We start from the raw sequence: 57,671 nt of genomic DNA, 5'->3' as shown, positions 1-57,671 counted from the left end.
AAGTGCCGCGCCGACTTCGTGGGTCAGCGGGTGTGGACGTGTCAACGGTCCGGAAGTGGGTTCGTCCATAAGCTTCGAGCGATACACCAGTGCCACCAATCTGTTCGGGTGCGGTATGCCGGTGACCATCGAAATTCACAGAAGCAACACGAACATACACAGGGCCCCACAGGTCAACCAGACGTGGCCGATCTCCTGTGGCGTTAAAGCTACGACCGGCCTTTGCATACAACGCTCGGGACGGGGATGAGTCATCTTCCGTTTCGCTCCATATGCGGCAACTGTCGCAGGGGTGTCGGAGGGCGGTGGACCCTTCCGGAGCGTGGAATTATGCGGGGCGGCTCGAAGCGGCTACCCGTAGTCACGTCCCGTCACGCCGCCGTGCGCACGGGCGGCCGACTCGCGATGCGGGACGGTGAAATGGCGCAATCTGCACTGTGGTTTCAGGTCGATCCGGCGGTTGACGGCCGGCGAGGAGGCGCCCGCGTTACATCGTCGTAACGGCTGTGTGGACCGCCCGTGCGGAGTTTCGTGGCAAGCACACAGCCGCCTTTTGAGCTGCGACTCGACGTTCTCTTGAACAGTTTCTTGAACACCCTTTGCAAGGCTCGCGATGTCCCCGCAAGCCGGCCGCCCGCTGAGCGTCGAAGGAGCCCAAGAGGCGCATAACGTTCTGAGTTGAAGCACTTCGCGGAATGCCGGGCAGCCCGGTTGCGGGAGCGGCCGGCTCCTTCACATCCCGTCGTACCACCCCGCCGCCGACGACCCCCGCACTCCCGGCACAGGCGCAGGCAGGAGACAGCTCACCATGCCCGACACCGGCTTCCCTCTTCGTGCAGGCCACCAGGCGTCCGCGGGTCGACGCCGACCGTGGACCGCCGTGGCACGGCAGGGCCTCGCCCTCCGGTTCATCCTGATCATCGGCGACGAGCGGCTGGCCGAGGCCCTTCGGGTCGTCTGCGACCACGACACCGTGGCGGTGGATTTCCCCGAGACCTCCGTCCGTATCGACCTGTCGTCCCGACAGCCTCCCGAGGAGGCCGGCGTCGTACTCGACTGCCGGGCCTCGTACCCCTCCGACGACCGCAATACCTCCAAGAAGACCCGCAGTTGGCAGCGGATCCTCACCGGCCGTCCCGGTGCACCGCACCAGAGGGAAGCGCTCGTGAGGGACATCCTGGCCGCCCGCCGCGAAGCCCTCCGGCCTGATCGTCGCCCGCCCGAAACCGGTCCCACATCGCTGCACCGTAGGCGTGGCCCGGCGCACCTCCCGCGGGCTCGTCTGTTCACCCCGTTGCCCCTCAAGGAGTGCAATGAACCGTAACCACGGAGACGCTTCACCCGACCCGGACGTCTTCGAGACCCTGGAGTCGGAAGTCCGTAGCTACTGCCGCGGCTGGCCGACCGTCTTCGACCGCGCCCACGGCTCGTACCTGTACGACGAACAGGGCCGCGCCTACCTCGACTTCTTCGCCGGAGCGGGGTCACTCAACTACGGTCACAACAACCCCGTCCTCAAAAGCGCGCTGCTCGACTACCTCGGGCGGGACGGCATCACCCACGGCCTGGACATGTCGACCGCGGCCAAACGCGCGTTCCTGCAGGCCTTCCAGGACGCGATCCTGGGCCCCCGGCAGCTGCCCTACAAGGTGATGTTCCCGGGCCCGACCGGCACCAACGCCGTCGAGGCAGCGCTCAAACTGGCCCGGAAGGTCAAGGGCCGCGAGACGGTCGTGTCGTTCACGAACGCCTTCCACGGAATGACCCTCGGCGCGCTGGCCGTCACCGGCAACACCTTCAAGCGAGCGGGTGCGGGCGTCCCGCTGGTACACAGCACTCCGCTGCCCTACGACGGCTACCTCGACGACGCCACTCCTGACTTCGCCTGGTTCGAGCGCCTTCTGACGGACAGGGGCTCCGGCCTGGACCACCCCGCGGCCGTGATCGTCGAGACCGTGCAGGGCGAGGGCGGCATCAACGTGGCCCGTCCCGAATGGCTGCGCGGACTCGGCGAGCTGTGCCGGCGCCACGACATGCTCCTGATCGTGGACGACGTCCAGATGGGCTGCGGCCGCACCGGTGCCTTCTTCTCCTTCGAGGAGTCGGGCGTCGTCCCCGACATCGTCACCGTCTCGAAATCCATCAGCGGTTACGGGCTGCCCATGGCGTTGTGTCTCTTCACGCCGGAACTCGACGCCTGGGAACCGGGCGAACACAACGGGACCTTCCGCGGTAACAATCCCGCCTTCGTCACCGCCACCGCCGCGCTCGACGCCTACTGGACCGACGACCAGCTGGAGAAGCAGACACTGCTGCGTGGCGAACAGGTCTCACAGGAACTCGCGACGATCCGGGCCGAACACCCGGACGAAGTGAAAGGGATTCGGGGCCGGGGGCTGGTGTGGGGCCTGCCGTTCCACGACACGCGGCGCGCGGCGCGGGTCGCCGCGCGCGCCTTCCAGCTCGGCCTGCTCGTCGAGACCTCCGGCCCGGACAGCGAGGTGATCAAACTCCTGCCACCCCTCACGGTGACCCCCGACGAGCTCGACGAGGGACTGCGCACCCTCTCCCGCGCGGTACGTGAGACGGCGTGAGCGGAGTATGCCGCCCAACTGCTTCCGCGCCTCCCGAGCGACCCGCTACTTGCCGACCTTCCAGGCAGCCGGCGGGAGTTCGCGGGCCCGGGAGTATATGTCCAGAGCGCGGCTCGGCGGGGTGAAGGGGTGGACGCGGGTGCCGTCGGCGCCGGCGAGGTGGCGGGCCAGGTGAGTGACGCAGCCGACCACCTCTCCGCCGAGCCGGTCGACCAAGGTGGCGGCATCGTGCGGTCCCGCACACGGCGTCGGATCCTTGGGCGCGGCGGCGGGGCAACGCCGGTCGCCGACCACCGGGCGAGACCGGGTGCGGGGGGTTTCCGTCCGAGACTTTCCTGGGTGGATCATGCGCGCTGTCCTCGCGTCGATCGTGCCGGTGCTGCCGTGTCCACGCCTGCCCCCAGGCGCCGGCCCCCTCCCGTCCGCTGTCTTCTGACACTGCTGCTCACGACCGGGCCCGGCCATGCGGCCTTGGGAAAAACGTGGACCAACCCTCACCCGGTCATTGGCGAATGTGCACACGGCAATGTGTCGTGACGGTGCGGGAGCGGGCTTGCTGAATTCCGGCAGTGGTACGGGGGACGATGTGCGGGATACCCGCACGTCGTTGTCCGCCGTACCCCAGCAGGAAGAGCGCGCAGATGACCGGCACCGAAATCCAGCACCGGCCGCAGCACGACGAGGCCCGCCCCCGCCGCTGGCGGGCCTGGCTACTGGAAGGGCTGAGCGAGCAGACCGCCCGGCACCCCGGTCCGCACGGCACTCCGCCCGTCGAGCACGAAGGTCACCGGTGGTGGCGGGTGATGTGCCTGACCGGTGTGGACTACTTCTCCACCCTCGGCTACCAGCCCGGTATCGCCGCACTCGCGGCCGGCCTGCTCTCGCCCCTGGCGACCCTGGTACTGATCGCCCTGACCCTGTTGGGTGCCCTGCCGGTCTACCGCAGGGTCGCCAAGGAGAGCCCGCACGGCGAGGGCTCGATCGCCATGCTGGAGCGGCTGCTGCCGTGGTGGGCGGGCAAGCTCTTCGTCCTGGTACTGCTGGGGTTCGCCGCCACCGACTTCATGATCACCATGACCCTGTCGGCGGCGGACGCCTCGGCGCACGTCGTGGAGAACCCCTTCGCCCCGCACTGGCTGCACGGCGAGAACGTCTGGATCACCCTCGCCCTGCTCGTGGCCCTCGGCGCCGTGTTCCTCAAGGGCTTCCGCGAGGCGATCGGCGTCGCCGTCGTCCTGGTCGGCGCCTACCTCTCCCTCAACCTCGTGGTGATCGTCGCTGCCGCCTGGCAGGTCATCACCGAGCCGACGCACATCGGCGACTGGACGCACGCACTCGGCGCCGGCCACTCCTCGCCACTCGCCATGATCGGGGTGGCGCTGCTCGTCTTCCCGAAGCTGGCGCTCGGCATGTCCGGCTTCGAGACCGGCGTCGCGGTCATGCCGCAGATCCGCGGCGACGCCGACGACACGTACGAGAAGCCCGCCGGCCGGATCCGCGACACCCGCAAACTGCTCACCACGGCCGCGCTCATCATGAGCTGTCTCCTGCTGCTCTCCAGCCTCGCCACGACCCTCCTGATCCCGCAGAAGGAGTTCGAGAGCGGCGGCTCCGCCAACGGGCGCGCGCTCGCCTACCTCGCCCACGCACAGCTGGGGGAGGCGTTCGGTACGGCCTACGACGTCTCCACCATCGCCATCCTCTGGTTCGCCGGCGCGTCCGCCATGGCCGGCCTGCTCAATCTCGTACCGCGCTACCTGCCCCGCTACGGCATGGCACCCGAATGGACCCGAGCGGTGCGCCCGCTGGTCCTCGTCTTCTTGGCGATCGCCGTGTTCATCACGCTGTGGTTCCACGCCGACGTCGACGAACAGAGCGGTGCGTACGCCACCGGCGTGCTGGTGCTCATGCTCTCCGCGTCCTTCGCCTCCACCGTCGCCGCGCGCCACACCCGGCACCGCTTCGCGACATACGGCTTCGCGGCCATCACCGCCGTCATGGCGTACACCCTGGTCACCAACGTCGTCGAACGCCCGGACGGCATCAAGATCGCCTCGCTGTTCATCCTCGGCATCCTGCTGACCTCCTTCGCCTCCCGCGTGCACCGCGCCTTCGAGCTGCGCGCGGCCGACGTCACCTTCGACGACACCGCCGTCCGGCTGATCGACGAGGCCGCCCGCAAGGGACCGCTGCGGATCATCGCCAACGACCCGGACGAACACACCGCCGCCGAATACCGCAGGAAGGAGTACAGCCAGCGCGAGGAGACCCACATCCCCAGCGGCCGCCCCGTGCTGTTCCTGGAGGTCTTCCTCCAGGACTCCTCGGACTTCAGCGCAGACCTGACGGTGCACGGCGAGGAGGCACACGGCGTACGGAAGCTGCGGGTGGTGGGGCCGGTGGTACCCAACACCATCGCCGCCGTCCTGATGGAGCTGCGCGACCGTACCGGTCAGGTACCGCACGCGTACTTCCACTGGACCGAAGGCCACCCCATCGGCCACCTGCTGCGCTTCCTGGTCTTCGGCGACGGCGAGGTCGCCCCGGTCACCCGCGAAGTCCTCCGCCGCGCGGAACCGGACACCGGCCGCCGCCCCCGCGTCCACGTGGGCTGACGCCTCGCAGGACCCGACCGCGTCACACGCGCAGCAGGGCCTCGGGCCCCGAGCGGCCCGGCCCGGTCGAAGGCGCTCCGACCTCCGATGGCATCCTGGACGACCGGTTTCCCCGGACTCACCGGCTTCCCCGCACCACACGAGAGGTTTCGCATGAGGGTGGATGGCGACGTCGTCGCGCTCGATGACCCGGTGGGCGCATCGCTCCGCGGCCACCACGCCCACCTGGCCCGCCGGCTCGGCCGGGCCGCCACCTACCTGCCGGGCGTCGCGACCTTCTCGGTGGTCCCCGCCGACGCCGATGCCGTGGCATGGGCCGACCTCGCCCGGCTGCTCGGTCCGGGAGAACTCGCCGACATGTTCAGCTGCCCGGCCACTCCGCCGCCGGACTGGGAGCCGGTCTTCACCCTCGACGGCCGCCAGCTGATCTGGACCGGCAGCAGCCGCCCTGACGGCACCGGCGCCGGGACCGATACCGGCGTGGTGGAACTGGGCGCCGACAGTGTGCCCGAGATGCTCGACCTCATCGAGCGGACCCGACCGGGACCGTTCTGGCCGCGCACCCACGAACTCGGCACCTACCTCGGCATCCGCGACAACGGCGCGTTGGTGGCGATGGCGGGCGAGCGACTCCGCCCGCCGGGCTGGACCGAGATCAGCGCCGTCTGCACCGCTCCGGAGGCCCGTGGGCGCGGCCACGCCGCCCGTCTGATCAGTGCCCTCGTCGCGCGCATCCTGGCGCGCGACGAGCGGCCCTTCCTGCATGCCACCGAGACGAACACCGGCGCGATCGCCTTGTACGAGCGGCTCGGTTTCGAGACCCGGACACACGTCACCTTCCGCGGCTTCCGCACGCCGTAGCCGCCCACCCCGGGCCCCGGGCCCGATCGGCAGCTCGCAGCCGCCCGCGGGCCCCTCCGAACGGCCGCACCCACACGGTTGCCGTACACAGCACTGACGCAGTGATTCAACGGGGCGCTCTACCGGACCCCGGCCGGAACGCCTATTTTCACAGGCGCACCGCCGGTCCACCCGTGTTCCCCGGCCCCAGCTGACTGCGACACCGCTCACTCGTAGCCGTGCGGCGCGACGGTGCACCTCGCACACCCACCACCCGCACGACAAGGAGACAGGCATGAAGGAGAAGAGCATGAACGACTCATGTGACGCGACTGCGGCCTCCCGCTCGCCGCTGGGTCGCCGCGCCTTCCTCGGCGGAGTCGGCGCGGCCGCCCTCGGCGTCACCGGGCTGGGCAGCCTCAGCCTGCTCACCGGGGCCACCCTGGCTCCGGCGGCGGCCGCGCCCGCGATTCCCGAGGCGGACAAGGACCCGCTCGACCTCCTTCGGCGGATGCTGTCCTTCGACACGCAGAACAGCGGCAAGGGTGCGAAGACACGTCCGTACGCGGAAATGCTCAAGTCGGTGTGGGACAGCGCCGGGGTGCCCGCGGAGATCATCGACACCCCGCAGCCGGACAACGTGCACCTGATCGCCCGGATCCCCGGCACCAGCAGCTCCGCCGCGCCGCTGCTGATGCTCGGCCACTCCGACGTGGTGCCGGTCGAGCGCAAGGAATGGTCCGTCGATCCGTTCTCCGGCACGGTACGCGGCGGGGAGATCTACGGCCGCGGCGCCCTGGACATGAAGGGGGCGAACTCGGCGACGATCAGTGCGCTGCTGCGGCACGTCTCGGAAGGCGCCCGGTTCGAGCGCGACATCATCGTCCTCACCGACTGCGACGAGGAAGCCGGATCGTACGGGTCGCAGTGGCTGGCGAAGAAGCACTGGAACAAGGTGAACGCCGGGATGGTCCTCACCGAGGGCGGCTGGTTCCTGGCACAGCAGGACCGGACGACCCCCATGCTGATCACCGTCACCCGGCAGGACAAGGTCTACTTCAACCTGGACCTGACCGCCCACGGCACCGCCACGCACTCCTCCAAGCCCACCGCCGACGCCGCCATCGTGACACTGTCCCGGGCCATCGCGGACCTCGGCAGCTGGCTCGCGCCGGTGCACCTCACCGACGTCACGCGCGAGTACTTCGCCGCGCTGGCGAAGGCCACCGACGACGTCAAGCTCGCCCGTGCCATCAAGCTCATGCTCGCCGCCCGCGGCCAGGAAGCGCGCGAACGCGCCGCACGCGTCGTCGTGTCGAAATCCTCCTACCCCTCGCTCCACCAAGCGCTGCTGCGCACCACGCACGCGTGCGTCATCGAGAACGCCGGTTACAAGGAGAACGTGATCCCGTCCTCGGCGACCGTCCGGATCAACTGCCGCGGTATCCCCGGCGGGCAGAAGCCCCGTGAATTCCTCGCCCAGGTACGTGAGATGACCGGACGGCGCGATGTCCGAGTAGCGCTCGCCACCCCGGAGGGCAAGACCGAGAAGCAGTACCTCGACGAGCTCGACGAGAAATGGGCGACGCCGCCGGCCGACATCGACACTCCGCTGTACCGCGCCCTCGCCGACGCCGCGAGCGACACCTATCCCGACGCGGTGTTCGCACCGGCCCTGTTCGAAGCGGGCACCAGCCTGGCTCCGTGGCGCGAGCGCGGCATCCCCGGCTACGGCGTCTACCCGTACGTCCTCAGCAACGACCAGCTCGTCGCGATGCACGGCAACGACGAGCGGATCTACGTCGAGGCACTGCGGCAGGGCACGGCGTTCATGCACAAGATGTTCTCCCGCTTCCTGCACTGACCTGACCGGTGGGCGATGGTGGTCGCTGAGGGGCGGGCGCCTGTCGGTGACGCTGGGGGCCACGCCACCGACAGGCGCGGGTGCACGCCGTACCGCTACTTGCTCGGGCGCTTTGCCGGCATGGTCAGTGGGCGGTCGTGCCGGAGTTCGGCGAAGAGTCTGCGGGACTGCTTCTCGTCCCACGTGATGACGCTGCCCTTGGAGGTGGGGACGCCGATGCCGGAGACGGGGACGTTGAGCTGCTTGCCCTTGCCGCCGGAGACGCTCCGGACCGCGCGGAACAGCTTCGCGAGGTCCCGCAGGCTCGTGCGCTTGTCGACGATGAGGGTGTCCAGGCCCGCGCTGACGGTCGGGTAGATCTCGACCGGGTCGAGCACGGTGCCGGGCTCGGCGGCCTGGTGGGCGAGGGCCGACAGGAACTTCTGCTGGTTCTTCGTGCGTCCCAGGTCGCCCTCGGCCTCCTGGTGCCGCTGGCGGACGAACGCCAGCGACTGCTTGCCGTTGAGGGTGTGGCAGCCTTTCTTGAGGTCGGCGCCGGACTTCTTGTCCTTGATGTCTCGGTCCAGGCACATCCGGACGCCGCCGACGGCGTCGACGATGTTCACGAAGCCCGCGAAGCCGATCTCCGCGTAGTGGTCGATCCGCAGCCCGGTGTTGTACTCGATGGTGCGGGCGAGGAGTTGGGGACCACCGTAGGAGAACGCGGCGTTCAGCTTGTCCCCGGCGGGTCTCGCGGTCTTGCCCGTGGCCGGGTTGGTGTGGCCGGGCACGGTGACCCAGGAGTCGCGGGGGAGGCTGACCATGCTGGCGCCGTGGGCACCGGTGTGCAGCACGATCATCGAGTCCGTGCGGCGGCCGCCGCCTCCGCCCGCGTGCAGGTTCTTCAGGTCGCCCCGGGAGAGGCCGTCGCGGCTGTCGGAACCGACGATCAGGTAGTTGGTGCCTTTGCCGTGCGGGGGGCGGTCGCCGTACGCGTCGAGGTCGACGTCGCGGTTGAGTTTGGTGTCCGCCCAGCCGTAGGTGCCGACGGCGCCCGCGACGACGGCGGCGGCGAGGACGAACGCGCCACGCAGCAGCCGGTGCCGCTTCCTGGGCCGGCGGGCGTGGGCGCGCCGGGGCCCGTAGGGGGAGGAGGGGCGGTCCGCGTAGTTCTGGGGGGCGACGGACGAGGGGCGGCGGTACGCAATCGCCCCTTGCCCGTACCCCTCTCCCGAAGTGGTCTCCCCGTCGTGCCGGCTCCCGTACGAGGCCTCCTCGGGCCACGGGTCGCGCGGGTCGCTCATGGTCCGACTCCCTCGATCGCTCCTACTGCCTCGTACGGCCTGTCGGTCAGTGTGTCGGTCACTGTGTCGGTGGGTTCACCGGTGCTCTCGCCGGTGTCGTCGTGGGCGGCGTTGTCGGTCACTTCGTCAGCAGGCTCCGGTTCGGGGGCGCCGCCGGCAGGTAGGGATCGGCGGTGCCGGCGCGGTGCATGCTGTGCCACTTCAGCCGGGTGCCGAGCAGCGCGGTGATCACCGACTGGATGACCACGAGGTACAACAGCTGCCGGTAGACGAACAGTTGAAGCGGCAGCGACCACATCGCGCGCAGGTTCTCCCGGTCCAGCCGCAGCGCGTATCCGGCGGTGATCATCTGCACGACGAGGCAGCCGAACCAGACGAGGATCGCCTCCGTCGGGTCGCGGAAGAGCACACCGTACAGCGCGAACACGTCCACCACGGGCGCGAACAGCGGCAGCAAGATCTGGAACAGGCAGAGGTAGGAGAGCGCCCGGCGGCCGAAGCGCCCGGCCGGTCCCATCTCGAAGACCGAGTGCCGGTGTTTCCACATGGACTGGAGCGTGCCGTAACACCACCGGTAGCGCTGTCGCCACAGCTGACCGAGCGAGCCGGGCACCTCCGTCCAGGCGACGGCCGACTGCTCGTAGACGACGCGCCACCCGGCCCGCCACAGCGACATCGTGAGGTCGGTGTCCTCGGCCAGTGTGTCGTCGCTGACGCCGCCGATACCCATCAGCGCATCCCTGCGGAAGGCGCCGATGGCACCGGGTACCGTCGGCATGCACTCCAGGACCTCGAACATCCGCCGATCGAGGTTGAAGCCGATGACGTACTCCAAATGCTGCCAACTGCCCAACAGGCTGCGTCGGTTACCGACCTTGGTGTTGCCGCTGACGGCGCCGACGGCCGGATGCGCGAGCGGCTGGACGAGCCGGGTCAGCGCTTCCGGTTCGAATACGGTGTCGGCGTCGACCATCACGACGATGTCGTGCCGGGTGTACGCCAGCCCGGTGTTGAGCGCGCTGGGCTTGCCGCCGTTGGGTTGTCGCACCACCTCCACGCGGGGGTCGTCGATGCTCTCGGCGATCGCCGCGGTGCTGTCCGTCGAGCCGTCGTCGATGACGACGATCTGCAGCTGCGGATGGCTGGAGGCCAACAGCGAGTGGACGGTGGCGGCGATGCCCGCTTCCTCGTTGTACGCGGGCACCAGCACCGTCACCGGTTCGGTCACGGGCCTCAGCCGGGGAGTGCCGGGCCGAAACCGGCTCAGCCGCCGTACGTGCGCGCGGGCGAAGACGGCGAGCATGACCAGTCGCAACACGCTGAGGGCGCCCGCGGCACCGAGGGCCCAGGCCATCACGGTGGTGAACACGTGCCCGAGGTCCTGCGCCTGGATCAGCCCCTGGCCCGCCAGCCGCTGGACGAGCGGGGCCTGCGTGTGGTGATGGGGGCGGCCGAGCCCGTCGCTGACGGTGGTGAACCGCCGCACGGTGCGGTCCCGCAGCAACGCCTCCGCCTCACGGTAGCCGAGTTCCGTGTGGCTGTACTGCCGCACCACTCCCCGCCACGGCTCGCGCGACTTGTGGTCGGCGGCCACCAGCAGGTACCCCTGCGAGGCCGCGCGCTGAGCGGCTGCCCACTCGGCACCGCACAGGGTGTCGGACGCGGTGGTGTGCGGCAGCCGCAGCAACCGGGTGGTGACGCCCGCCGTGCCCGCCAGCGCGGTCTGGGTGAGGGACAGCTCCATACGTGCGCGCAGCGGTGAGGCCGCGCCGAGATCGCCGCCGGTGTAGGTGTAGGAGCCGATCTCGTGCCCCTCGTCGCGGATCTGCCGCATCAGCTCCGGATACCGGGCCGCGCGCGAACCATGGACGAAGAACGTGGCCTTCACGTGGTACCTGCGCAGCAGGGCGAGCACGCGCGGCGTCCACTCCGGGTCGGGCCCGCCGTCGAAGGTGAGCGCCGCGGTGCCGGCCGGCATGCCCGCCGTCTCGATCCGGCCCTCGCCGAGCCGGAGCACCGGGCTTCCGGTGTCCGCCGCGCGCGGGATGGGCGTGCTGCACGGAAGCTTCGAACGCGCCGCGTCGACTTCGTGCGTGGTCCACCCCTCGAAGGCGAGCGCGGTGATGACCACGGTGAGGACGAGCAGCAGCAGTGCCCAGTGACCGCGCGGCGGCCGGCGTACGGCGTGCCGGCTCACCTTTCAGCGCTCCCGTGCGGGGCCCCTCCTTCGGATCTGGCGGACGGTGGCGTACGGCTGTGCCGGTCGCCGGGGCGTTCGGCGGAGCCCGGTACACGGGGGGCGTCGATGCGTTGCGCTCCGCCGGGGGCCGGGCTGGGCCTTCCGGCTGCCGGGCGGGCGTCGCCGGCCGGCAGTGGGCCCGTGGTGCCGGGCGGCTGTGATCCGGCGGGTTGCCACAACCCGCCGACCAACACGGCGACGAGCATCAGGTACCCGATGCACGCGCCGCCGACGGCGACCGCCAGGAGGCGCGAGAGCTTCCTGCGCCAGCCTGAATTGTCGATGAACACGGGGTGCTGCGCCTGTCCTTGGGGGCGCGGGCGGTGTGTCATGGGAAGGTCCCGCCGTGCAGGCATGCCGTGCCCGACCTCACCCGTGTGCGACGTATGGGGGAAGCCCTCGGCTTCCGGCTCATGGGGTATGTAGGGAGTGCCTCGCACTCGGTTCTCCTGATCTGCGGCCACGCGAACGGGGCCCTTTTTCGTGGGGGGTTCCGGACCCGAAGGCCCGGTTTGCACGGGAACGCATTACGTCGTATGCCGTACGTCGTACGCCGGAAGTCAGACAAGAATCCGAACCATGCGGATGAATCCCGGAAATCGCGCATGCGATAGTGGCCCTTCCGGCAGGCCGGAAAGGCCGTCTGCATGCGTCCCTGACCGCGTCGGCGTCGACGCCCGGTGGCTATGCGCCGATGACGCCGTCCACGCCGCGTCTGGCGCGGTGACACCCGGCAAAGGGCGCGCGGATCGCGCTCCGGCCCTCGGTGGTTACCGCAGATATGGAGATGTGGGGGGTGGTGCCTCGCACTGGGTGCTCCTCGTTCCCGGCCGCGGTGTGCGGCCGTACGCGTGGGGGTCCCGGGCCGTACCGCACCCGGGTCGTACTGGAACGGAACATGCGCCTGATGCAATTCGGGCGCACGCCTGCGCCAGACGGTGCCAGTAAAAGGCCTGTTGGGGGAGGGGGAGCGGCAGAGTGTTACCGCAGCTTTACCTCTCCCCGGTCAATCCATGACCCCCGTCACTCGGATGCGTACGGTTTGCCCGTGCTGGCGGACACGCTGATGGAACGCGTGGTGCCGGCACTGTCGATCTCGATGATGGGGATGGCCTTGCGCTCGGGGCTGCCGTTGTTCTGCAGCGAGATCCAGCCGCTGGCTCCGGGGACCGCATTGGCGCCGTTGATGGTCCGCAGCATCTGCAGGACGGCATCGCGCTCGATCTCCTGGTGGCTGTTCTCCAGGTGGACGGACTTCCTGATCGTCGTGACGGCGGTGAGTACGGCGTCGTAGCCCATGATGGCCTGGCCGTCGTCGAGCGTGTCGTCCTTGAACGTCCTGGTGAACGTCCCGCCCGCCTGGAAGGGGACGATGGCGTTCTTGTCGAAGGCCTGCGGGGCCCTGGCCCAGGCCCCGGGGTGGGCGAGGCCGGTGAAGAGCAGCCTGATGTTCCCGTTCCGCAGTGCCTGTTTGACGTCGCCGAAGCCCTCGGCCTGCGCGGCTTGTGACGCATCGTCACCGGACAGGACGGTGATCTCCCGGGCGGACTTGCAGCGGCGGTTGGCGAGCGGCGCGAGGAAGTCCGGCAGATCACGGCCGCGGCCGGCGAAGTACACCACGCCGGGAGGATCGAGGCACAGATTGGGCATCTGATTGTTGAAATACGTGGCGAGCTGGGACTTGGAGGAGTCGTACTGCATCGGCTCCGGAGCGGCGAGCCGGTTCTTCGGGAGCAGGGCGGCGAACCGCGAGGCGAGTGTCTTGGTGTAGAGGTCGTTCTTGTTGGCGTCCTGGACGATGAGCACCTTGTCCTTGCCGTGCTTCTTCGTGAGGAACTGCACGGCCGCCGCCGCCTCGTCGGCGTTCGGCGCGGCGACCCGCACCAGCCCGTCGTTCTTCTCCAGCTCGTCGGCGGTGATGACGGAACCGAAGGCCGCGATGTCGAGGTCGTTCAGCTTGGAGATCATGGCATTGGTGCCGGTGAGGCTGGTCCCGAGGCCCGCGGCGGCGACGATCCGGTCAGGGCCCCGGCGTGCCTTGATCCGGTCCAGGGTGAAGTCGCGCTGCGCCTTCTGGTCGCCGGTGTCGCCGAGCAGCAGTTTGATCTGCGGGGTCTGGCCGTGGCCGCGACCGTGATTCACCTCGTACTGCGCGGTGTACGCGCCTTCCACCTCATGGCGGACGGATTCGGTGGTGTTGCTGTCACCCTTGCCCGGCTTCATGCCCATGAGGTACACGATGCTGACGTACGGCCTGCCGTCCCGCTCGGCGGCCTCGGCGGTGACCCGGCGATTCTCCTTCTCGATGAGGCCGTACACAAGGCGCAGGTCATCGGTGAACGCGTACCTGCCGTCGGTGAGACCCACACAGCGTGTAGAGCCGGCCGCCTCGATCTTCTTGACGTTCTCGGCGCAGTCGGTGGACTCGGGTTGTGCGATCCAGATGATGCCACCGCCGACGAGGAGCAGGGCGGCAAGGACGGCGGCGACGTACCGCCACCGGGGAATGGGGACATCGTCGTCGGGCCGGTCCTGTGCGTGCGGCGTCGCCATCGTGCTGTCGCCTCCTGTCGGCAGGGAACACGGTCATGGCCGCGGTTCGTACCTCTCGGCTTCTCTGAGGAGGCCGGCGGCGCTGCTGTGGGGCAGCGCGGTGAGCCTGTGGAACATCGCCGCGATCGTGGAGTTGAGCTCGGGCGTGGAGTTGGCCACCCGGTTCCGGGGATCGGCGGCCAGCCACAGGGCCGTCACGAGCATGGTGAGCGACCAGTGCTCCTCCAGGGCCGCGGGCGCCAGCCGCCTGGCGAGGTCGCGGACCCGGTCGGACGGCGTCGCCTCCGGCTCCCCGCGCTCCCGCGGAGCCACCGGGAGGTGCATGGGCGCGGCGGTGACGGCGTACAGCTCGTACAGCCACTGATCGGTTCCGGGCAGGGCCGTGAACCGTCCGGCCAGGTAGGCGACGACCTTGTTGAGGTCGTGCAGGGCGAGGGAGTGGTACAGGGAATCGAGCCGGTGTTGCTGGGTCTGCTCCTCCTGCCCGTGCCAGTCCCGCAAGGCCGTGTGCGTGGTGACCCAGCCGGACGGTCCGTCGGGCTCGTACCGGCCCAGGGCTTGGAGCAGCACGAGCCGCAGCCACGGGTGGAGCACGGCCTTCGGCCGGCTCTCCGCCTCCTCCCGGCAGTGCTCCAGATAGCCGCTGCCCTGGCCACCGCGGGTGTTGGCGTCCTCGGGAACCGGCGGAATCAGCCAGAGCCGCGCGTCGATGTCCCTGCGCAAGGTGTCCTTGGTGAGCTGGTCGTACTCCTCCAGGATGCCGGCGTCCACGGCCGACTCGAATGCCCGCGCCGCGGAACAGACCACGAGCGCGGACCGCTGCCCCTCGGACAGGTCACGCAGGAGGTAATGGCGCGCGGCTTCGTCCAACGCCAGGGAGGCGTCCGCACCCGTGGCCGCCTCGCCTGCCGTGGCGTCCTCCGGCAGCCCCGGGGCCGGCGGCGAGTACTCCAATATGTGCCGCAGCTCGGCGGCCCCGCCGCCGCGCTCGACCACGATCGCGTACGTGGCGTCGAGCAGGGCCCGCGCGCTCCACGGATGCCCGTAGGACAACCGATGGATCAACGGAGTCGCGTGCACCACGGCGGACGCCGCCTGCTCGGCCAGCGTGGTGACCTCCGGCTCGGTGAGGTCGCGCAACTGCACCGGATACCAATGCCACTTGGTGGTGGAGGCGGGCTGCGGAATGCTGTCCCGCCAGTCGGCGTACGAGGCCTCCTCCGGGGCGCGGATGCGCAGCTCGGCCGGGAAGTCCGGAGCGTAGGGCCCGGGCACGCTGCGGGCGTTGGCCGCGGTCGCCACGACCAGCAGCGGATCGTGCTCCCGGCCCGACGACGCGTTCACCTCACGGATGCGTACCAGGAGGTCGAGGAACTTACGGCCCTGCGTCGCGTCGATGTTGTCCAGCAGTACGACGCACTCCCGGTCGCGCGCATGGCGTGCATAGTGGTCGCGCAGATCCTCCAGGAAGGCGCCGCACAGCAGCCGGTCGACCTCCTCCACGTCGGCCGTCGCCTCGCTCCTGGCCAGCTCGTTGAGTTTCATCAGCGCATCGACCGGCCGGTTCGGGCTGTCGGCGTACCAGGTCAGCCCGGAGCGCCACATCATGGTGACGGGCAGTCGCGGCAGGCCGAACTGGACGAGCTTCAACACCAGGTTGAGGCCGGGCAGCTGCAGCACGTTGAGGTCCTGCAGCAGGCTGACTCCCTCGACGACCCCGTTGGCCCGCTCGTACGCCTCCGTACTCTCCTTCGCCTGCCGCAGCGCCCGCTTGAGCTCGGCTCGCACGCGCCGCGCGTCCGCACTGTCGAGGGTGAGTTCGGCCCGCGCGACGAGCAGCCCGAGCGCCAGCCGGGGGAAGTGGACCGCGGGCTGCCGGGGCAGCCGGTAGGACAGGCCGAGAGCGAGCCGGGCCGCTACTTCGTGCGGCCTCTTGGGCACGGCCGAGGCGAAGTCGTAGAACGCGTTCGGCCTGTTCGACGCCAGGTAACCGAGCCACTTGAGGCTGGTGGTCTTGCCGCTGCCCCGCCTGCCGAGCAGCGTGATGACAGGGAGCTCCCGGGCGCCCTCCTGGCGCGTCCGGCACTCCTGGAACAGCCGGACGACGTCCTTGATCCCCTGAGGATGTTCCCTCGGCACGGCCAACCCGTCGACCTCCCCCGCTGTGCCTTCACCAGGCCCTGTGACCTCTTACCCGCCCTCGCATCTCGCCTACCCCGTCGGCTCTCTCCGTCGTTCTCCTGCCCCGCCCGTGCGCTCCTGTCCCGCCCGCTCCTCCGCCGACGCGCCCTGCCATGGTTCCGCGCAGTCGGGTGCCGCGAGGGGAGGGTGATGCTTTTGTAACCAACTCCGGGGCCGCTGACGGGCGGACGTACGCCTCACCGTTCTCTCGATCCGCTCCCGTCGAGACCATTGCTGGCATGGGCATGACAGGACGGCTGCCCACCGAGGCGCAGCACGAAGCGATGCACACCATGGACGTACCGGAGAAGGCAGCGCGCGCCGTGCGGGCCGTGCTCAACGAACCCGTGGCGGGGCGCAGCCGGGGGGGGGCACCGGCCGCGACCCGCCACAGGCCGTACGCGTGATCAGGCGCGGCTGGCCTTGAGCATGTCCTCGCGCTCCACGACCTTGATCCGCTCACGGCCCGCGGCCTCGCCGAGGGAGCGCTCGTGGGCGTCCAGGTGGTGCCAGCCCTCCCAGGTGGTGTAGCGCACGGAGCGCTCCTCCAGGAACCGGACGACCGCCTCGGGGGCGGGCGCCTCCGGCTCGGGCAGCCGGCCCGCGGCGTGGTCGGACAGGAACGAGGCCACGGTCTCGTTGGCGTCGCCCTTGGTGTGGCCGATCAAACCGACCGGGCCGCGCTTGATCCAGCCGGTGACGTAGATCGAGGTGAGCGGCGCGCCGGCGCCGTCGATGACCCGCCCCGCCTCGTGCGGCACGGTGCCGGAGACCGCGTCGAACGGCAGCTTGGGCAGCTCGTCGGAGAGGTAGCCCACCGCCCGGTAGACGCCCTGCACGTCCCAGTCACGGAACTGCCCGGTGCCGCGGACGTTGCCGGTGCCGTCCAGCTCCGTACGCTCGGTACGCAGCCCCACCACCTGGCCGTCCTCGCCGAGGATCTCCACGGGCGACTCGAAGAAGTGCAGGTGGAGGCGGTGCGGCCGGTCCCCGGGGTCGCGGATGGCCCACTTCTCCAGTGTGGCGGCGACCATGTCGGCCTGCTTGTTGCTGCGCCGGGTGGCTATGGAGCCGTCGTCGTAGTCGATGTCCTCGGGGTCGACGATGACCTCGATGTTCGGCGAGTGGTCCAGCTCACGCAGCTCCATCGGGCTGAACTTGGCCTGAGCGGGGCCGCGCCGACCGAAGACGTGCACCTCGCGCGCCTGGTTGGCGGCCAGGCCGTCGTAGACGTTCTGCGGGATCTCGGTGGGCAGCAGTTCGTCGGCGGTCTTGGCCAGCACCCGGGCGACGTCGAGCGCGACGTTGCCGACGCCGAGGACGGCGACCTTCTCCGCGTGCAGCGGCCAGGTGCGCGGCACGTCGGGGTGACCGTCGTACCAGGAGACGAAGTCGGCCGCGCCGTACGAGCCGTCCAGCTCGATGCCGGGGATCTTCAGGTCGCGGTCGGCGCTGGCACCGGTGGAGAAGATCACCGCGTCGTAGAAGCGGCGCAGGTCCTCAAGGGCCAGCTCGTCCGGGTAGGAGACGTTGCCGAAGAGCCGGATCTGCGGCTTGTCGAGGACCTTGTGCAGGGCCGTGACGATGCCCTTGATCCGGGGATGGTCGGGCGCGACGCCGTAGCGGATCAGGCCGAAGGGGGCGGGCATCCGCTCGAACAGGTCGATGGACACGCCCGGGTCGAGGGCGGCGTCGGACTTCAGCAGAGCGTCGGCGGCGTAGATGCCGGCGGGGCCGGCGCCTACGACGGCCACCCGGATGGGGCGTGGCATGGAACGGGACTCCTTCACACAGGCGGACGCGGCGTGGCACACGAGTGCCACTTAGGCAACCCTAACTTACGATGATCCCACTCCGCCCCCCGCCCCCGGCCCGGCCCCCGCTCGGCCTCCTCGGCTCCTTGACCTAATCGGTCACCTCGTACTGCCCCACCTCGCGGAAGTAGCGCAGGGTTTCCGGGGAGCCGTCGTCGAGGGCAGCATTGATCGCGGCGCGCATCGAAGCACTGATGTCCGGATCCGCCAGCATGCGAACTATGTAGACGGCGTCGTCCTCGGCTTGGGCCAGCCGGTAGCCGTTCTCCAGCCAGGCGCGCATTCCCTCCGGGGAAGCGCCGTCGAGGAGCTTGTTGGCCTCCTCGATGACTCGCTTGTCCTTGTTCTGCGTCGCCACGTAGAGGATGCGGGCGATGGCGACCCGGTCGTCCTCGGCCTGGGCCAGCCGGTAGCCGGTCTTCAAGAAGGTACGCATGTCCTCGATGGTGCCGTTCAGGGCCTCATTGGCCTCTCGGGTGACCCCGCGGCCGCTGTCCTCGTCCGCCAGGATGGCGGCGATCGCGGCACGCAGTTGGTCCTCCGACATCTCGTCCACCGGTGTGTCGGACGTGGTCGCCACGTTGGCGGCGGTGGCGGGCGCCGCCGAACCGTTGGCGAACGCCGGGGCGGTGAAGAGCAGGGCCGGGGTCAGGGCGGTGGCCACAACAAGCAGAGCGGCGCGCGTCGGTCTCATGGGTATCTGCCTCCGAGTTCGGACTTGAGTAGGTGAATGATCACCCATGCACGCTGAAAACGCATGAGGAACCGAATAGTCCGGATATCGCGGGTCCGGGCCGGCGCGGGCATGTGGCCGAGCCCTGGAGCCTTCCGTATCCCGCGCGCGCCAGCCGGGCTCAGGCGTTCACTCGTGGGCGCTGATCACACCGCCGGCGCTGAGCACGATGTACACACCGTTGGCGTCGAGCCCCGCGTCCTTCTCGTTCGCCTCCAACGTGCCGTACACCGCGCCATCCCTGCCGAGGATCTGCGCGCGGTACCGGAGCTCGCCGAGCTTCGTGACCTTGGCCGTCCAACCGCCCGCGAGCTTGAACGTGCCCGGCCCCTGGTGTCCGCCGCCCATCCAGGAATGCACCTGGCCGTCCAGCGTGAGCACGACGAACATGTCGTTGGCGTCGAGCCCGGCGTCGTGTCCCTTCGTCTCCAGCGTGGCCAGCACCGAACCGCGGGCGACGATCTTGGCGCGGTAGTGCTGGTCGCCGAGCTTGTAGATCTCGGCCTTGCTGACGCCGTCGGCCAGAGGCTGGGTGCGGACCGGAGACGCCGTCTTGGCCGCGGCGGAGCGTGCGCCGCCCGACTGCTTGCCCGCAGCGTCCGCCTCGGTGCTGTCCTTGGTACCGGTGCCTGCCTGGGCATCGGAACCCTGTGCCCCGTTGGAGGAGCCCGCGTGGCTGGACTCGGCGGCCACACCCTTGTCCGTGTGAGCCGCGGACTTCGTCCCGGTGGCGTCCGAGCCGGAGCAGGCGGTCAGGGTCAGGCCGGCCGCTGCGACCAGGGCCGCGGCGTCAACGCGCAGGGTGCGGCGACGCGCGGTGCGGACAGTGGTGTTGGAGCTCATGGTGCATCTCCCCGTGGGCGATCGGTGTCGTTGTTTCCTCGGTACGTCACCCACTCTGATCGGACCCACTGTCGTGCCACTGCCGCTCCGCTAACGCCCGGCTAACGTGGTCCAACGGACACTGTGGGCGTTGATCGGGAACGCTCACCCCTGATCGTCGGTCAGCACCACGCAGGCGCTGACGTGCCAGGTTTCGTTCTCCTTCGCGGAGAACTCCAGGTCCACCTCGCGTCCGGAAGCGCCGCCGTCCAGAGGGATGCGGAGCCAGGTGAACTCCCGGCCGTCGAGCTGCTCGCTCCGAGCCTTCTCGGCGCCGTCCACGTGGACGATCAGTGTCCTGTTGAAGGTGTGGGGATCGCCGGTGAGCAGGTACGCCGTGCAGGGCCCGGCGGGCAGCTTCAGCCGCAGCACCGCCGGGGCGCTGTCGCGTACGTAGTCCCGGCGCACGACGTCGAAGAGCCCGGTGTCGGTGGCCTCGGGCGTGTTGCCGACCCAGCCGAAGTCCGCGCCCTCGTGCCAGGCGCTGTCGGGGGAGAGGCGGGTGTAGTCCTCCAGCACCGGCGCCTTGCCCGGCCCGGCGTCGAGGGCGTGCACGCACCGGGCGGCGGGCGGGACGACGACGGTCCTGGCCAGGCTGCGCAGCGAGGCGTCGAGGACCTGTACCGAGCCCGATCTCGGATGCGCGTGCAGGGTGGCGAGCGTCGGGGCCGGCGGCGGCACGACGGTCATCTGTACCGTGGTGTCGCCGCCCGAGGCCACGTAGCCGGTCGCGTCCTCGGTTCGCCAGCCCTTGGGTACGTCCAGTGAGACGGTCGTGCGCAGGCCGGAGCCGGTCGCATTGACCACCTGCACCGGCAGTTCGTTGCGTTCCCCGCCCAGCAGCGCCGTGTCGGCCGGGGCGATGACCGCTTGGAGCCAACTGCGCTTCTCGTCGCGGATCCGGCTGAGTTCGAACCAGTAGGCGACCAGGGTGTCCCGCCACTTCGCTGCCTCGGTCAGCTGCCGGCCGAACTGGCGGTGGACGTCGGTGAAGCGCCGGTGGTCGATGCGGCGGCGTAGCCCGCCCCAGTCGTTGCGCATCTCCGCGACCCGTGCCGCACCGGCGAAGTGCGTGTCGTAGATGTGTTGGAGCACGGTTGTGCCGTTGTTCAGCCGGTGGGTGTAGGGGACGTGGTGGAGGAAGAGCAGCAACTCCTCGGGGCAGTCCGCCAGCGACTCGTAGGCGTCCCGTATCGCCGGCGCGTAGAGCTCGGTGTAGCCGTCGCCGGTGGCGATCGTACGGTCGTAGCCGATGCCCTCGCGGTTCGACCGGTGGAACTGGGTGGTCGTGGTCGGGCTGGGGTCGAAGTGTCCCGTCACCGAGCCGTCCGGCGGGTGGGTGAGGTAGCCGATGCCCAGCGGCGAGGTGTAGTCCTCGTACGTGTGCCAGGAGCCCAGCAGCAGGGCGGAGACGGTGTCGACGACGTGGGGATCGTTGCCGAACGTCATTCGGGTCCACTCGGCGGCCAGGTCCTCCGCGGCGAGTTCCGGGTTCCAGGCGAGCCGTCCGTAGCCGTGGGTATTGGCGGCGGCGAGGTGGGAGCCGGTCCAGTTCCTGTCGTCGCCGAAGTTCAGTACGCCGGCGAAGCCGCAGTGCGAGTAGGAGTACACCCGGCCGGTCACGACATCGGCCACGGTGCTGTTCTCGGTCCCGGCGCCCTTGCCACCGTCGCCGTCCTTGCCGCCGCCGCTGTCCTTGCTGCGGTCGCTGTCTTTGCCGCCCTTCCGGCCCTTGCCGCCCTTCCCGTCCTTCCCGCCCTTGCGTGTGTCGAAGTCCAGGACTTCCTTCCACTGCGGCACCAGGTAGCACAGGTGGGTGGAGTGCCCGGTGTACTCCTGCGTCACCTGGAGCTCGATCATCGAGTTGGTGCGCGGCAGCGAGCCGAAGAGGGGGTGGGCGGGCTCGCGGACCTGGAAGTCGATCGGCCCGTTCTTGATCTGCACGATGGCGTTGTCCGCGAACGTCCCGTCCAGCGGCGTGAAGTCCTGGTAGGCCTGCCGGTCCCATGTGTCGTCGCTGTCGTGGACGAACGACCGCCACATCACGATTCCGCCATACGGTTCGAGGGCGCCCGCCAGCAGGTTGGCCCCGTCGGCGTGGGTGCGTCCGTAGTCCAGCGGTCCGGGACGGCCCTCGGAGTTGGCCTTCACCAGGAAGCCGCCGAAGTCCTCGGTCTTGCCGTAGATCTCCTTGGCCTTCTTCCGCCACCAACTGCGTACCCCCGCCACGGTCGGCACGTGCGGCCACCACGGTGTGGCTTCTGCCGTGCTGGGTGACGTGCCGGATGAGGTACCTCTCGTCGCCCAGTTCGGTCAGGTCGGCCGCCGGGACGAGGTCGCGTATCAGGGTGGAGCTCGTCCGGGTGCCCACCACGAGTGCCGCGTCGGACCGGGCGTTGGTGTGGGGCCTCAGCCGCGTACCGAGCAGTCCGGTGAGTCCGCGGACCAACTCGTCCACGGCCGATTTCTGGAGTGGGCCGCCCCCTTGCCAGACCAGGTCCGTCAAGGCGGCCCGATACCGTTGAAGTTGACCGGGATCCTCGACCTGCCGGTAGCGCAGCCACAGGTCGTAACCGTCCTCGCCGGACAACGTTGTCGCCGGTGTCGTCGCTACCGCCCCTGTCGTCGATGTCGCCATCGATGCCGCCGTCGATGCCGATGTCGATGACAGTGCGTCAGTGCGGGCCGACCGTGCGGATGCCTGCGCCGAGAGGCCGAGGGAGCCGGCCACGCCTCCCAGGGCGGCCGCGGACAGGACGCTTCGGCGACGTATTCCTGAGCTCATGCGTTCTCACTTTCGTCGGCGAACGAACAGTGCACATCCAGGCCAGGAGGATCTCCGCAACCGTCACACGCACCACGACAGGTGTCAACACAGCCAACCAGGAGAGAACATGCGGTCGTTGGGTTCGGATCATCGATACTCACGGGGGCCGATCACGGCTACGCCCCGTCGGGAAGGTCACTGCTGTCGAAATAGACCACCAGCGTCTGCTCCGGCTGTTCGGCCAGGTGAAAAGCGGTGTACACATAATCGATCGCTCCCCGTTGCGGATGCCGTAGCCGTTTCCGACCGCTGTGCCGGGCCTGCACCTCGTACTGGGGCCACCAGTCCCGCACCTCCGGGCTGCCCTCGTTCAGCTCCTCGATCAGTCGGGTGTATCGCGGGTCGCCGGAATGGCGTGCGGCTCGCGGCCGAAGTCGAGCGAGCAGGCCGCGTGCCTCGGGTTCCCAGTCGAGCAGAACCTCCCGGGCCACCGGCTCGAGGAACACCCAGCGGACGAAGTTGGCCGGCCGGTCCGCCTCGGTGATGAGCTTCGGAAACAGTTCGTCGGCCGCCTGGTTGTGACTGAGGACGTCATAGTTGCCGCCGATGATGTACGCCGGGTGCGGCTGGAGCAACAGGGGGACGGCCCCCGCCTCGGCCGTTAGTGGCTCGTGTTCCCCGGCTTCGGCCGCAGGCGCGTGACCGGCAAGTTGAAGGAGATGATCGCGCTCGTGACGGTCGAGCCGCAGCGCCGCGGCGAGGGCGTTCAGCACTTGTTCGGAGGCGCGGATCTCCCGCCCCTGCTCCAGGTACGTGTACCAGGTGGCGCTGATCCCGGCCAGCAGTGCCAGTTCCTCTCGGCGAAGTCCCGGAGTCCGGCGGCGGCCGGTCTGGGGCAGGCCCACCTCGTCAGGGGTGAGGCGCTCTCTCCGGCTGCGCAGAAAGGCACTCAGCTGACGGCGTTGGTCGCGTTGGTCGCGTTGGTCCGGCTGCGTGGGCATGACGGGCACCTTCAATTCCAGGATAAGTACGGTCTGGATACCAGGCTAAAGCTCCTGAAGACTGGTGTGCGAGCACAAGGCCACGGCGCGCTGCCGACGGCCTCACACGGTCACACCGGCACCCGGCCGTCGAGTGCGCAACAGCTTCCGGACGCTCCACCAGGACCTGCTGCCGCTCAGTACCCCAGCCCCGGTGCCAAGGACGGAGAGGACGACTTCATGTCCGGAATCAAAGGCAAAGTGGTGGCGATCACGGGAGCCAGCAGCGGCATTGGCGAGGCGACCGCGCTGCTGCTCGCCGAACGCGGCGCGCGACTCGTCCTCGGCGCGCGCCGGTCCGAGCGCCTGGCGGAACTGGTGGCCCGGATCGAGAAGGCGGGTGGCGCAGCCGTACAGATCCGCACCGACGTGACCCGGCGGGACGACCTGCGCGCTCTGGTCGCGCTGGCCGGTGAGCGATTCGGCCGACTCGACGTACTCGTCAGCAACGCCGGAGTCGGCACGATCTCGCCTCTTGACGATCTGCGCGTCGAGGAGTGGGACCACATGGTCGACGTCAACGTGAAGGGCGTGCTGCACGGAATCGGCGCCGCGCTGCCGGTCTTCCGGGCGCAGGGCGCCGGGCACTTCATCACCACCGCCTCCACGGCCGCGTTTCGCATCGTGCCGACCATGGCGGTCTACGCCGGCACCAAGTTCGCGGTCCGGGCCATCTGCGAAGGACTGCGCCAGGAAGCTGGCGACTCCCTGCGGGTGACCACCGTCTCACCCGGTGCAACGGCGACCGATTTCGCCGAGGCGTCAACCAACAGCCAGGTCAGAGCAGAGATCACGAGGATGCAGGACCACATCGCAATCCCGCCCGACGCAATCGCTCGGGCCATCGCTTTCGCGATCGAACAGCCTGCCGCGGTCGACGTGAACGAGATCGTCGTGCGGCCCACCGCCCAGAGCTGACCTCCCCGATCCTTCCGGTGCGGACGCCGGACTCGCGGGACTGCCCCGCGGGTCACATGGCAACACAGGCCCCTCGGCCAGTGGGTGGCGTATCCGAGTGGAAATGACGGCCCCGACGCCAGATGATCAAGGTTGCTGAGACCGAAGATCGACCTGGAGCCGCGTCCGCGTGCAGCCTTCCCTGATCAGCGTCCTCACGCTCCACTTCGAGGACGCAGCCGCGCCATGTCCACCTATGAACTCCGCTGAACTGGCCACGCTGGTCGAGGTGTTCGACCGTCCCCCCGATCCACGCCGAGTACGAGAACGCCGCTATCGGCTCGGCTCGCTGCTGGGGCTGTGCCTGGTTCCGGGAGAATTGGAAGTGTGCACGCCGGACACCATCAGCGACCGGAACGTCCTTCTCAAGGATCTGCAGGAAGTTCGTGAGCAGGAGTACGCGGTGATGGACAATGAACTGGCGGCCATTCTGACCGTCGATGCTCCTCGGTACCGGTTCGGCAGGGAAGGCTCGGAAACGCCCTGATCATCGCCCGTACCCGGCCGTTGCCACCGGACCAGGTCGCCGACTGGGACGTCCGCGCCGACCCCTCGGCCGTGCCGTCGGTATGAGGGGCCTGCGCCCGCAAGCTGGCGGACTGGAGCCTGGACGACGTCGCACCACCGATGAGGGTGGCCGCGGTCTGTTCCTGGTCGCCCAGTTCGCCGATCGGTGGCACTCGCTACACCAGCCGCGGCAAGGTCATCCGGACCGAGCAGAGCATCCACGGTGGCCAGGCCGAGGCCGCGGAGGACCTTGGCGACATGCCGCTGGACCAATGGGACGGCGCCGAGCTGTGACGACCGTAGCCGCCTCCGTAGGCGATCGCCGTTCCCGGAGGGGGCGGCTACGGCAAACGGGTGATTCACGAGAGCTTCACGTCACCCGGCGTTTCCTCCGTCAGGGGGTGTCGTTAGCGATATCAATCATCGCTCGTACGCGTGGCGATAGAGGCATGCGGCTGACATCTGTGTGAAGAGCATGCGTGCAACAGCGGCATTTTTTCAGGTGGGGGAGGGGGTTCCTGCACAGACGGACACCGGTCGGAAACCGGTTCGGTGAGAGTGGCACTGCCCGGTGCCGCCTTCGCCGTACGCCGCTGTGCCGTCAGCAGCCGGCTGAGAGGCCGTCACCCGAAGACGCCGCGCGTGGCATCACTGGTGCCAGAGCGCACACAGGTCGTCGCCTGTGTGACACAACTCAAGACAAGAGAAGAAACAATGCGACAGACATTGCAGAGCGTCATGCTCGTCGCGGCAACCGTATCGGGACTCTTCGCCTCAGCCGGAGGCACCGCCCACGCGGATGCCGGAGCAGCAGGCGCGGCCGCCGGCTCACCGGGTGTGCTGGCGGGCACGCTGGCCCAACTGCCGGTCCACGTTCCGGTCAACGTGTGCGGCAACACCGTGAACGTCGTCGGCCTGCTGAACCCGGCGGCAGGCAACACCTGCGCACAGGGACGACAGGGCAGCGGCGGCCATCACCAAGGTCACCAGCACGGCGGCGCCCAGGCCCACGGCGCGACCGGCTATTCACCAGGGGTGGGTTCGGGTAACGGCATCGAGACACCGGTCGACCTGCCGGTCAACTCCTGCGGTAACACCATCGACGTCGTCGGCGTACTCAACCCGGCCACCGGCAACGACTGCTCCGACGACGACACTGCGCACCGCCCGCCGCACCACCAGCATCCGCCGCACCACCATCGTCCGCCGACGGAACACCCGCAGCAGCCGCCCACCCACCACAACCCGCCCACACATCCAGGCCACGAAACGCCTCCGGGCCACGAAACGCCTCCGGCCAAGCCGTCGACAGTACGGCCACCCGTCCCGTCGACCGACGAGCGCGCCACAGACGAAACGACTCCTCGTACGCCGGCCCCCGCTCACGCCGCCCTGGCCGAGACCGGAGCCGACTGGATCGGGATGACGGCCGCCTGCAGCGCCGCTGCGCTTCTCGGCGGCGTGATCCTGGTACGACGGGCCCGCAGAACCCGCGGCTGACCGTCCCGTCCGCTTGCCGGCAGGGAATACCCGTCGACAACGGTGAACAACCGCCGCCCCCCATCGATACAACATTGATGAAACGGTCGGCCTCTGGCAAGCAGGCACCGCTGCCTCGCCAGAGGCCGGCCCACACCCAACTGGTCGCGCCGGCAGAGGTGGACACCACCGTGACCAAACGCGGTCGAAGGGCGCCGTCGGCCATAGCTGCCCATATTCGTCAGCTCCCCATATTCGTTGGCCGTCCTCAGGGGCCGCTTGTTACAACTTCGACCATGGGGATCTGGTACGACGCCTTCATCGCGCCTGCGCAGCCGACTCTGCTTCCGTCCGAGGCGTTCGGCCGGTTCGTGCGGGACCTCGCGCGCGAGCGCGTCGTGCACACGCCGTGGGCCCTCCTCGCCGGCGAGCTGTGCATCAATGCCTCGCTCAACTGGGAAAGCGTCAGTGGTAGAGCGCGCTATGAACGCCCCGCGCCAGGCACGTTGTTGTGCACCGACCCGGAGAGCGAACAGTTCCGCTCCCCGTATCCGCCGCCTTGGGGCGGATCCCGGGAGCGGGCCCGCCTGCTCGCGGCGGGGGACGCCATCCTCGACCTGCTGCCGGCGCTGCAGGCCGCTCCCTACGGGCAGCAGGACATCGCTGTCGTCTTCGACCGGCTCAACTTCGGCAACCGGGCGATCGCCGACTACTTCCATGCCGAGGACCCGCGCACGATGCTGGTCGCCTTCGCGTTGGCGCACCCGCAGTCACGCCCCCTTGCGACCTGCTTCTCCGACGAGCCGGGCGGGCCGATGCACCCGGTGCAGACCGGCGTGGTGCACACCTTCAAGCTCGCCGTGGAGGACGGCCCTGTCCCGGTGCTCGCTGCCCTGCTCGCCCGCCACCTCGGCCCCGACCTGGTCAGCGGCGAGACCTGGGGCTGACCCGTGCCGGCGACTTGAAGCGACCCACGGGTTGGCCCACGGGTTGGCCCACGAGTTGGCCCACGGACTGACTCGCGGGCTGACCCACGGGCTGACCCACGGGCTGGCCTGTGGATTGACTTACGGGCTGACTCACGGCTGACCCATGGGTTGACTTACGAGCTGACTCACGGGCCGTGCAGTTGCGGTGCGACTCAGCGACTCCTCGTTCCCCACGCGAGGTGTTGACGGCAATGCGCGCCGACCCTATCTTCACGTCCGAAGTCGCGGTCATCGTTCGACATCCCGAACAGCGAGCTGTGCGAGGAGAGCTACGTGAGCTGCACCGAAGAACCGACCCGCGCCCGTACCCCCGGCAGAGCGACCCGCCAACGACCCCTTTCAGCAGGTAATGCACCGGCCCTGAGAGGGAGTGTGCGATGACGGAAGGTGTTTCGCCGGACCCCTTCGACAGACGGCATTTCCTCACGGCCGCCGCCACCGGTGCCGCGGCCGCCATGCTCGCCACGACGGGCGGAGGTGCGGCGTACGCGAGCACTCCCCGCACCGCCACCACCAGCGCCGACGCCCGACAGCCGGTCGGCACCGGCACCGGTACCGACACCGGGAAGAGCGCCGGCACCGGCACCGTCCGGCCGTTTCCGCTCGACGCCGTGCAGCTCCTCCCCAGCGCCTTCCGTGACAACCAGGCGCGCAACACCGCCTACCTCCACTTCGTCGACATCGACCGGCTGCTGCACACCTTCCGACGCAACGTCGGCTTGCCGAGCGACGCGCAGCCCTGCGGGGGATGGGAGGCCCCGGACGTCGAGCTGCGCGGACACACCACCGGACACCTGCTCTCCGCGCTCGCCCTCACATACGCCAACACCGGCGACACGGCGGTACGTGACAAGGGCCGCAAGCTGGTCGCCGCACTCGCCGAGTGCCAGGCCGCGTCGACCGGGGCCGGCTACGGCAAGGGGTACTTGTCGGCGTTCCCGGAGAGCTTCTTCGACCGCCTCGAAGCCGGCACCAACGTTTGGGCGCCGTACTACACGATCCACAAGATCATGGCGGGACTCGTCGACCAGTACCGCCTCGCGGGCAACGACCAGGCCCGCGATGTGGTGCTGCGCCAGGCCGCCTGGGTCGATGCCCGTACGGCGAAGCTGAGCCACGACCAGATGCAGCGTGTGCTGCAGACCGAATTCGGCGGCATGAACGACGTGTTCGCCGATCTGCACGCGCTGACCGGCGACGCGACCTGGTTGAAGGTCGCCGAGCGGTTCACTCACGAAGTCGTCTTCGACCCGCTGGCGAAGGATGAGGACCGGCTCGCCGGGCTGCATGCCAACACACAGATACCGAAGATGGTCGGCGCGTTCCGACTCTGGGAGGAGGGCCTCGGCGACCGGTACCGCACGATCGCGGAGAACTTCTGGCAGATCGTCACCGACCACCACACGTACGTCATCGGCGGCAACAGCAACGGCGAGGCCTTCCACGAGCCGGACGCCATCGCCTCGCAGCTGTCGAACAACTGCTGCGAGAACTGCAACAGCTACAACATGCTCAAGCTCACCCGGCTGATGCACTTCCACACACCCGAGCGCGTCGATCTCCTCGACTACTACGAACGCACCCTGTTCAATCAGATGCTCGGAGAGCAGGACCCCGACTCGGCTCACGGGTTCAACATCTACTACACGGGCCTGGCGCCCGGCGCCTTCAAGCAGCAACCCTCCTTCATGGGGACCGACCCGAACGCCTACTCCACCGACTACGACAACTTCTCCTGCGACCACGGCAGTGGCATGGAGACCCAGGCGAAGTTCGCCGAGACCATCTACACGCACAGACACGACAGCCTGCTCGTCAACCTTTTCGTCCCCTCCGAGGTGACGTGGCGGGACAAGGGCATCACCTGGCGACAGACCACCGGGTTCCCCGACCAGGCCGCCACCGTCCTCACCGTCACCGCCGGCCGGGCGAAGCATGAACTGCGCGTCCGCATCCCCTCCTGGGCCTCGAATGCCCAGGTCGAGCTCAATGGTCGTACGGTGCCGGGCCACCCGAAACCCGGCACCTGGTTCGTACTGGGCCGCCATTGGCAGACCGGGGATCGAGTACAGATCGCCATGCCGATGAGCCTCACGATCGAGCCGACACCCGACGACCCGGACGTGCAGGCAGTGCTGTACGGGCCGGTGGTGCTCGCCGGACTGTACGGCGACCGTGACACGATGCGGATGCCGCGGCTCGACACCCGGTCCGTGAAGAAGAAGGCGGCGACCCCGATGCGGTTCACCGCGCGGGCCGACGGTGAGGACGTCACCCTCCTGCCGGTGGCGCGCACCCATCACGAGCACTACAACGTCTACTGGCTGACCGGCGAACCGCCCGCCCCGCCACCGGAGTTCGCCGCCTGGCACCGCTTCGACGAGGCCTCCGGGACTGTCGCCGCGGACGCCACCGGCAACGGCAAGACCGCACACCTGGTGGACGGCGTCACCTGGACCACCGGGAAGACCGGCGGCGCCGTGGCGCTGAACGGCTCGGGTGGGCACGTACGACTCGCGGAAGACATCCTCGCGGGCGCGTCCGCGTACTCCATCGCCACCTGGGTCGAACTCGATGGCACGCCAGAGGCCTGGACCCGGATCTTCGACATCGGCACCGGAGTGACCGCCAACATGTTCCTGACCCCGCGCAGCGACACGGGAACCCTGCGGTTCGCGGTCACCGTCGCCGGCGGCGGCGCCGAGCAACGCATCGACGCCGACCCGCTGCCGACGAACACCTGGACACACGTCGCGGTGACGTATGGAAAGGGAACGGCCGTCCTGTACGTCAACGGCACCGAGGCCAGCCGCAACGAACAGGTCACCGCCCAGCCGGATGGATTCGGCAACCACATCCGCTCCGCCTACATCGGCAAGTCCCAATACCCCGACCCGTACCTCAAAGCCGCGGTCGATGACTTCCGCGTGTACGGAAAGACACTGACACCCACGGAGATCACCGAGCTCGCCCGAGACTGAGCATTTTCCAACCTCAGGTTGAGGCATGACGAAGGGCGGGGATGGTCTTCACGATGGCTGTGACCCGGTTGGTGCTACAAGCGGAGTTTCCGCGGGAGGCGCCAGCCCCTTCAGGTCGGCCACTTGCTCGCCGAAACAACGGATCCTGGCGTGGGTGCTGTTGTGCCGACGTTGCCGCAGCTTGATACGCAGGCCACGGAAGGGCGCCCGGGGGTGCCGCCGGCGCCTTGATACGCCTTGTCCGCCCAGCCCTTCACCTCCGCGTCGCGGGGGGGGGGCGTAGTCACCGGCAGCACCCGTGTCGTGGCGAGCGCCGGGAACGGTGGGGGAGGCCGACAGCAGTCGACCTGCCGCATCGGCGATGACCTACCACGCCGAGCCGGGCTCGTCGGACATGGCGGCGCCGACCCGGTTGGGAGCTACAGGGGAGCTGCGCACCGACCGGTGACCGGTCGGTGCGGGCTCGGTCTACCGGTTCGCGGCTTCGCGAGAGGCGCTCCGGTTCGTGCGACCGACCGCGCGGCCCACCGCGTTGCGCACCGCGAGGCCCGGCCGGGTGCGGGGCACCAAGAGCCTGGAGAGCAGACCGACGCGTCGCTGCCGCGGACCTACCTCACGGCGGAGCCGGGACTCGTAGGCGGCGAAAGCGCGGGCGTGATCACCGGGATGGGCGGCGAGCTCTTCTGCGAGGGCGTACGCGCCCGCCATCGCCATGCTGGACCCGTCGCCCAGCAGGGCTGTCGCCGCCGCCGCGTCCCCGAGCAGTACGACCCGCCCGCGGGACCACGAGGGCACCCGGACGGTGGTCAGGGGGTCGAAGAACGGAGCTGGGTGGTCGAGGAACGCCGCCACGAGTTCCGGTGCCCGCCACCGCACGTCGGCGTAGGCGTCGGCCACGGTCTGCTTGTGAAGGGCGATGTTCTTGCGGTCGTGGGGCGCTAGCTGTGCGGCCCGGAAGGTGAAGATCGCGAGCGGAGTGGTCCGCGAGGGGTGGAGGACCAGCATCCGGTTCGGCACGGTCAGCATCGTCATCTCACTCGGGTCCTCGATGGCGTCGGGTTCCAGCGGGACGGTCGCGCCGTACAGGCCCAGGTCGCTCGCGAACTGCCGCTCGGGGCCGAATACCAGGCGCCGTACGGTGGAGTGCATCCCGTCGGCACCGACTACCAAGTCGAAGCGCCGTGGCGCGGACCGCCGGAAGGTGACATCGACCCCGCCTTCGTCCTGGTCGAGAGCGGTGACCGTGTCGTCGAACACGAACTCGGCCTCGGTCTGCGCCGACCGGTGGAGCACCTCGGACAGGTCGGCTCGGGTCACCTCGACCGTCGGAGTCTTGTCCGAGGTGAGCGGGAGTTGCAGGATTCGCCTGCCGCCGGGGTCGAGCAGGGACAGCGACCGATTGCGGGTGGCGAGCTCGCGGAGCTGCGGGAGGATGCCCATGCGCTCGGCGACCGGGATGGCGGGCCCCTTCACGACGATCGCGCTACCACCGGAGCGCAGCTGCCGGGCGTGTTCGACGACCGTCGGCCGGTATCCATTCCGGGAGAGCCAGTACGCGAGTGCGGGCCCTGCGATTCCGGCACCGACTATCAGCACCTCGGGCTTCTTCATGACGATGACCTCTCGGAGCGTCGATGACCAGGTCCCCGGCGAGTGCCGGGGCCGGGGCTCAGGGCGCGGCGGCACGGGGCAGCACAACCCTGGCAAGGTACGAAAATTTTCGTACCTGAGTGGAGCACGCCCTTCAGGTACGATGCAAGTCGTACTTGAAGGAGGTGCGGCGTGGCCGGGAGGAACCTGGTCGGCCCGGAAGCTGATGCGCTCGATCTGGGTGCGGTGTTTCGTGCCCTCGCCGATGAGCACCGTCGTTCGGTGATGATGGAGTTGGCCGCCGACCGCAGCGACAGCGAGCGGGGCTGCAACTCGTTCGATCTTCCGATCTCGAAGCAGACCCAGACCCACCACTTCCGGGTCCTGCGCGAGGCAGGTCTCATTGACGAGATCGACTACGGCAACCGCAAGGGCATCCGACTACGACGCGCGGACATCGAGAAGAGATTCCCCGGGCTGCTCACGCTCCTGGGCGCAGAGTCCCCGGGCGGTACTGCTCCTCGCTGAGCACAGCTGAGCACACCGGAGGGGAGTCCGAGTCGGCCCTGAGCCGCGAGCTCTACCGAATCCAGCTCGCGCCCGGCTCGCAGGTAGCCGAGCACGACGCGGGGTAGAGGGGTGCGTGTCGAGTCCAAGCCATCCTGCCAGGAGCTTTCCGCATGCTCGTCTACCCAGCCGGGGCTGATCTGTCCACCTCCGCTCTGCGCTTCCTCGCCCGTGAGTTGACCGCACGTCGTCTTGCGCAAGGGACACGATGGCGCCGGCTGGCCGCCGGACGGCAGGCGCTGCTCGTACTGGCTCATCTACGATGCGGCCATACCTACGCCCAGCTCGCCGCCGGATTCGGCGTGGGCACCACCACCGCCTACCGGTACATCGCCGAGGCCGTCGACATCCTGGCCGCTCTGACTCCAACCCTCGCCGAGGCGGTGAGGACAGCCTCCGGCAAGGCGTTCGTGATCCTGGACGGTACGCTGCTGCCGATCGACCGGATCGCCGCCGACCGCCCCTTCACTCCGGGAAACATAAGAAGCGCGGCATGAACATGCAGGTGATCGCCGACCCGGCGGGACGGTTACTGTGGGCCTCGCCCACGCTGCCGGGATCCGTCCACGACATCAAGGCCGCGCGAACCCACGGCATCATCGGTGCCCTGGCGGGGACCGGGGTGGAATGCTGGGCCGACAAGGGCTACCGGGGCGCCGGCGGCACCGTGCGAGTTCCCTACTGGGGGCGCTGGGAGACTCGCTCCCTGGTCAGCGGGCCGTCAACTGCTCACACGCGAAGATCCGTGCACTCGTCGAACAGGCCATGGCCACCCTCAAGACCTGGCGGCTCATGCGCAAACTGCGATGCTCTACCAGCCGTATCACCAGCCTCGTCCAGGCCGTTCTCACCCTGCACCTGACATGCTCAAACTGAGGTTGGAAAAGGCTCACTGACGCCGACGAGGCAGACAAACGCCATAGCCATCGGGGCCTTGCGCGGCGGTTGACCCTGACGCAGGGGCAAGCCCTCAGCATCATCGGCATGACGACGCGAACCGCTGTGATTGCTGCGGCGAGTGCTGCGAGTGCTGCGAGTGCTGAGAGCGAAGGCGCGGGACGGCACAATCCCCCCGGTGCCTTCACAGTCCACCACGACGGCGTCACCATTCCGGTGACCCGCGGCGGCCGAGGGCGACCGTTGGTCTTCTGCCCGGGACTGAACTCGACACAAGCCGGGCTGCACGAGCTGGCCGAGCTCCTTCGGCGCGACTACGACGTGGTGACCTTCGACCTCCGGGGTCACGGTATGGCCTCTGCCGCCGACCGGTACGGCTTTGACGCGTTCCTGAGCGACCTCGTCGCCGTACTGGCGGAGCTCGACCTGCCGACGGCGCCCGTGCTCGTGGGTTACTCGCTGGGAGCGGATCTGGCCGTGCACTACGCCGCCCAGTGTGCGCACGCCGTCGCCGGGCTCGTCCTCATCGACGGGGCCAATCCGCTTCCCGAACCGTTCATCACCGAGGCCGACCTGGCGGAGTTCCGGACAATGGCGCACGACCTGGCGACGCAGCAAGCGGCGGAGCGGGTCAAGCGCACTGCGCATCAGGTGTCGCTCACCGCACAGAACATCTTCGACCTGAACCTCGAAATCGATGTGGTGCGGTCCGCGATACTCGACCAGTACCGGAGGATCGACCACCCCATCACCATGATCATGTCGACCTCCATCGCCGGCGACAACATCGAAGGACGTGCCCCGCGACACAACCAGCTGTGGCAGGCCGGTATCGAGCGACTCGTGCGTGAGCGACCGCACGTCTCCACGTACTGGATCACGGCAGATCACCGGTTGGTCTTCACCCACGCCCAAGACATCGCAGAGATCATCCGAAGCGCGTTCCGCCCAGTGGGCAGCGCGATTTCGTAGGCAGTTTCTCAGGCAATTCCGCAGGCAATTTCTCAGGAAGTGTGGAGGAGACCGGTCCGATGCTGACCATCGGCGAGTTGGCGTCGTACGCCGGAGTGACGGTGCGTGCGGTGCGGCACTACCACGCCAGGGGGCTGCTCCCAGAGCCGCAACGGGACCACTCCGGCTATCGAAGGTACGACGCCGGCGCAGTGGTCGACCTGATCAGGATCCGTACCCTCGCCGAGGCGGGAGTCCCGTTGGCGCGCGTGCGGGAGCTGCTGCAGGCCGATGAGGAGGAGTTCGCCGCGGCGGTCGCAGACATCGACAAGCGGCTGCGGGCGGAGATCCGGGAGCGACAACGGAACCGAGAACGGATCGCCCGGCTTGCCCACGGGGATCACCTGGCGTTGCCACCGGAGGTGGTCGAGTATCTCGACCGGCTGCGGGCGCTCGGGGTCGACGAGCGGATCGTGCGGGTCGAACGCGACGGCTGGATTCCGCTGGCTGCGCTCTCACCCGAACGAGTTCCGGAGTGGATGGCACGCAAGCGGGAGCGGATCGCCGACCCACAGTTGCTCGGCTTCTACCTCACCCTGGGGCAAGCACTCGATCACGCCGAGGACGATTCTGGACTGGTGGAGCTGGCCGACGCTCTGGCCTCCTACCTCACGCAGATGGCCGACGAGCGGGGCGAGGAGTACGTCGACGACACCGACATGGAGTCATCGCTCGTCAAGCTGATGGACGTGCTGGCGTTCGCCAGCGTGCCGCCGGCCCGTCGGCTGATCGAGCTGCTGAAAGAGCGTGGCTGGACCGGGTGGACCAAGCTGGAACGCGTCGCGCCCCCGCGCCACCCGTTGTGACCAGAGCGCTCGCGCGCTGGGGCGCCCTGATCTATAGCTGGGCTATAGGCAGGCCAACCCTAGGCAGGTCGGTCATAGGCAGGTCGGCCGCAGACAGGTCAGCCATAGGCGGGTCGGCCATAGGCGGGTCGGCTGCAGACAGGTTGGCTGCAGACAGGTTGGCTAACGGCCGGGTACGGCACCTGCGGATCAGCGCGAAGGGCGGAACACGAGTGAGGATGTCGAGCCCTCCTGGGCCGAGGATCCGGATGTCGTCCTCGACGTCCCCTCCCTCCAAGTCGAGGAGATCGATCTGGAGGTCGAGGACCTGCGTGCCCGGGTCTCCCTCCAGGCCGAGGTCTTGGACCTGCTCAAACTGAACGTCGGCGCGGATGTGGAACTGGGCAGGGTCAAGCTCACGATCAAGGGCGTGGAAGCCCAGGCACTGCTGCAAGTACGACTGGACAACGTAGCGGCGATCATCGAGCGGGTACTGCAGACCATCGACAACAACCCACAGATCATCCAGTCGGTCACCCATGCCCTTGGCGACACCGTCCGCACCGTCGGCAGCGGCGCCGGTACCGCGCTGGGCGAGGTGGGCCACGGTGCCGCGGGGGCGGTCCAGCACCTCGGCCAGGGCGCGGGCACCGCGGTCGGTGAGCTGGGACGCAACGCCGGGGGAGCGCTCGAAGGCGTGGCGCAGAGCGCGGGTACCGCCACCGAGGCACTGGCCGACTCGACGGGCCGTACGGTGCGAGAAGTGAGCGGTGACGCCGCCCGCACGGCCGAGAACGTGGCTGGACCCGCGCTCGGGACGAAGGGCGCGGGGGAGAGTACGCCCGGGGTCGACCAGACCACTGACAAGGAGACCACCGACGAGGAGACCCTTGGCAAAAAGACCACTGGCAAGAGGACGACCGGCAAGAAGACGACCGCCGCGAAGTCCGCAGGCAAACGGGCCGCCGGCGAGCAGACCGCCGAGAAGAAGGCCTCGTCCGGGCGGTCGACCGCGAAGAAGGCGACCGGCAGTAAGAAGTCTGCGAAGTCTGCGAAGTCTGCGAAGACCGGGAAGACCGCGAAGTCTGCGAAGACCGCAGCTGCCAAGAAGGTGACCAGGAGCACCTCCTCCGCCCGGGCGGGCAAGAGCGGCGGCGGACGTGGTGGTACGGCCAAGAAGCGCATGCAGCCACCCTGAAGACGGGCGGACTACGCAGGCCCCGACCCCGATGAGTCCGACATCGCGCTGACCGCGGGCCTGACGGCCGAGGCGCTGCGTTTTGACGTGGACCCTGACGTCAGTGTCCGCTTTCACGGCACCCCAGGTCGTGTCTCGGCCTCCGAGAGCACCCGCTCCCGGCTTCTCCACCACGTCGCCGCTGGCGTGGACTACACGGACATCGAGGTCGACTACCTCCTGGCGACCCTTCTCACGCAGCACGCCCAGTCGGCCGTACGACTCCCTGCCGGACGCCGCACACCGGACGGGTGACCCCGCAGTTCACCGTGGTCGTGACTGTGACTGTGACCGTGGCCGTGCGGTCGTGAGCCCGTCGATCATCAGGCCGAGGGCGAAGTCAAAGCGGTAGTGGACGGCTCCCGCGGTGAGCTCGTTGGTGGAGCGACAGTGAGTCGATCGCCCAGGCGGCGGCCTGCGAGATGCCCCGGGTGACGCAGATACTGGTCACGCAGCTGGGTGCAGACGCTGATGAGCTGCTGCCGTTCCACCGTCCTTGCCGAGTATCTTGTCGCCTCCGAGTGCCGGGAAGGGGCTTCCATGGCAAACATCGACGAGGGGTGACAGCAGGGACCGTCGGTAGCCGGGGGGAGAGAGACGGCGCGTACCTATGCAGGCAAAGCGCGCGCACGTAGAGAGTGCGCACGTAGAGAGTGCACACGTTGATCTGCGCCGCCGCGGCTCCTGGCAGGGTTCCCAGGCCTCTTCAGTCGTTGAGTTGACGGTGAGTCACGACGGCCGTCCGCCGAACCACCGGTCCGGTCACCTGGGAACTCCCACATCGTGCGTCCCAGCAGGTCGCGCCACCGGCGCAACAGTACGTCCCGGTACACACCGAGCTGGTAGCCGGGCTCGTCGAAGGCGAATGCGCGGGCGGCGTTCGCGTCGGGCAGGTCGAGGATGTGCACGCTGCCGGTGGGGTCCCCGTCGGTTTCCGAGAGTGTCGGCCCTCGGGCGATCATCTCCGACGCGTACCGATCCATGTAGGACAGGTGCTGTTCGAGGAACTCCAGGCGCAGCGCCAGCGAGCCGGGCCGGTCGCGGTGGTAGCAGAAGAACGCCATGCCCGACAGTCTTTCGGTCTCGGGAATGCAGGTACAGCAGTTTTGTTGAGGTCAGGCTGCAGGCGGAGGGCGCTCAGTAGGGGAACTTCCCAATGGGGGTGTCAAGCAGCGGACGATCGGAAGGAGCCTGGGGACAGCGAGGCGACGGTGCGTAACCCACCTGAACAGTCGGGGTCGCAATGCGGACACGCGTCAGCCCCGACAGTGTGAGGTGGACTGCAGTCTCGTTGATACGGAGGATCGCATGCGTGCACGTACCCTTTTTGCCGCGGCAGCAGCGGCAGCACTGGCCTGGACCGCTGTGCTTGGCGGCGCCAGCACGGCCGCCGCAGCAGATCCGCCCCCACCCCCGTTTGACGGTGGCGGCGGCGTGATTGACGGCAGCCCGTTCGGTGGCGCCGGACTCGGCCATATCGGCGGCGGCGACGACGAAGAAGATTTCTGAGGCATAAGCATCCCCAGCCCTTCGCCTTGGCTTCGGGAGATAGGGCCTAGGAAGGGGTGGGAGGCGCCCCGCGGTAGGGGGCCCTGTCCCGGATCATCGCCCACAGAACATTGGTCCGCCGACGTGCCAGACAGAGGACAGCTTGCTTGTGTCCCTTCCCTTCCTTGCGCTTCCGGTCGTAGTAAGCCCGCGAGGCGGGGCAGAAGCGGATGCTCATCAGCGCGGACAGGAACAGGGCTCGTTGAAGGCCGCGGTGGTAACGCCGGGGTCTGTGCAGGTTGCCGCTGACGGTTCCGGAGTCCCAGGCCACAGGCGCCAGGCCAGCGAAGCCGGCGAGGCGGTCCGGGCTCTCGAAGACGGTCAGGTCTCCGCCGGTCGCGGCGATGAACTCAGCCCCGAGGATCGGCCCCAGGCCGGGCATGCTGACGATCACTTCGGCGTCCCGGTGCTGGGAAAACCGGGCCGCGATCCGTGCGTCAAGCTCGTCGACCTCCGCGTTGTAGGTCCGCACCGCGTGTGCCAGGCGGCCAACGAACTCGGCCGCCAGTTTCTCCCCGGGCAGGGTGGTGTGCTGGCCCTGAGCGGCCGTCACGGCCTTGCTCGCCAGTGCGGCGGCGCCCACGACTTTCCGGTTCTTCAGCCAGGCTTCCAGGCGCTTGGCACCCATGCGCCGGATGGCGGAGGGGGTCTGGTAGCCGGTCAACAGGGTGATGGGGCCTTGGTTGGTCAGGTCCAGTGCCCGTTCCAAGGCGGGGAAGAACTCCAGCAACTGGGCCCTGAGGCGGTTGATCTGCCGGGTGCGGTCGCGGACGACGTCCAGGCGGCGAGCGGTGAGGATACGCAGGGCAACGGCGATTTCATCGCCGGGCCGCAGCAAGCTCAGGTCGCGTCGGATGCGAGCTTGGTCGGCGATGACGAAGGCGTCGCGGGCGTCGGTCTTACCTCCGCCGCGGTAGGTGGCCGATGCCTGATGAATGGTGCGGCCGGTGAGGTAGGCGATCGGCTGGCCATGGTTGAGGAGCACGCCGATCAGCAGTGCGGCGAGGCCGTGGTTCATGTCGATGGCCCACAGCACGTCTTCAGAAGAGATGTCCAGCACGTCACCGACGAGCTGGAGGAGTTCTGTCTCGTCGTTGCCGACGCGGCGGGACAGCAGTCTCTCGCCGTCGGCGTTGAGTACGACGCAGTGGTGATGCCTTTTGCCGATGTCCACACCGGCCCATAAGTCGGGCACGGTCCCCTCCGTCACGTTGTGATTCGCGACCTTGCGGACGACCTCGCCGGGGTTGTCCTACAGCAGCGATCGTGTCGCGTTTCCCAATTGGTGGTCGGGTCGTCGTGGGGCTCCAGGCGGCCAAGTTTCCGAAGCCATGCGAACCGCGACGGGAAGCGAGCCATACCTGGAGCCCCTGGGCCCGCCGGCCTTACGAGTGACCAGCACAGGCCCGTAACGGGAAGGTAGAGCCTCACCGGGCTCCGGGCAGCCAAGTTGCCTGAGCCATCCACGCGGCAGCGGGAAACAAGCTATGCCCGCAGTCCCGAGGCCCACCGATCTTGCGAACGACCAGTTCAGACCCAGAGAAACCGTAGGACCCAGAGAACCCGCAGGCCCCAGAGAAACCGTAGGACGGGAAATGGCGGCCCTTGTGGTCGGTGGTCGGTGGTCGGCGGTCGGCGGACGGCGGACGGTGGTCGGCGGTCGCGGAGCGTTGTCAGACGTGGCTGCGATGCTGCGTGTGCGAGGTGGCGAGAGAAGTCGCTGCCGATGGCGTGGGAGGGGCGTAGTGATTGGTAGCCGTGGCGGGTGGTCGGGCCTGGGGTGGGAAGGCTGGAAGGATCTCGGCGACATACGGCGGCGTCTGGATCAGGGTGCGGACCCGGAAGAATGGGGCGGAGGGCGGCCCCTGCACCGGGCGGCGGCCTTCGGCTCACCGGAAGTCGTGACGGAACTGGCTCGGCGCGTTGCGGACGTGGACGCGTTGGAGAACGGGACGACTGCCTTGTGGGAGGCCGTCCTGGCGGGACGACCAGACAACGCACGAGCCCTCGCCGAGGCCGGCGCGGACCCCTGGCGGCCCCAGATCGGCGGCTGGTCACCGGGACGGCTCAGCCTGGCCGGGCCGACACCCGACATGGTCGTGAAGCCCGACGGAGAGCGGGGGCTGAGCGGTGCGGAGCGGACGGTGGCGCGGGAAGGCAGACGACTGGTCGCCGTGCTGGGCGATGTGTACTACGAGGGCCTGGGCCTGGCGTGCGTGGCCGGGATCGACGCCGAGGATGCGATGCGTCGCTTGGCAGCGACACCGACGGAAGGGGAGGAGCTGGAGAAACTCCTCGAAGAACCGTGGGATTGCGACGCCGATGAGAGCCTGAGCATCGTCGGCGTGACAACCGTGCCGGGCGGCTGCATCGTCACTCAGCCATGGGGGTACGCACCGTCCATGCCGGGCGTCGTCAAGCGTCTGTCTGCCGGAACCGTCTGCTACGGCCTGTATGCCAACCCGAAGAGCGGCAACCAGGGCAGCATCGTCCGTGATGGCGAAGTCGCGGGCTGGGACCTTCACCCAGGCGGTGGCCCGGACGTGAACGACACCTCCGAGGAGGTATTGGCTTCCTACCTCTATCGGTACAACGGCCTGGCGTACGCAATCGCCTTCGCGGGGCTGCGCCCCACCGATGCGCGTGCCGTCGTGGGGCCCCCCGACGCGTGGGTTGAGCTGCCGCAGCGCGACTATTGGGAGGACTGACGCACGTGCCGAAGAGCTCACTGAACTCACTGCGGACGCGGGGTTTTCTCGCCGTGTACGGCTGTGTACTCGGCTGCGAGCCAGGGGCTGAGGTCGTTGATGAGCATGTCGAGTACCGCCGGGTCGGGTGAGGGTGCGCGGCCGGTGGTCGCGGCGATGCGCATCTGGTCGGCGCGGTCGGGGTAGTAGCGGCCGAAGAGTTCGGCGGACCGGGGGAGGTCGCTGGTCCAGCCGCCCCATCGGGGCATGATCAGAGTGAAACCCGTGCGGACGATGCGACGACCGACGAAGCGGCTGAGGGTTCGGCGCTGGGCATCGGTGGTGGCTTCGGCTGCTTTCGCGCGCCAGCGAGGGAGCACGTGGGCGAGGTCGCCGTTGGTTTCGCGTGCCAGGAGGGTGGTGGGGCGGTAGCGGGGCAGTTGCGCTGCGAGGTCGGGGCCGAGCAGCGGGGTGCAGAGGCAGGCGATGAAGAATCCGGCATCGTGGCGTTCGAGGTCGCTGAGCAGGGTCTGCGTGCTGTTCAGTAGGGTCCCTACGCCATCGATCTGCGGGAATGCCTGGTCGAGGGCGACCTCGATCGTCGTGGTGTCGGCGCGGTCGGCTTCCGTGGGTTCGTTGTGCAGCGCGAGCTGGAGGTCGAGGTCGGAGACGCCGGGGGTGGCGGTGCCGCGCGGGATGCTGCCGTAGAGGTACGCACTGTGCAGGCGCGTTGGGTCGAACGTCTCGGTGATACGAGCCCGGGCGGCCTCGATGACGGGGACGAACGCCGCCGGTACTCGGTCCAGTGCGCCTTCGCGTGCGATCGTTCCGTCGTGGTCCAGCCCTCGTTCATCCATGGGGCAACTGTGCCTTGCGCCCTTGCGTGTTGACGAGCGGATTTCCGATCGCCTTGGCTGAGTGAGGGGGTTTGACGAGGAGTTCGCCGTGCTCGCGGCTCAGGACGACGACGCGGGCGCCCGCGGAATTGAGTTCTTGCCCTGGAGCAACCTCAAGACCGTGCACGACGGGCTGGAACTCGTCGAGACCGCCGGGCATCCGGCGGGCGGCCTCATCATCGACGTCTGGCACACCGAGCGAGCCCACACACCGCCGGCCGACTTGGCGAACGTACCCCTCTCGCGGTTCATCGGCGTGGAGCTCAACGACGCCGACAGCCAGGTCGTCGGCACCCTCTTCGAGGACACCGTCCGGCGGCGCCGCCTCTGCGGTGACGGCACCTTCGACCTGTCCGGCGTCGTCACGGCACTCCGGACCGTCGGCTGGACCGGCCCCTGGGGTGTCGAAATCCTCTCCGACGCCCACCGCGCGCTCCCGGTACGCGACGCCGTCGACGCGGCGTACCGTACCGCCGTGGCGGCGCTGACGTAGAGCCTGCTGCCGGGCGAAGGCGGTGGCCGCCGGCCCGGGCCGGCGAGACGATCGACCGGGCGGCGATGCGGGCCGCGTCCAGCACACCGATCCGGGCGGTGATGCGGGCCGCGCTCAGCACACCGATCCGGGCGGCGCACCAGCTTCAGGGGCTCGTCCGTCACGCGGTACGGACTTCGGCTCGTCTGTCACCCGGTACGGACCTCCGGCTCGTCCGTCACGCGGTACGGACCTCCTCGAGCCGTACGGGGCGGTGCTCGCGTAGCGAGAGGGTGCAGGCCTCGGCGATCCAGCTCGCCTCGATGGCGTCGGCCACGGTGCACGGGGCGGCGGCTGCCGCCACCGGGTCGGTGACGACGAGGTCGTCCACCGCGTCGAGCCCGGACAGGGTCTCCGCGTGGAACGCGCCGATGCGGCCCAGTCCCATGATCCCAATACGCATGAAGAAGAGTTCCTCCAGTCGGTCGGATGCGAGTCGACCCAATGCCAGCCGGTCGATGCGAGTCGGTCGGATGGGAGCCGGTTGGATGGGAGCCGATCAGTTTTGGACACCGCCCGCCGCCCGCCGCCCGCCGCCCGCCGCATGCTGCCCGCCGTCCGCCGTCCGCCGTCCACCACACGCCGCCGCTCAGCGAGTCGGTCGGTTGCGGCGATCAGTCCGATGCGCCGATGACGGTCTGACTCCAGTCGATGACCGAGCCGGTCACGACCCCACTGCGGTCGGACAGCAGGAAGACGACGAAGTCGGCGATCTCGTCGACCTGGCCCAGTTTGCCCATCGGCAGTTTCCTGGCGGCTTCTTCGCGCCAGTCGTCGCCTGCGCCGTGGAAGGCGCGCTGGACCGCGTCCTCGCCCTCGGTCTCGGTCCAACCGATGTTGAGACCGTTGATGCGGATGCGGTCCCAGCGGTGGGCGTGCGCGGCGTTCTTCGTCAGCCCGGCGAGTCCGGCCTTGGCGGTGGAGTAGGGAGCCAGGAAGGGCGGTCCGCCGTGCGCACAGTCGGAACCGATGTTGACGATGGTGCCGGGTGCCTCGCGGCCCTTCATGTCGGCCACCGCGGCCTGCATCGCGAAGAACGGCGCCCGCAGGTTGACGGCGATGTGGGCGTCGAACAGCTCCGGCGTGGTGTCCAGCAGCGAGCCGCGCGAGGTCAGCCCGGCGGCGTTGACCAGGCAGTCGATCCGACCGTGCCGGGACACGGTCTCCTCGACGCTGCCCCGTGCCTGCGCCGGATCCGCGAGATCGGCCCGTATGAAGTGTGCGCCGGTGTCCGCGGCGAGTTCCGCGCCGACCTCGGGCCGGCGTCCGGTGAAGGTGACGGTCGCGCCCTCGCGTACGGCCGCCCGAACGATGCCCGCGCCGACGCCCTGGCTGCCGCCATTGACGAGGAGGACCCGGCCGTCGAGCAGGGGGGTCTCGAGCAGTCCCATGAGTGTGATGTCTCCTTGGAGTCCGAATTCCGTCCGATGTGCCTTCAGTTCTGGCGGCGCTTCGCGCCGGCGTGCAGTTCCTGGCGGAGCCGCTCGGGCGCCCAGCCCTCGGCAACGGCCTGCCGCACGGTGTCCGCCTGGGAGAGCGGAGCCAGCCCGCCGACCGGGGGATCGAGGTCCAGATTGGTGGGGAAGGGGTAGCCCTCGGCGCAGGCGGCGACGACGTTGTGCAGCCACTGCTCGTCGGCGCCCTCGGCCTTGCGGCGCAGCAGTACCGGGAAGACCGCGTTGACCATTGCCTCACGGTCGACGGTTTCCATGGCACGGCCGAAGGCGGAGGAGATCTGCAGCAGGTTGGCCATCCGCTTGATGTCGGCCGACCGGTTGTGGCCGGCGGCGTGGAAGAGCGCGGGGTTGAAGAACACCGCGTCGCCCTTGGCCAGCGGAAGTTGGATGTGGTGTGCGTCGAAGTACGCGATGAACTCGGGACGCCGCCAGGCCAGGTACCCCGGTACGTACTTCTGGGAGTGCGGGAGGTAGAGCGTCGGCCCGGATTCCACCGGCATGTCGCAGTGGGCTACGGCGCCCTGCAAGGTCAGCACGGGGGAGAGGCGGTGCACGTGCGCCGGGTAGGCGGCGGCCCGTTCATGGCTGAGGAAGCCGAGGTGGTAGTCGCGGTGCACGCTCTGCGCCGCGCCGCCCGGGTTGACCACGTTGATCTGGGAGGTGACCTGGTAGCCGGGGCCGAGCCAGGCCTCGGCGATGAGCGCCAGGATGTCGTTGGCGTAGTAGTCGGTGAACACCTCCGGAGCGCGGACGGCCATCTTGTCCAGCGCGTTCCACACCCGGTCGTTGGCGCCGGGCTTGGCGAAGTGGTCACCGCGCGCCGCGCCCGTCGCCCGCTCCTCCTCGATCAGCGCGCGGAAGGCGTCGGACGCGCGGTCCACCACGGTGAGGTCGGTGAACGCGCGCTGCAGGACCACGATGCCGGGGCCGTCAAGGAGGGCTCGGGACAGCTCGGCCTGCACGGACCGGCGTCCCTCCGTGGTGCCGGCGAGGTCACGGAGCCGGTCGCTGTCGTAACGGAGTACGTTCTGCTCGACACCTTCAGCCGAGGGGTATTCGTGAGGGTCGGTGCGCTGCCCGACCAGCGAACGGAAATCCGCGAGAGAACAGTCGTCCAGGCCCAGCCACGTCCGTGCTTCCGCGTCGGTGCGGGGCATCCCGGTTCCTTTCGCCGCCGTTGCTTTTCTGACAGTCTGAGCAACTCAAGTCCGTCATTCAATCCTCATCAAGCCATCAAAAACCCCTCATCGAATCCATTGCATCCACCTAATCCACCTAATCCATCGAATCAATCGAATCCATCGAATCCTGGAAGAGTCATGCGACACCCCTATCCGATCAGGGAGATCGCCCGGCAGGCCGGACTGAGCGAGGCCACCGTCGACCGAGTGCTCAACAACCGCGGCGGCGTAAGGGAGAGCACCGTCATGGAGGTGCGCCAGGCGATCAAGGACCTGGACCGCCAGCGAACTCAGGTCCGTATCGGCGGTCGCACGTTCATGATCGACATCGTGATGCAGTCGCCACAGCGGTTCTCCACGGCCGTACGCAACGCGCTGGAGGCCGAACTCCCCGCGCTGCAGCCCGCCGTGATGCGTTCGCGCTTCCACTTCCGCGAGACCGGTGCCGCCTCCGAGCTGATCGCGACCTTGGACAAAATCGCCAAACGGGGTTCACAAGGCGTGATCCTCAAGGCGCCGGACGTACCCGAGGTCGGGGCCGCCGTGGGACGGTTGGTAGCGGCCGGCATTCCCGTGGTGACCCTGGTGAGCGACCTGCCCAGCAGCGCGCGCATGGCTTACGTGGGCATCGACAACCGCGCCGCCGGCACCACCGCCGCCTACCTCGTCGGGCAGTGGCTCGGCGATCGCGCCGGCAACATCCTCACCACCATCAGCCGCGGCGTCTTCCGCGGGGAGGAAGAACGCGAGATGGGCTTCCGAAGCGCCATCCGCAACACCCGACCACACCGCACCCTCGTCGAAGTCACCGGCAGCGACGGCCTGGACGCCACCCAGTACGACCTCGTCCTCGATGCACTCCAGCGAGACCCGTCCATCAACGCCGTCTACTCCATGGGCGGCGGCAACGCGGCAACCGTGGCGGCCTTCGCCGACCTCGGCCGGGAGTGCGCGGTGTTCATCGCACACGACCTCGACCAGGACAACACCCGCCTGCTGCGCACGCACCGCATCTCCGCGGTCCTCCACCACGACCTGCGGCACGACATGCGCCGCGCGTGCCAGACCATCATGCGCGCGCACAGAGCACTGCCGGACGAGGGTCCCGCGCTGCCCTCGGCGATCCAGGTGGTCACGCCGTACAACATGCCGCCCGGGAGCACCGTCACATGGCAGAACTGATCACCGGACATCCCGCACTCGCCTCCGCGGCGCTGCTGCTGGCAGCCGGGATCGCCGCCGGACTCGCCGGTTCGATCGCCGGACTGGCCTCGCTGTTCAGCTACCCGGCGCTGCTCGCCGCGGGCCTACCGCCCGTCGCCGCCAATGTCACCAACACCGTCGCCCTCTTCTCCAACACCGTCGGAACCGCTGCCGGTTCGCGGGCTGAACTCCGCGGTCAGCGCCGGCGGCTGATGCGGCTGGCCTGCGTCGCGGCACTGGGCGGTGCGATCGGCGCCGCCCTGCTCCTCGGTACGCCGTCGTCGGCCTTCGAACTGGCCGTACCCTGGCTCATCGCCCTCGGCTCGGTGCTGATCCTGGTGCGCGAGCCCCTGCGGCGCCTCATCGCGAAGCGCCGTCCCGGCGGAGGCACCTACGTAGACCCTGACGGATCCGCCCTACCCGGGCTCCCCATGACCGGCGCGGTACTGCTGGTGGGGCTCTACGGTGGCTACTTCGGCGCCGCGGCCGGCGTACTGATGCTCGCCGTGCTCTCCCTGTCGGCTGCGGAACCACTGCCGGTGACCAACGCCGTCAAGAACATCGTCACCGGCGCGGCCAACGTCACCGCGGCCGTCGCCTACGCCTTCCTCGCCCCCGTCGACTGGATGGCCGCGCTGACGCTCGGCATCGGCTGCCTCGTCGGCGCCTGGGTGGGCCCGGCCGTCGTCCGTCGGGTACCCGAGACACCGCTCCGCGTGACAGTGGCCCTCGCCGGCCTCGGCCTCGCCTGGAGCCTGTGGCGTGACGCGACGGCCTCTTGACCGGTATTCCCTCGTCCTCGTCGACTCCCTGGTCCTCGCCCTCTTCGTCGTCGACTCCCTGGTCCACGTCAACTCCCTCGTCCTCGTCACCTCCCTCAACTCCCTCGTCCTCGTCACCTCCTTGGTCCACATCACCTCCCTCGTGGTCGTCAACTCCCTCGTCGTCGGGGCCGAGGGCCCGTGACGGCGGAGACCACCGTGTCTCTTCAGGCAGTGGGGTCGTCCACCGTGTTGCTGGTACGTAGGGGAGAGGCGTGGGCCGATCGCAGGTGGTCGTGGAGGACCGCGAACGTCGTGCACGTCAGGGGGAGGGCCAGGGCCGCGGTGACGAGGATGCCCACGGCGACGGGGACGAGGATGCCCGCGTAGTAGGCGGCGAAGAAGTTCCCCGTGACGTCTTCGAGGAGGGTACGTACGAGGGGGCGCAGCGGCAGGGCGAGCTGCACCACCAGCCGGAGCACCCCAGCGGTGAGCGCGGCCAGGGGCAACGCGAGGGCGAGGACGCGGACCGCTCCGGCGCGTGTCCACGTCAGCGACCAGGAACGACGCAGGGCCGCGCAGGGGCCGAGCCCGTCGGCCGCGGCGGCCGGGGCGAGGGCGAGCGCCAGACGCAACAGTACGGCGACGAACACGGCCACCACCGGGGAGGCCGTAATGAGCGTGTAGGGCCACGATCCGGGCTTGAAGAGCTGCTCTTCGGTGTCGAGCTGACTGCCGGTGAGGCTGTACGCCACGGCAGTGACGAGCAGCGGCAGCGGCCATACGACCAGGCCGCGCAGCGCGTACACGGCGAACACCGGCCGTAGCCGCGCACGGCCGGCGGCGCGCGACCAGTCCGTCGTCGAGGGGGCTCGGTCTTCTCCCGTTGTGACGGCTCGGGAGCACACGCTCTGCACTGCCGCGCTGCCGACTCCGAGGAGGAGCAGGAAGAACGGGAGCGTGCAGGTGGCGACCAGTCCCAGGTCGGTGTGGTCGTGCAGGTACGGGTCCTCGAGGTGGTGATACCGGATGCGTTCGTTTCGCATATGGGTGAAGACAGGCCAGGCGAGCGCGAATATCGCGGTCGTCGCCACCAGCCCGACCAGCCCGGAGAGGCCGACGACGCGTACCGTCGCACCCGCCAGAGCCCGCCGGTGCCGTCGCAGGACGGCGAATGCCGTGGCGATGACGCCGCGCTGCGGGATCATGTTCGTCGGTGGCGCCGTGCGGTGGTGCTGTGTGGTTCGATGGTGCTGCGTGGTGCGCGTCATGGTGGAGCGAGCCTTCTGTACGTTCGACGTTCGGGGGCCGTTCCCAATGTTCGGGGCCGTTCCCAGTGAGGACGCGGAACGGACGGCCCCGGTTCTCCGGAGGGAACGTGATGGGCACCCCCTACGCCCAGCTCACGGCTGGCCTCGGCGTCGGCGTCGAAATCGGCGCCGCGGGAGGTATGCGTTTTCTCATCCCTTCTCCCACACGGGTTCCGGTGGAAGGCCGAGTTGTGCGCGAGCACGGTCGGTGAGTTCCTGCACCAGGGCGGTCTTCGCCTGCGTGTACTCGCCCGGTGCCGAGCCAGCGGCGGCGATCGCCCGCTTCAGTCGTGCGTACCGAGCCGCTTCCTCGGGATGGGCACGCAGGTAATCCCGGAGTATCCGCTGATTCCGGGTCGGCCAACTCGTCAGCGTCACCACGTGCAGGATGTGGCTGCGAACCCGGCCTTCGGCACGGACGTACAGCAATCGGTCGGTCATCCCGTTGTCGTGCGGGCGGAAGCCCACCCCGGCCAGTGCCGCTTGATGGGAGTGAGCGTCAGCGAGGTCGTGGACAGCGGCCATCAGGTCGATGACGGGCTTGGCCGCGAGCCCTGGAACCGCGGTGGAGCCGATGTGTTCCAGCTCCACGAACAGCCCGGGCGCCGCCTCGCGGAGAGCGCTGATCGTGCTGGCGGCCCGCGCCGGCCACTCAGGTCGGTAGTCGACAATGTGCACGCTGTTCGGCATCGACATGGTCACTATCCTGCGTCAGCAAACCCGGCGCCAACAATGGAATTTCTGTCCGACCAAACCCTCGGGAGGCTGACGGAGGCCTCGCGAGAAAAAGGGAGGGGTTCAAGTTCAGCCGAACGAGGTAGGCTTGAATGCCTATCACCGAAGTCTGGCGGACTAAGCTTGACGGATGGCTTTGCAATGGGAACAGGTAATTGTTCATTCCGCGGACCCCGTGGCCTTGGGACAGTGGTGGGCCAAGGCTCTCGGTTGGGTGGTAGTTCACTCTTCCGATGATGAGTTCGAAATCCGTCCGGAGCCGGATCGCGTGCCGGGGCTGGAATTCGTCCGGCTCGAAGAGAGCAAGAAGGCCAAGAGTCGGCTGCATCTCGACTTCAGGCCTGATGATCAGGACGCCGAGGTAGCTCGCTTTGAGGCTCATGGCGCGAAGCGTGTCGATATCGGACAGGGGGAGCAATCGTGGGTCGTATTGGCAGACCCTGAAGGTAACGAGTTCTGTATCCTCGGCCAACACCGCCAGTAGGGCGCACGGCTGGTACCGAGCGAATGCCTCAACTCGCCAATCAGGCTGCGATACCACGATACGCGATACCGCGGTAGGAGATAGTGGGGCAGAGCGGCTATGTCCAACGGGATCCTGGATAGGTACACAGCACCACACACAGCCCGTACACCGCACGTCGATCGCGCTATGCACGGCACGTGCGGGGAGTGGGTGTACGTGCTCGTGCGCCACGAGGCGCCGCTATTCAGGGCAGGGATGAGAGGACCCTGCCGCTGGCCTGTCGCAGCAGGCTGGTGAAGCTGAGGGCAGCCTGATCGCGGAGACGCGCGGGAGGGCGGTAAGCAGCCCTGACAACGACGGGACGTATCGGTACTGCCAGACGGTACGGGCCCGGCAAGCGAGTTGAGAAGCCGTACGAGAGGAACCAGTGCCTGAAGCCTCGTAACATATCCACCGGCTCGAAGCTGGCAGATCTGGGCTGGGTGCAGTGCTCGTTCCCGATAAGTGCGCGGGAACGTCTTCGTGGCCAGATCATAGGGCTGGTCCGAAGGCCATGTCGAAAGCCTGCGGCGTAGGCATGGCGATGCTGCCGGGGTACAGCTGGGCGGCTCACTCGACAACCGGATAGCGGTGAACGTGGGAAGCGGTCCGATGCCGCCCCCAGTCCGGCAGCCAGCCGGATCATGGGCAGGCCCGTCGTCGGCTGACGGCATCGGATCGTGGCGGAGTCCTCGTAGTAGTCCGAGCGCGCGAGAGGCGCGTACATGGCGAAGGGGGACAGCAAGTCAGCAGTGGAAGAGCTGGAAGACCAGGAGGGCGTTGGTGAATACCGACGAGCTGGAGTACGCCCTGATGAGGGCGGAGCGCCGGGTACTGGAGATCCAGACGAAGCTGCACCGATGGGCCCGCGAGGATCCTCATCGCAGGTTCAGTGATCTGTTCAACCTCGTATCTGACCCCGCGTTCCTGTTGGTCGCGTGGGTCCGGGTGCGGGGCAACAAGGGAGCACGCACAGCCGGAGTGGACGGTTCGACCGCCTATTACGTGGAGAGCGTGCAAGGCGTCGAGAGCTTCCTCGACGGACTGCGGGACTCGATCAAGGACCGCAGTTTCCGCCCTCTCCCGGTCCGGGAGCGGATGATCCCCAAGGCAGGCGGCAAGTGGCGTCGTCTGGGGATCGCGACCGTGAGGGACCGGGTGGTGCAGGCATCCTTGAAACTGGTGCTGGAGCCGATCTTCGAGGCGGATTTCCTCCCGTGCTCCTACGGGTTCCGCCCGAACCACCGGGCTCATGACGCGGTGGCCGAGGTTCGCCACTTCACCTCCCACTCTTACGAGTGGATCGTGGAGGGCGACATCAAAGCCTGCTTCGACGAGATCTCGCACGCGGCCCTGATGGACCGGGTGCGCGCCCGCGTCGGCGACAAGCGCGTCCTGACCATGGTGAAGGCGTTCTTGAAGTCCGGGATCCTCGGTGAGGACCGGGTACTCAGGGAGACCACCGCCGGAACCCCGCAGGGATCGATCCTCTCCCCGTTGCTCAGCAACGTAGCCCTCTCCGTCCTGGACGAACACATCGCCCAAGGGCCGGGAGGACCAGCGAGCACCTTCAACGACCGCCAGAAACGCCGTCGTCGCGGACAACCGAACTACAGGTTGATCCGTTACGCCGACGACTGGTGCCTGGTCGTGTCGGGCACCAAGGCCGACGCGGAGGCGCTCAAGGAAGAGGCTGCCGGAGTCCTCGCCACGATGGGCCTACGCCTGTCGCCGGAGAAGACCCTGGTCACCCACATCGACGAGGGCCTCGTCTTCCTCGGATGGCGCATCCAGCGCCACCGCAAGCGAGGCGCCAACAAGCACTACGTCTACACCTACCCGTCACGCAAGGCCCTCGCGGCCGTGATGGCCAAGGTCAAGACGCTGTGCCGGAAAACAGGGACGAACCTGCCGCTCCACACCCTGCTCATCTATCTCAACCGGATGCTGCGGGGATGGTGCGCCTACTTCCGACCGGGAGTATCGAGCGCCACCTTCAGTTACCTGACCTCGTACGTATGGGGCCGGGTGATCCACTGGATAAGGCGCAAACACCCCCGGATGAACTGGAAGCAGCTACGCCGCCGCTACTGCGGCGGGGGCTGGTGGCCGGCCAGCGAGGAAAGGGAACTGTTCAGCCCAGCGAGAGTGCACACCACGCGCTACCGCTACCGCGGAACGAAGATTCCCTCCCCATGGCCAGCCGCAGGATGAGGACACCCCCCGCAGACCTCAAGGGGCTTGTGGAGCGCCCGTTGCGTTGAGAGGCGCACGGCGGGTGCGGGAAGCGGTCCGGAGAAACGGGCCGGTCGAAAGGCCGGTACCGCGCTCCGGGCCGACTTCACGGTACTTCACGCGGCCGGCGCGGTGTTCCCGGCCACCGGGGACGTGGGTGAATCCGCCGTGATGGGCTGCTACGAGGAGCACGGGCCCCGACTGCTCGTAGAAGCAGTCGAGGTCGGTGACCTTCTGACGCTCCTGATCCCCCTGGTCCGACCAGTCAACTCCCAACGAACCAACTGCGACGACCGGACTCTGTCGAAGGCTCGGCGCTTCTACGATTCGAGGGCAGCCGGTCGTGGCCCCGGGTCTCTGGAAGAACTGCTGGAAGTACGGGCGAAGAGGTCGGCGCCGCCCTCGGCCGGCCGCGCCCGACGATTGCGAAGCGGCGGCGCTCCGGCTCATCGAACATGCCCGTACCCGTTTCGGAACAACCCGGCTGATGATCGGTGGAAGCTCGGCAGGAGCGACACTCGCCCTGGCGACGCTGCTTCGGCTCAGGGACAAAGAGGCCGCGGACGATCCCGCAGGTACCGTGGATTGCGCAGAAACCGCGGAGTTTGTAGGTGCCGTGCTCCAATTCGGTACCTACGACCTGAGCGCGCAGACGCCGGCCGGACGGCAGATCGCGGACGAGTACTTCATCCAGGCCTACGCCGGCCATGTCGCCGACCGCACTCTCCCGGACATCTCTCCTGTCTACGCGGACCTCCGCGGCCTCCCTCCAGCGCTACTGGTCGTCGGAAGCGCAGACGTGTTGTTGGAAGACAACCTCGCGATGGCGGGACGGCTTTCCGCCGCCGGGAATCATGTCGAACTCCGGGTCTACCCGGAGGTACCCCACGGCTTCACAGGGCATCCCACCGCGTTGGCACAGACGGCGCTCAACGGTATCGAGGCGTGGCTACTCGACCACCTCACTCAACCGTGAGGAGTCCCGACCGGAATCAGCGGCACTCACCGACCGAGCCAGGCCCGAGCCGGCGAGGCATGACCAGGCAAGGACAGGCCAGGTAAGGGCATGCCAGGCAAGGGCAGGCCAGGACAGGCGAGGTCGGACTGGTACGGCAGTCAGATGCCGTGGTCTGAGTTTCGCGCGGGCTTGGGCGGCGCGGTCGGGTGGGTTCGACGGATGTCAGTCGTGGTCGCCGACGAAGTCCGTTATCGCGGCAGCGATAGCTTCGGGCTGCTCGTCGGGGATGAAGTGTCCAGCGTCGGGCACGACGATTCGGGTGGTGTTGTCAGCCCATGGGCTGATGGAGCCGGCCATGTCCGGAACGGAGCCGTGACTGCTAGAGATTCCGAGGATGGGCACGGTCAGGTGCCGCCGCTTGAGCGCCTCGCGGTTCTTGCGCGCTGACTCGGCGGCGTCTCGGTAGTACGCGAGGGAGGCGCGCAGGCCGCCGTCGACGGCGATGGCCGCCGCGTAGTGGTCCAGCTCGGCGTCGTCGAACGTGTCGGGAGAAAGGGCCTTCGCCTTCAGGAACCAGCCGATGTACTCGCGTTCGCGGCCGGCAAGCAGCGTCTCGGGCAGGTCGGGCACGACGTGGAAGGCGAAATGCCAGGTCTTCCACGCTCGATCCGGGTCGGTGGGGATCGCCTCCGGGAGAGTGATACCGGGAATCCCGGCGTCGAGCAGCGCGACCCCGCGCAGGTGGCTCTCGAAGTTGATGGTGAGGGAGAAAGCGACCCAGGCACCGATGTCGTGGGCGATCAGGGAGTAAGTCGACACTCCGAGAGCCTTCACGGCGGTGTGGACGTGCGCGGCGACCGCGTGCGTGTCGTAGCTGCCCTCCGGACGCTCGGAGTGGCCCTGGCCCGGTAGGTCGATCGCGATGACGCGGAACCGGTCGGTGAGGCCGGGCATCACCTTTCGCCAGGCCCACCAGGTTTGCGGGAATCCGGCGAGCAGGACGACGACCGGGCCGCTCGGCCGTCCGCCTTCGACGGCATGAAGGCGGACGCCGTCCGCGTCGACCCAGCGGTGAGTGAATCCGGCCAGATGCTGCAGGGGCAGGTCGCGGATGGGGTTGCTTTCGGAGACATGCGGAGTGCTGGTTGCTGGGCCGGTCACGGGGATCCTCCGTCGGTGTCGGTGTCGGTGTCTGTCGCTGTCGGCGTGGGGGTCAGGTGTGCGGTTGGAACGGTGTAGCTGACGGCGATGGCTGGGACCACGTGGTGCGTTTCTCGCGCGGTCGCGAAGTGTGCGGTACGCCTGGCCATGACCACGCTTGAAGGCTAACACGTCTTGAACTGATCAGTTCAAGATAGAATGGTACGCAACACAGACCGAACCATCGACGCATCGGCAAGGAAGTGCCCGCGTGGCAGGTAAGAAGCAGTTCGACATGGACACGGCGATCGACGCCGCGATGATCCAGTTCTGGCGCGTCGGCTACGCCGACACCTCATTGGACGACTTGTCTCGGGCAACCGGCCTGAACCGCAGTTCCATCTACTCCTCCCTCGGCGACAAGGACACGCTCTTCCTGCGCTGTCTGGATCTCTACGCTGCGCGCTATGGCGAGAAGTACGACGCCGCCCTGTCGTGTGCAGCATCGGACCCCGTTGCCGCTGTTCGTGCGTTCTTCGACGTCACCCTCGAGCGCATCGCCGATCCGGAACTGCCTGATGGATGCCTGGTTGCCCAGTCAGCCATGGCAATGCCAGCGCTGAGTCCGAGCGTCGCAGCGCACGCCAAGCAGGCGCTCGGCTTCCAGCGCCTGCGCCTGCACGCCGCGCTGAAAGCCGGCCGACTGGCCGACCAGGACGCCGAGGCCTTCGCTGTACACGCGGCGGCTGTGAACCAGTCGCTCGCCGTCATGAGCAGGGCCGGGGCGAGCCCGGCGCAGCTCCTGGCTATCGTGGGCGTGACCGTTGACGCGCTGTCGCAGGCGTTGCGAGCGTGATGAATCCGCTACGGCCGTCGGACTCGCAGCAGCCTGGTACGCAAAGTCATCTCATGACTTCAAGGCGTGCGCGGTAGTGGTGCCAACGGCTCGGGCCTGGTGGCTTCGTCGCCAATCGGAGCAGGTCAGGTGGAACGCGAGGTCCGGGGCCTGTTGTATTCGCCGTGTAGCTGCGGGGTGGGTGGCTTTGCCAGGGCCGATGCGACGGCCGGCAGCGCGTAGGCGACGAGCGCGAGCGCGGTGTGCCGCTTTGGCAGCCGCGGCCGATGGCGAAGACGTGGGTTCGTAGGCGATTCCGTGCTGCTCGAACTTGGCGCGCAGTTCGCTGCTTCGCCCGTAGACCTCAAGCCCTCGTCGCCGGGGCCCAGGCGGGTTCCCGTCTGGCGTCCAGGACGCGCAGGGCCTGGTCCCGGTCGGCCAGCGCATGCCCATGCGCTGCGGCGTAGATGGAGCAAACCACGACGATCGCGTTCTCCATCCATCCGGCCGTGCCGGTGTACTGTCTTCCCACTTCCGCCTGGCCTGGCTCTTCTTCAGGTCCCCGATCTCGTCCAAGAAGAGGTCCCCGTGAGGACCCCATGAGGACCCCGGCGGCTCTCAGACTGGGGGCGGGCGACGAAGCCACGCGCCTGATCACGCACGGCGTCCTCGTCATGCACCGCGCCCGGGAGCAGGCGCTGGAGCCGGTGAGGGCGAGCGAGCTCCACCGCCTGAGCCGAGAATTTCTGCAGCTCAATGGCGCTGAACCCACGTCCGCGAAACGATCGGCCTCTGCTGTCGGCACGCCATCCGTCGGTCGGGCAGGCTCCAGGACAGTCGAATCGAGTCCAGTCCAGTCGAGTCCAGTCGAGTCGAGTCCGGGCGAGTCGGGACTGGCTCGGCCGGCATGGCTGGGGCCACCGCGCTATCTGGGCGTCAGCACACAGAATTCATTACCGTCGGGGTCGGCCATCGCCACCCGGCCGGCTGCGGCCTGGTCGGCGTCGTCGAGTCTCGTCGCTCCGAGAGAGCGCAGCCGCTCCACCTCTGCCTGCTGATCGACGTGCGCAGGTGGAGCGATGTCGAAGTGCACCCGGTCCCTGCCCGTCCTCGGCATCAACGGTGGACCGCCCCAGGTGATCTTCGGGCCGCCGTGCGGAGAGCGGATCGCGGTCTCTTGGTCTTGGTCCCAGACCAACGGCCACCCCAGGGCTTCGCTCCAGAAGTACCCGACTTCCTGCGAACCGTCGCAGGCCAGCGCTCCGATGAAGCCGCAGTCGGAGAGGAAATTGTTGCCCGGCTCGATCACGCAGAACTCGTTGCCTTCGGGGTCGGCGAGCACCACGTGGCCTTCCTCCGGGCGTTGCCCGACGTCGATGTGCTGGGCGCCGAGCCCCAGCGCCTTGGCCACCGTGAGCTGCTGGGCCTCCAGGGACGTACTCGTCAGATCGAAGTGCATTCGGTTCTGACCGACCTTCTGTTCCTGGGTCGGTAGGCAATGGATGCGGAACCCGGTGTCATCGCTGGGCGAGAGTGTGATGCCGGTATGTGGACCGTGGGGATCGTCGGGGCCCTCGGGGCCGTCGGTCATCTCCCAGCCCAAGAGTCCGGACCAGAACTGCGCGAGACGCAGCGGCTGAACTGCATCGAAGCAGAGCGCGAACAGTTGAGAAGCCATTCCCCACACATCTCCGATCCGCTGTCCGCCGCTCGTTGCCGTCACGGCTTCGCTGCGGCAGGGCCCCTGTGTGGCAGGGCTTGCTTGCCTCACGTAGCTGTCTGGCCGCAGGGGTTCGCTGTCATCCGGTGAACGCAAGCGTAGAGGTGCCCCGGCGTCACCTGCAGCCGAATTTCCCGGCCGTTGCGGATGCCATGACGAACGGGCTTGCCCCTGCCCCTACGTCATGGTTGGAGCCTTGCCGCATGACGAACAACAGCACTTACTCGGCTCGGCTCGTGCCGCCGATCGGCGGGTTTCAGAGGATCGACGGCCGCCGCGTTTTCGTGCATCGGTCGCGCGGCGGCGGACCGGCCGTGGTGTTCCTGCCGGGCGCCGGCGCGGTGGGCCTGGACTACTTTGGTGTCCAGCAACAGGTTTCGCGGTTCACTGCCGCGGTGGTGTACGACCGCGGCGGCGCCGGATACAGCGATCCGCTGCCGCGCCGCGCCGTCGCGGTCGCGGCCGCCATGGAATTGCGCGAACTGCTGCGCGCCCAGAGGATCCCCGCACCGTTCGTACTCGTGCCACTCTCCCTCGGTGGCATGTATGCGCATCATGTATGCGCATCGGTTCGCGCAGTTGTACCCGCAGGACGTGGCGGGCCGGGTCTGGTTGGACGCTTTCCACCGCGACTGGGACGACCCGGAGCACATACGGCAGGCGCTGATCGATGCCAAGATGAGTGATGAATGGGCTCATGCCGGCGTCGCCGAGCGCACCGTCCTGGCCGAACTCGCCGCCGAATTGCAGGCCGGGCCGAACATCGCCCGAGCCGGAGCGCGATGCCTCCGGCTACCGCCGCTACAGTGCGCAGACCGTATTGGATCTTCTCCGGATCAGAACGCTCGCCGATGCGGGGGGCGCTGGCCGGATGCGGGGGTGCCGCTGGCCCGTATCGACGCGCCCCTTGCTCAGCCGGCCGAATTCGCCGCGGCCGTCACCGACATCGACGCGCATTGCAGCGCAGGACCGACGAACTCACCGAATATCGCCGCCGGATCGCCGAACTGACCAGTGGCGAGGAGCTTGTCCTGCCCGCTGCGGTGGTCGCTGTCGCTGTCGCTGTCGCTGTAATGAATCGGATGCGCCCTCTCGGGGGCAGCGAGCGGAGGGTACGGCTGGAACGCGACTCGTGGTTCCTGCTGCAGGCCCTGGAACCGGAGGCCGTGCCACAGCGGGTACGGGAGAAGAACGCCAGCTTCGACGGTCTCGAGATGATGCGCCTGTATCTGGCGTGTGATCGATCAGTGGACTGGGATCCGCTCGATCCACGTGTGGACCGGCTCATCGACGACCTGGACGCATGGGAGATCGCATGCGAACGAGAGAGCAGTCCGTCGGGGCATCCGCAACTGGTCTTCTCCCGTCTCGTCGACGAGGCGACGCCGGCCTGGCAGCGCATCCTCGAAACGCTCGCACGCCGAGCCGAGTGGCGCCGAACCGCCAGCCACCAAGCGGACTCGGTGGACAGGAAGACGTGCTGTGCCAGGCGCCCGGAGGGCGTCTCGGCAGCCGCCCACTCGTTCATCAAGGCGTTGGCGGCCGTGCGCGAACGCTCGGCGG

46 protein-coding genes and 5 pseudogenes (2 of these 51 cut by a window edge) are annotated in these 57,671 nt (G+C 68.5%); 29 read left to right on the top strand and 22 right to left on the bottom strand.

What is annotated here, in order from left to right:
- Positions 1–129 carry the 5' end (the start) of an AfsR/SARP family transcriptional regulator gene (locus IF20_RS13075; RefSeq protein ID WP_110944120.1) on the bottom strand. It extends 774 nt beyond the left edge of the window, so 129 of the gene's 903 nt are visible here — the first part of the coding sequence; its start codon is at positions 127–129; its stop codon lies off the left edge, out of view.
- Between the two features lie 751 nt (positions 130–880).
- Between IF20_RS13075 and IF20_RS13070 the strand changes: the two genes are divergently transcribed.
- The 5 genes from IF20_RS13070 to IF20_RS13045 all read left to right on the top strand — a co-directional run bounded on the left by IF20_RS13070 (position 881) and on the right by IF20_RS13045 (position 7,913).
- Positions 881–1,324: a hypothetical protein gene (locus IF20_RS13070; RefSeq protein WP_052865300.1), complete on the top strand. Its 444-nt coding sequence runs from the start codon at positions 881–883 to the stop codon at positions 1,322–1,324.
- Positions 1,314–2,594: a diaminobutyrate--2-oxoglutarate transaminase gene (gene ectB, locus IF20_RS13065; protein WP_052865299.1), complete on the top strand. Its 1,281-nt coding sequence runs from the start codon at positions 1,314–1,316 to the stop codon at positions 2,592–2,594. The genes IF20_RS13070 and ectB overlap by 11 nt, the downstream gene beginning before the upstream one ends.
- 641 nt (positions 2,595–3,235) lie before the next feature.
- Positions 3,236–5,209 carry an APC family permease gene (locus IF20_RS13055; protein WP_052865297.1) on the top strand — a complete coding sequence of 658 codons (1,974 nt, stop codon included), beginning with the start codon at positions 3,236–3,238 and terminating at the stop codon, positions 5,207–5,209.
- Between the two features lie 153 nt (positions 5,210–5,362).
- Positions 5,363–6,070 carry a GNAT family N-acetyltransferase gene (locus tag IF20_RS13050; protein WP_052865296.1) on the top strand — a complete coding sequence of 236 codons (708 nt, stop codon included), beginning with the start codon at positions 5,363–5,365 and terminating at the stop codon, positions 6,068–6,070.
- Positions 6,071–6,344: 274 nt separating this feature from the next.
- Positions 6,345–7,913, top strand: a complete 1,569-nt coding sequence (locus IF20_RS13045) for a M20/M25/M40 family metallo-hydrolase (RefSeq protein WP_199896582.1) — start codon at positions 6,345–6,347, stop codon at positions 7,911–7,913.
- Between the two features lie 95 nt (positions 7,914–8,008).
- On the opposite strand, the gene IF20_RS13040 is transcribed toward IF20_RS13045, so the two are convergent.
- The 4 genes from IF20_RS13040 to IF20_RS13025 all read right to left on the bottom strand — a co-directional run bounded on the left by IF20_RS13040 (position 8,009) and on the right by IF20_RS13025 (position 16,133).
- A complete protein-coding gene (locus IF20_RS13040) occupies positions 8,009–9,196 on the bottom strand; it encodes an LCP family protein (RefSeq protein ID WP_052865295.1) in 1,188 nt (395 codons plus the stop codon).
- A gap of 118 nt (positions 9,197–9,314) precedes the next feature.
- Positions 9,315–11,393 (bottom strand): bifunctional polysaccharide deacetylase/glycosyltransferase family 2 protein, encoded by a 2,079-nt coding sequence (locus IF20_RS13035; RefSeq protein ID WP_052865294.1) that lies wholly within the window; start codon positions 11,391–11,393, stop codon positions 9,315–9,317.
- Between the two features lie 1,065 nt (positions 11,394–12,458).
- Positions 12,459–13,988, bottom strand: a complete 1,530-nt coding sequence (locus tag IF20_RS13030; RefSeq protein WP_052865293.1) for a hypothetical protein — start codon at positions 13,986–13,988, stop codon at positions 12,459–12,461.
- A gap of 33 nt (positions 13,989–14,021) precedes the next feature.
- The gene (locus IF20_RS13025) at positions 14,022–16,133 is read right to left on the bottom strand and encodes a hypothetical protein (RefSeq protein ID WP_052865292.1); all 2,112 of its coding nucleotides are present in this window, start codon (positions 16,131–16,133) and stop codon (positions 14,022–14,024) included.
- 275 nt (positions 16,134–16,408) lie between these two features.
- On the opposite strand from IF20_RS13025, the gene IF20_RS39130 reads away from it, so the two are divergent.
- The gene (locus IF20_RS39130; RefSeq protein ID WP_199896581.1) at positions 16,409–16,576 is read left to right on the top strand and encodes a hypothetical protein; all 168 of its coding nucleotides are present in this window, start codon (positions 16,409–16,411) and stop codon (positions 16,574–16,576) included.
- On the opposite strand, the gene IF20_RS13020 is transcribed toward IF20_RS39130, so the two are convergent.
- From IF20_RS13020 to IF20_RS13000, 6 genes and pseudogenes are all read right to left on the bottom strand, one after another.
- On the bottom strand, positions 16,577–17,941 hold the full coding sequence (locus IF20_RS13020) for an FAD-dependent oxidoreductase (RefSeq protein WP_052865291.1): 1,365 nt from the start codon (positions 17,939–17,941) through the stop codon (positions 16,577–16,579).
- Positions 17,942–18,074: 133 nt separating this feature from the next.
- A complete protein-coding gene (locus IF20_RS13015; RefSeq protein ID WP_052865290.1) occupies positions 18,075–18,677 on the bottom strand; it encodes an ALF repeat-containing protein in 603 nt (200 codons plus the stop codon).
- Positions 18,678–18,845: 168 nt separating this feature from the next.
- A complete protein-coding gene (locus IF20_RS13010; protein ID WP_052865289.1) occupies positions 18,846–19,559 on the bottom strand; it encodes a hypothetical protein in 714 nt (237 codons plus the stop codon).
- A 144-nt stretch (positions 19,560–19,703) separates the two neighbouring features.
- A complete protein-coding gene (locus IF20_RS37675) occupies positions 19,704–21,836 on the bottom strand; it encodes a glycoside hydrolase (protein WP_234426631.1) in 2,133 nt (710 codons plus the stop codon).
- A gap of 46 nt (positions 21,837–21,882) precedes the next feature.
- Positions 21,883–22,236 (bottom strand): annotated as a pseudogene (locus IF20_RS39905) (alpha-glucuronidase family glycosyl hydrolase); the annotation flags it as partial.
- A gap of 305 nt (positions 22,237–22,541) precedes the next feature.
- A complete protein-coding gene (locus IF20_RS13000; protein ID WP_052865288.1) occupies positions 22,542–23,366 on the bottom strand; it encodes a helix-turn-helix transcriptional regulator in 825 nt (274 codons plus the stop codon).
- 219 nt (positions 23,367–23,585) lie between these two features.
- On the opposite strand from IF20_RS13000, the gene IF20_RS12995 reads away from it, so the two are divergent.
- The 6 genes and pseudogenes from IF20_RS12995 (at position 23,586) to IF20_RS12980 (ending at position 30,318) form a co-directional block, all read left to right on the top strand.
- Entirely contained in the window at positions 23,586–24,323 is a 738-nt protein-coding gene (locus tag IF20_RS12995) for an SDR family oxidoreductase (RefSeq protein WP_052865287.1), read from the top strand.
- Between the two features lie 169 nt (positions 24,324–24,492).
- The gene (locus IF20_RS37665; protein ID WP_199896580.1) at positions 24,493–24,849 is read left to right on the top strand and encodes an IclR family transcriptional regulator C-terminal domain-containing protein; all 357 of its coding nucleotides are present in this window, start codon (positions 24,493–24,495) and stop codon (positions 24,847–24,849) included.
- A gap of 130 nt (positions 24,850–24,979) precedes the next feature.
- Positions 24,980–25,163 (top strand): annotated as a pseudogene (locus IF20_RS40895) (ATP-binding protein); the annotation flags it as partial.
- A 420-nt stretch (positions 25,164–25,583) separates the two neighbouring features.
- Positions 25,584–26,369, top strand: coding sequence for a chaplin (locus tag IF20_RS40700; protein WP_052865286.1), 786 nt, complete (start codon positions 25,584–25,586; stop codon positions 26,367–26,369).
- 275 nt (positions 26,370–26,644) lie between these two features.
- Positions 26,645–27,295, top strand: coding sequence for a hypothetical protein (locus IF20_RS12985; protein ID WP_052865285.1), 651 nt, complete (start codon positions 26,645–26,647; stop codon positions 27,293–27,295).
- A gap of 419 nt (positions 27,296–27,714) precedes the next feature.
- Positions 27,715–30,318 carry a glycoside hydrolase family 127 protein gene (locus IF20_RS12980; protein ID WP_052865284.1) on the top strand — a complete coding sequence of 868 codons (2,604 nt, stop codon included), beginning with the start codon at positions 27,715–27,717 and terminating at the stop codon, positions 30,316–30,318.
- 468 nt (positions 30,319–30,786) lie between these two features.
- On the opposite strand, the gene IF20_RS12975 is transcribed toward IF20_RS12980, so the two are convergent.
- On the bottom strand, positions 30,787–31,929 hold the full coding sequence (locus tag IF20_RS12975; RefSeq protein WP_052865283.1) for an FAD-dependent monooxygenase: 1,143 nt from the start codon (positions 31,927–31,929) through the stop codon (positions 30,787–30,789).
- A 171-nt stretch (positions 31,930–32,100) separates the two neighbouring features.
- Here IF20_RS12975 and IF20_RS12970 point away from each other — a divergent pair, with 171 nt between their 5' ends.
- The 5 genes and pseudogenes from IF20_RS12970 (at position 32,101) to IF20_RS12945 (ending at position 36,366) form a co-directional block, all read left to right on the top strand.
- Positions 32,101–32,436, top strand: coding sequence for an ArsR/SmtB family transcription factor (locus tag IF20_RS12970; protein WP_052865282.1), 336 nt, complete (start codon positions 32,101–32,103; stop codon positions 32,434–32,436).
- Positions 32,437–32,588: 152 nt separating this feature from the next.
- Positions 32,589–33,351, top strand: a pseudogene (locus tag IF20_RS12965) (transposase family protein).
- A 108-nt stretch (positions 33,352–33,459) separates the two neighbouring features.
- Positions 33,460–34,344 (top strand): alpha/beta fold hydrolase, encoded by an 885-nt coding sequence (locus IF20_RS12960; RefSeq protein WP_110944152.1) that lies wholly within the window; start codon positions 33,460–33,462, stop codon positions 34,342–34,344.
- A gap of 59 nt (positions 34,345–34,403) precedes the next feature.
- Positions 34,404–35,189 (top strand): MerR family transcriptional regulator, encoded by a 786-nt coding sequence (locus IF20_RS12955; RefSeq protein WP_052865513.1) that lies wholly within the window; start codon positions 34,404–34,406, stop codon positions 35,187–35,189.
- Positions 35,190–35,529: 340 nt separating this feature from the next.
- Positions 35,530–36,366 (top strand): hypothetical protein, encoded by an 837-nt coding sequence (locus IF20_RS12945; protein ID WP_199896578.1) that lies wholly within the window; start codon positions 35,530–35,532, stop codon positions 36,364–36,366.
- A gap of 647 nt (positions 36,367–37,013) precedes the next feature.
- Here the strand turns inward: IF20_RS12945 and IF20_RS12935 are convergent.
- Positions 37,014–37,469, bottom strand: a complete 456-nt coding sequence (locus IF20_RS12935) for a YciI family protein (protein WP_110944118.1) — start codon at positions 37,467–37,469, stop codon at positions 37,014–37,016.
- A 244-nt stretch (positions 37,470–37,713) separates the two neighbouring features.
- Between IF20_RS12935 and IF20_RS37655 the strand changes: the two genes are divergently transcribed.
- The gene (locus IF20_RS37655; RefSeq protein ID WP_110944117.1) at positions 37,714–37,914 is read left to right on the top strand and encodes a hypothetical protein; all 201 of its coding nucleotides are present in this window, start codon (positions 37,714–37,716) and stop codon (positions 37,912–37,914) included.
- Between the two features lie 46 nt (positions 37,915–37,960).
- Here the strand turns inward: IF20_RS37655 and IF20_RS12930 are convergent, their stop codons facing one another.
- The gene (locus tag IF20_RS12930) at positions 37,961–39,148 is read right to left on the bottom strand and encodes an IS110 family RNA-guided transposase (RefSeq protein ID WP_052865278.1); all 1,188 of its coding nucleotides are present in this window, start codon (positions 39,146–39,148) and stop codon (positions 37,961–37,963) included.
- A 550-nt stretch (positions 39,149–39,698) separates the two neighbouring features.
- Here IF20_RS12930 and IF20_RS12925 point away from each other — a divergent pair.
- On the top strand, positions 39,699–40,661 hold the full coding sequence (locus IF20_RS12925) for an ankyrin repeat domain-containing protein (RefSeq protein WP_407702489.1): 963 nt from the start codon (positions 39,699–39,701) through the stop codon (positions 40,659–40,661).
- Between the two features lie 26 nt (positions 40,662–40,687).
- Here the strand turns inward: IF20_RS12925 and IF20_RS12920 are convergent, their stop codons facing one another.
- Positions 40,688–41,497, bottom strand: coding sequence for a nucleotidyltransferase domain-containing protein (locus IF20_RS12920; RefSeq protein WP_052865277.1), 810 nt, complete (start codon positions 41,495–41,497; stop codon positions 40,688–40,690).
- Positions 41,498–41,585: 88 nt separating this feature from the next.
- On the opposite strand from IF20_RS12920, the gene IF20_RS12915 reads away from it, so the two are divergent.
- Entirely contained in the window at positions 41,586–42,029 is a 444-nt protein-coding gene (locus IF20_RS12915; RefSeq protein WP_234426630.1) for a sugar phosphate isomerase/epimerase family protein, read from the top strand.
- 295 nt (positions 42,030–42,324) lie between these two features.
- On the opposite strand, the pseudogene IF20_RS39115 reads toward IF20_RS12915, so the two are convergent.
- The 3 genes and pseudogenes from IF20_RS39115 to IF20_RS12900 form a co-directional block, all read right to left on the bottom strand.
- Positions 42,325–42,471 (bottom strand): annotated as a pseudogene (locus tag IF20_RS39115) (dehydrogenase); the annotation flags it as partial.
- A gap of 211 nt (positions 42,472–42,682) precedes the next feature.
- Positions 42,683–43,459 carry an SDR family oxidoreductase gene (locus tag IF20_RS12905; RefSeq protein WP_052865275.1) on the bottom strand — a complete coding sequence of 259 codons (777 nt, stop codon included), beginning with the start codon at positions 43,457–43,459 and terminating at the stop codon, positions 42,683–42,685.
- A gap of 44 nt (positions 43,460–43,503) precedes the next feature.
- The gene (locus IF20_RS12900) at positions 43,504–44,682 is read right to left on the bottom strand and encodes a phytanoyl-CoA dioxygenase family protein (RefSeq protein WP_052865274.1); all 1,179 of its coding nucleotides are present in this window, start codon (positions 44,680–44,682) and stop codon (positions 43,504–43,506) included.
- Between the two features lie 162 nt (positions 44,683–44,844).
- On the opposite strand from IF20_RS12900, the gene IF20_RS12895 reads away from it, so the two are divergent.
- The 3 genes from IF20_RS12895 to IF20_RS39110 are packed head-to-tail and all read left to right on the top strand — an operon-like array spanning position 44,845 to position 46,875.
- Entirely contained in the window at positions 44,845–45,888 is a 1,044-nt protein-coding gene (locus IF20_RS12895; protein WP_052865273.1) for a LacI family DNA-binding transcriptional regulator, read from the top strand.
- On the top strand, positions 45,876–46,691 hold the full coding sequence (locus IF20_RS12890; RefSeq protein WP_052865272.1) for a sulfite exporter TauE/SafE family protein: 816 nt from the start codon (positions 45,876–45,878) through the stop codon (positions 46,689–46,691). The genes IF20_RS12895 and IF20_RS12890 overlap by 13 nt, the downstream gene beginning before the upstream one ends.
- Positions 46,672–46,875, top strand: a complete 204-nt coding sequence (locus tag IF20_RS39110; protein WP_052865271.1) for a hypothetical protein — start codon at positions 46,672–46,674, stop codon at positions 46,873–46,875. Before IF20_RS12890 ends, IF20_RS39110 begins: the two co-directional genes overlap by 20 nt.
- A 22-nt stretch (positions 46,876–46,897) precedes the next feature.
- On the opposite strand, the gene IF20_RS12880 is transcribed toward IF20_RS39110, so the two are convergent.
- The gene (locus tag IF20_RS12880) at positions 46,898–47,941 is read right to left on the bottom strand and encodes a hypothetical protein (protein WP_052865270.1); all 1,044 of its coding nucleotides are present in this window, start codon (positions 47,939–47,941) and stop codon (positions 46,898–46,900) included.
- A 189-nt stretch (positions 47,942–48,130) separates the two neighbouring features.
- Positions 48,131–48,676 carry a GrpB family protein gene (locus tag IF20_RS12875; RefSeq protein ID WP_052865269.1) on the bottom strand — a complete coding sequence of 182 codons (546 nt, stop codon included), beginning with the start codon at positions 48,674–48,676 and terminating at the stop codon, positions 48,131–48,133.
- Positions 48,677–48,845: 169 nt separating this feature from the next.
- Between IF20_RS12875 and IF20_RS12870 the strand changes: the two genes are divergently transcribed.
- The 3 genes and pseudogenes from IF20_RS12870 to IF20_RS12860 all read left to right on the top strand — a co-directional run.
- Complete coding sequence (locus tag IF20_RS12870) at positions 48,846–49,199, top strand: VOC family protein (RefSeq protein ID WP_052865268.1); 354 nt, start codon at positions 48,846–48,848, stop codon at positions 49,197–49,199.
- 804 nt (positions 49,200–50,003) lie between these two features.
- Entirely contained in the window at positions 50,004–51,434 is a 1,431-nt protein-coding gene (ltrA, locus tag IF20_RS12865) for a group II intron reverse transcriptase/maturase (protein WP_052865267.1), read from the top strand.
- A gap of 403 nt (positions 51,435–51,837) precedes the next feature.
- Positions 51,838–52,431: pseudogene (locus IF20_RS12860) on the top strand (alpha/beta hydrolase); the annotation flags it as partial.
- 204 nt (positions 52,432–52,635) lie between these two features.
- Here the strand turns inward: IF20_RS12860 and IF20_RS12855 are convergent.
- Positions 52,636–53,574, bottom strand: coding sequence for an alpha/beta fold hydrolase (locus IF20_RS12855; RefSeq protein WP_052865266.1), 939 nt, complete (start codon positions 53,572–53,574; stop codon positions 52,636–52,638).
- Positions 53,575–53,824: 250 nt separating this feature from the next.
- Here IF20_RS12855 and IF20_RS12850 point away from each other — a divergent pair, with 250 nt between their 5' ends.
- A complete protein-coding gene (locus IF20_RS12850) occupies positions 53,825–54,409 on the top strand; it encodes a TetR/AcrR family transcriptional regulator (protein ID WP_052865265.1) in 585 nt (194 codons plus the stop codon).
- 904 nt (positions 54,410–55,313) lie between these two features.
- On the opposite strand, the gene IF20_RS12845 is transcribed toward IF20_RS12850, so the two are convergent.
- Complete coding sequence (locus IF20_RS12845) at positions 55,314–56,066, bottom strand: VOC family protein (protein WP_052865264.1); 753 nt, start codon at positions 56,064–56,066, stop codon at positions 55,314–55,316.
- A 588-nt stretch (positions 56,067–56,654) separates the two neighbouring features.
- Between IF20_RS12845 and IF20_RS39105 the strand changes: the two genes are divergently transcribed.
- A complete protein-coding gene (locus IF20_RS39105) occupies positions 56,655–57,119 on the top strand; it encodes a hypothetical protein (RefSeq protein WP_199896577.1) in 465 nt (154 codons plus the stop codon).
- Positions 57,065–57,671, top strand: partial view of a hypothetical protein gene (locus IF20_RS39100; protein WP_052865263.1) — the 5' portion only. Its footprint extends 263 nt past the window's final position; the window shows 607 of its 870 coding nt (coding positions 1–607); it begins with the start codon at positions 57,065–57,067; its stop codon lies beyond the right edge, outside the window. Before IF20_RS39105 ends, IF20_RS39100 begins: the two co-directional genes overlap by 55 nt.

Origin of the sequence: Streptomyces niger (assembly GCF_000718305.1) — a bacterium.
Lineage (GTDB): Bacteria > Actinomycetota > Actinomycetes > Streptomycetales > Streptomycetaceae > Streptomyces > Streptomyces niger.
The sequence above is the reverse complement of the archived record's forward strand: the minus strand, read 5'-3'. Positions and strand labels throughout refer to the sequence as shown.

Excerpts from the sequence above, each read along its gene's own strand:
- IF20_RS12870 (WP_052865268.1), top strand. The coding sequence starts at position 48,846 with ATGGCTTTGCAATGGGAACAGGTAATTGTTCATTCCGCGGACCCCGTG.
- IF20_RS13030 (WP_052865293.1), bottom strand. The coding sequence starts at position 13,988 with ATGGCGACGCCGCACGCACAGGACCGGCCCGACGACGATGTCCCCATT.
- IF20_RS12890 (WP_052865272.1), top strand. The coding sequence starts at position 45,876 with ATGGCAGAACTGATCACCGGACATCCCGCACTCGCCTCCGCGGCGCTG.
- IF20_RS12920 (WP_052865277.1), bottom strand. The coding sequence starts at position 41,497 with ATGGATGAACGAGGGCTGGACCACGACGGAACGATCGCACGCGAAGGC.
- IF20_RS13000 (WP_052865288.1), bottom strand. The coding sequence starts at position 23,366 with ATGCCCACGCAGCCGGACCAACGCGACCAACGCGACCAACGCCGTCAG.
- IF20_RS12960 (WP_110944152.1), top strand. The coding sequence starts at position 33,460 with ATGACGACGCGAACCGCTGTGATTGCTGCGGCGAGTGCTGCGAGTGCT.
- IF20_RS13010 (WP_052865289.1), bottom strand. The coding sequence starts at position 19,559 with ATGAGCTCCAACACCACTGTCCGCACCGCGCGTCGCCGCACCCTGCGC.
- IF20_RS39105 (WP_199896577.1), top strand. The coding sequence starts at position 56,655 with ATGCGCATCATGTATGCGCATCGGTTCGCGCAGTTGTACCCGCAGGAC.
- IF20_RS13055 (WP_052865297.1), top strand. The coding sequence starts at position 3,236 with ATGACCGGCACCGAAATCCAGCACCGGCCGCAGCACGACGAGGCCCGC.
- ectB (WP_052865299.1), top strand. The coding sequence starts at position 1,314 with ATGAACCGTAACCACGGAGACGCTTCACCCGACCCGGACGTCTTCGAG.
- IF20_RS12875 (WP_052865269.1), bottom strand. The coding sequence starts at position 48,676 with ATGTCGATGCCGAACAGCGTGCACATTGTCGACTACCGACCTGAGTGG.
- IF20_RS12985 (WP_052865285.1), top strand. The coding sequence starts at position 26,645 with ATGGGGATCTGGTACGACGCCTTCATCGCGCCTGCGCAGCCGACTCTG.
- IF20_RS12895 (WP_052865273.1), top strand. The coding sequence starts at position 44,845 with ATGCGACACCCCTATCCGATCAGGGAGATCGCCCGGCAGGCCGGACTG.
- IF20_RS12845 (WP_052865264.1), bottom strand. The coding sequence starts at position 56,066 with ATGGCTTCTCAACTGTTCGCGCTCTGCTTCGATGCAGTTCAGCCGCTG.
- IF20_RS13050 (WP_052865296.1), top strand. The coding sequence starts at position 5,363 with ATGAGGGTGGATGGCGACGTCGTCGCGCTCGATGACCCGGTGGGCGCA.
- IF20_RS39130 (WP_199896581.1), top strand. The coding sequence starts at position 16,409 with ATGGGCATGACAGGACGGCTGCCCACCGAGGCGCAGCACGAAGCGATG.
- IF20_RS12880 (WP_052865270.1), bottom strand. The coding sequence starts at position 47,941 with ATGACGCGCACCACGCAGCACCATCGAACCACACAGCACCACCGCACG.
- IF20_RS12980 (WP_052865284.1), top strand. The coding sequence starts at position 27,715 with ATGACGGAAGGTGTTTCGCCGGACCCCTTCGACAGACGGCATTTCCTC.
- IF20_RS13015 (WP_052865290.1), bottom strand. The coding sequence starts at position 18,677 with ATGAGACCGACGCGCGCCGCTCTGCTTGTTGTGGCCACCGCCCTGACC.
- IF20_RS12955 (WP_052865513.1), top strand. The coding sequence starts at position 34,404 with ATGCTGACCATCGGCGAGTTGGCGTCGTACGCCGGAGTGACGGTGCGT.
- IF20_RS40700 (WP_052865286.1), top strand. The coding sequence starts at position 25,584 with ATGCGACAGACATTGCAGAGCGTCATGCTCGTCGCGGCAACCGTATCG.
- IF20_RS12905 (WP_052865275.1), bottom strand. The coding sequence starts at position 43,459 with ATGGGACTGCTCGAGACCCCCCTGCTCGACGGCCGGGTCCTCCTCGTC.
- IF20_RS13020 (WP_052865291.1), bottom strand. The coding sequence starts at position 17,941 with ATGCCACGCCCCATCCGGGTGGCCGTCGTAGGCGCCGGCCCCGCCGGC.
- IF20_RS12935 (WP_110944118.1), bottom strand. The coding sequence starts at position 37,469 with ATGGCGTTCTTCTGCTACCACCGCGACCGGCCCGGCTCGCTGGCGCTG.
- IF20_RS12995 (WP_052865287.1), top strand. The coding sequence starts at position 23,586 with ATGTCCGGAATCAAAGGCAAAGTGGTGGCGATCACGGGAGCCAGCAGC.
- IF20_RS37655 (WP_110944117.1), top strand. The coding sequence starts at position 37,714 with ATGCGTGCACGTACCCTTTTTGCCGCGGCAGCAGCGGCAGCACTGGCC.
- IF20_RS13045 (WP_199896582.1), top strand. The coding sequence starts at position 6,345 with ATGAAGGAGAAGAGCATGAACGACTCATGTGACGCGACTGCGGCCTCC.
- IF20_RS12975 (WP_052865283.1), bottom strand. The coding sequence starts at position 31,929 with ATGAAGAAGCCCGAGGTGCTGATAGTCGGTGCCGGAATCGCAGGGCCC.
- IF20_RS12900 (WP_052865274.1), bottom strand. The coding sequence starts at position 44,682 with ATGCCCCGCACCGACGCGGAAGCACGGACGTGGCTGGGCCTGGACGAC.
- IF20_RS13040 (WP_052865295.1), bottom strand. The coding sequence starts at position 9,196 with ATGAGCGACCCGCGCGACCCGTGGCCCGAGGAGGCCTCGTACGGGAGC.